This is a genomic window from Kitasatospora sp. NPDC101155 (assembly GCF_044768305.1).
GTDB lineage: Bacteria > Actinomycetota > Actinomycetes > Streptomycetales > Streptomycetaceae > Kitasatospora.
Window position 1 is genome coordinate 1 of record NZ_JBIWPN010000058.1, and the last position, 40,670, is coordinate 40,670.

The 40,670-nt window shown below is 72.8% G+C and carries 45 protein-coding genes and 3 pseudogenes; 22 read left to right on the forward strand and 26 right to left on the reverse strand.

Translation table 11 applies throughout. From position 1 onward, the window contains the following. The 3 genes from ACIRYZ_RS40590 to ACIRYZ_RS40600 form a co-directional block, all read left to right on the forward strand. Nucleotides 1–336: universal stress protein (locus tag ACIRYZ_RS40590; RefSeq protein WP_402953671.1), on the forward strand; the 336-nt coding region annotated here is incomplete at its 5' end. A 100-nt stretch (nucleotides 337–436) separates the two neighbouring features. After that, nucleotides 437–910 carry a universal stress protein gene (locus tag ACIRYZ_RS40595; protein WP_402953714.1) on the forward strand — a complete coding sequence of 158 codons (474 nt, stop codon included), beginning with the start codon at nucleotides 437–439 and terminating at the stop codon, nucleotides 908–910. 92 nt (nucleotides 911–1,002) lie between these two features. Further along, nucleotides 1,003–1,536: a flavodoxin family protein gene (locus ACIRYZ_RS40600; RefSeq protein ID WP_402953672.1), complete on the forward strand. Its 534-nt coding sequence runs from the start codon at nucleotides 1,003–1,005 to the stop codon at nucleotides 1,534–1,536. Between the two features lie 108 nt (nucleotides 1,537–1,644). Here the strand turns inward: ACIRYZ_RS40600 and ACIRYZ_RS40605 are convergent. From ACIRYZ_RS40605 to acsA, 6 genes and pseudogenes are all read right to left on the reverse strand, one after another. Next, a pseudogene (locus ACIRYZ_RS40605) lies at nucleotides 1,645–1,887 on the reverse strand (universal stress protein); the annotation flags it as partial. 284 nt (nucleotides 1,888–2,171) lie between these two features. Next, complete coding sequence (locus tag ACIRYZ_RS40610) at nucleotides 2,172–2,414, reverse strand: acyl carrier protein (RefSeq protein ID WP_402953673.1); 243 nt, start codon at nucleotides 2,412–2,414, stop codon at nucleotides 2,172–2,174. Continuing rightward, nucleotides 2,411–3,745, reverse strand: coding sequence for a 2-oxo acid dehydrogenase subunit E2 (locus tag ACIRYZ_RS40615; protein ID WP_402953674.1), 1,335 nt, complete (start codon nucleotides 3,743–3,745; stop codon nucleotides 2,411–2,413). Before ACIRYZ_RS40615 ends, ACIRYZ_RS40610 begins: the two co-directional genes overlap by 4 nt. Before the next feature lies 1 nt (nucleotide 3,746). After that, on the reverse strand, nucleotides 3,747–4,739 hold the full coding sequence (locus ACIRYZ_RS40620) for an alpha-ketoacid dehydrogenase subunit beta (protein ID WP_402953675.1): 993 nt from the start codon (nucleotides 4,737–4,739) through the stop codon (nucleotides 3,747–3,749). Then, nucleotides 4,736–5,758: a pyruvate dehydrogenase (acetyl-transferring) E1 component subunit alpha gene (pdhA, locus tag ACIRYZ_RS40625; RefSeq protein WP_402953676.1), complete on the reverse strand. Its 1,023-nt coding sequence runs from the start codon at nucleotides 5,756–5,758 to the stop codon at nucleotides 4,736–4,738. Before pdhA ends, ACIRYZ_RS40620 begins: the two co-directional genes overlap by 4 nt. Next, on the reverse strand, nucleotides 5,755–7,545 hold the full coding sequence (gene acsA / locus ACIRYZ_RS40630; RefSeq protein ID WP_402953677.1) for an acetate--CoA ligase: 1,791 nt from the start codon (nucleotides 7,543–7,545) through the stop codon (nucleotides 5,755–5,757). The genes pdhA and acsA overlap by 4 nt, the downstream gene beginning before the upstream one ends. 198 nt (nucleotides 7,546–7,743) lie before the next feature. Here acsA and ACIRYZ_RS40635 point away from each other — a divergent pair, with 198 nt between their 5' ends. After that, nucleotides 7,744–8,547 (forward strand): slipin family protein, encoded by an 804-nt coding sequence (locus ACIRYZ_RS40635; RefSeq protein WP_402953678.1) that lies wholly within the window; start codon nucleotides 7,744–7,746, stop codon nucleotides 8,545–8,547. A gap of 133 nt (nucleotides 8,548–8,680) precedes the next feature. On the opposite strand, the gene ACIRYZ_RS40640 is transcribed toward ACIRYZ_RS40635, so the two are convergent. From ACIRYZ_RS40640 to ACIRYZ_RS40680, 9 genes are read right to left on the reverse strand one after another with little or no spacing between them, the layout of a single operon-like run. Then, nucleotides 8,681–9,304 carry a V-type ATP synthase subunit D gene (locus ACIRYZ_RS40640; protein ID WP_402953679.1) on the reverse strand — a complete coding sequence of 208 codons (624 nt, stop codon included), beginning with the start codon at nucleotides 9,302–9,304 and terminating at the stop codon, nucleotides 8,681–8,683. Next, nucleotides 9,301–10,677, reverse strand: coding sequence for a V-type ATP synthase subunit B (locus tag ACIRYZ_RS40645; protein WP_402953680.1), 1,377 nt, complete (start codon nucleotides 10,675–10,677; stop codon nucleotides 9,301–9,303). The genes ACIRYZ_RS40640 and ACIRYZ_RS40645 overlap by 4 nt, the downstream gene beginning before the upstream one ends. Next, nucleotides 10,674–12,395 (reverse strand): V-type ATP synthase subunit A, encoded by a 1,722-nt coding sequence (locus ACIRYZ_RS40650; RefSeq protein ID WP_402953681.1) that lies wholly within the window; start codon nucleotides 12,393–12,395, stop codon nucleotides 10,674–10,676. The genes ACIRYZ_RS40645 and ACIRYZ_RS40650 overlap by 4 nt, the downstream gene beginning before the upstream one ends. Next, entirely contained in the window at nucleotides 12,388–12,918 is a 531-nt protein-coding gene (locus ACIRYZ_RS40655) for a hypothetical protein (RefSeq protein ID WP_402953682.1), read from the reverse strand. The genes ACIRYZ_RS40650 and ACIRYZ_RS40655 overlap by 8 nt, the downstream gene beginning before the upstream one ends. Continuing rightward, complete coding sequence (locus ACIRYZ_RS40660) at nucleotides 12,915–13,124, reverse strand: hypothetical protein (protein ID WP_402953683.1); 210 nt, start codon at nucleotides 13,122–13,124, stop codon at nucleotides 12,915–12,917. Before ACIRYZ_RS40660 ends, ACIRYZ_RS40655 begins: the two co-directional genes overlap by 4 nt. An 11-nt stretch (nucleotides 13,125–13,135) precedes the next feature. Next, nucleotides 13,136–13,552, reverse strand: coding sequence for an ATP synthase subunit C (locus tag ACIRYZ_RS40665; protein WP_402953684.1), 417 nt, complete (start codon nucleotides 13,550–13,552; stop codon nucleotides 13,136–13,138). Further along, on the reverse strand, nucleotides 13,549–14,949 hold the full coding sequence (locus ACIRYZ_RS40670) for a V-type ATPase 116kDa subunit family protein (RefSeq protein WP_402953685.1): 1,401 nt from the start codon (nucleotides 14,947–14,949) through the stop codon (nucleotides 13,549–13,551). Before ACIRYZ_RS40670 ends, ACIRYZ_RS40665 begins: the two co-directional genes overlap by 4 nt. Further along, on the reverse strand, nucleotides 14,936–15,856 hold the full coding sequence (locus tag ACIRYZ_RS40675) for a hypothetical protein (RefSeq protein WP_402953686.1): 921 nt from the start codon (nucleotides 15,854–15,856) through the stop codon (nucleotides 14,936–14,938). Before ACIRYZ_RS40675 ends, ACIRYZ_RS40670 begins: the two co-directional genes overlap by 14 nt. Continuing rightward, nucleotides 15,829–16,293 carry a hypothetical protein gene (locus tag ACIRYZ_RS40680; protein ID WP_402953687.1) on the reverse strand — a complete coding sequence of 155 codons (465 nt, stop codon included), beginning with the start codon at nucleotides 16,291–16,293 and terminating at the stop codon, nucleotides 15,829–15,831. Before ACIRYZ_RS40680 ends, ACIRYZ_RS40675 begins: the two co-directional genes overlap by 28 nt. A 170-nt stretch (nucleotides 16,294–16,463) precedes the next feature. Here ACIRYZ_RS40680 and ACIRYZ_RS40685 point away from each other — a divergent pair, with 170 nt between their 5' ends. The 4 genes from ACIRYZ_RS40685 (at nucleotide 16,464) to ACIRYZ_RS40700 (ending at nucleotide 20,856) form a co-directional block, all read left to right on the forward strand. After that, nucleotides 16,464–17,312 carry a CBS domain-containing protein gene (locus ACIRYZ_RS40685; protein ID WP_402953688.1) on the forward strand — a complete coding sequence of 283 codons (849 nt, stop codon included), beginning with the start codon at nucleotides 16,464–16,466 and terminating at the stop codon, nucleotides 17,310–17,312. Nucleotides 17,313–17,329: 17 nt separating this feature from the next. Further along, nucleotides 17,330–18,796, forward strand: a complete 1,467-nt coding sequence (locus ACIRYZ_RS40690; protein WP_402953689.1) for an ATP-binding protein — start codon at nucleotides 17,330–17,332, stop codon at nucleotides 18,794–18,796. Between the two features lie 71 nt (nucleotides 18,797–18,867). Next, the gene (locus tag ACIRYZ_RS40695; RefSeq protein WP_402953690.1) at nucleotides 18,868–19,323 is read left to right on the forward strand and encodes a hypothetical protein; all 456 of its coding nucleotides are present in this window, start codon (nucleotides 18,868–18,870) and stop codon (nucleotides 19,321–19,323) included. Nucleotides 19,324–19,587: 264 nt separating this feature from the next. After that, nucleotides 19,588–20,856, forward strand: coding sequence for an APC family permease (locus ACIRYZ_RS40700; protein ID WP_402953691.1), 1,269 nt, complete (start codon nucleotides 19,588–19,590; stop codon nucleotides 20,854–20,856). A 103-nt stretch (nucleotides 20,857–20,959) separates the two neighbouring features. Here ACIRYZ_RS40700 and ACIRYZ_RS40705 read toward each other — a convergent pair. Together ACIRYZ_RS40705 and hypF are read right to left on the reverse strand one after the other, a co-directional pair. Then, nucleotides 20,960–21,082, reverse strand: a pseudogene (locus tag ACIRYZ_RS40705) (HypC/HybG/HupF family hydrogenase formation chaperone); the annotation flags it as partial. 4 nt (nucleotides 21,083–21,086) lie between these two features. Next, a complete protein-coding gene (gene hypF, locus ACIRYZ_RS40710) occupies nucleotides 21,087–23,372 on the reverse strand; it encodes a carbamoyltransferase HypF (RefSeq protein WP_402953692.1) in 2,286 nt (761 codons plus the stop codon). 218 nt (nucleotides 23,373–23,590) lie between these two features. Here hypF and ACIRYZ_RS40715 point away from each other — a divergent pair. From ACIRYZ_RS40715 to ACIRYZ_RS40750, 8 genes and pseudogenes are all read left to right on the forward strand, one after another. Further along, a pseudogene (locus tag ACIRYZ_RS40715) lies at nucleotides 23,591–24,259 on the forward strand (SulP family inorganic anion transporter); the annotation flags it as partial. A 62-nt stretch (nucleotides 24,260–24,321) separates the two neighbouring features. Further along, complete coding sequence (locus ACIRYZ_RS40720; RefSeq protein ID WP_402953693.1) at nucleotides 24,322–24,477, forward strand: hypothetical protein; 156 nt, start codon at nucleotides 24,322–24,324, stop codon at nucleotides 24,475–24,477. 417 nt (nucleotides 24,478–24,894) lie between these two features. Beyond that, a complete protein-coding gene (locus tag ACIRYZ_RS40725) occupies nucleotides 24,895–25,056 on the forward strand; it encodes a hypothetical protein (RefSeq protein ID WP_402953694.1) in 162 nt (53 codons plus the stop codon). Between the two features lie 51 nt (nucleotides 25,057–25,107). Beyond that, nucleotides 25,108–25,275 (forward strand): hypothetical protein, encoded by a 168-nt coding sequence (locus tag ACIRYZ_RS40730; RefSeq protein ID WP_402953695.1) that lies wholly within the window; start codon nucleotides 25,108–25,110, stop codon nucleotides 25,273–25,275. Then, a complete protein-coding gene (locus tag ACIRYZ_RS40735) occupies nucleotides 25,272–25,403 on the forward strand; it encodes a sigma 54 modulation/S30EA ribosomal C-terminal domain-containing protein (RefSeq protein ID WP_402953696.1) in 132 nt (43 codons plus the stop codon). Before ACIRYZ_RS40730 ends, ACIRYZ_RS40735 begins: the two co-directional genes overlap by 4 nt. A gap of 33 nt (nucleotides 25,404–25,436) precedes the next feature. After that, entirely contained in the window at nucleotides 25,437–25,673 is a 237-nt protein-coding gene (locus tag ACIRYZ_RS40740; protein ID WP_402953697.1) for a hypothetical protein, read from the forward strand. Between the two features lie 686 nt (nucleotides 25,674–26,359). After that, a complete protein-coding gene (locus ACIRYZ_RS40745; RefSeq protein WP_402953698.1) occupies nucleotides 26,360–27,223 on the forward strand; it encodes a universal stress protein in 864 nt (287 codons plus the stop codon). A gap of 14 nt (nucleotides 27,224–27,237) precedes the next feature. Continuing rightward, nucleotides 27,238–27,939, forward strand: coding sequence for a helix-turn-helix domain-containing protein (locus ACIRYZ_RS40750; protein WP_402953699.1), 702 nt, complete (start codon nucleotides 27,238–27,240; stop codon nucleotides 27,937–27,939). Nucleotides 27,940–28,010: 71 nt separating this feature from the next. Here the strand turns inward: ACIRYZ_RS40750 and ACIRYZ_RS40755 are convergent, their stop codons facing one another. From ACIRYZ_RS40755 to ACIRYZ_RS40765, 3 genes are all read right to left on the reverse strand, one after another. After that, complete coding sequence (locus ACIRYZ_RS40755) at nucleotides 28,011–28,451, reverse strand: hypothetical protein (protein WP_402953700.1); 441 nt, start codon at nucleotides 28,449–28,451, stop codon at nucleotides 28,011–28,013. A 984-nt stretch (nucleotides 28,452–29,435) separates the two neighbouring features. Next, nucleotides 29,436–30,422, reverse strand: a complete 987-nt coding sequence (locus ACIRYZ_RS40760; protein ID WP_402953701.1) for an Acg family FMN-binding oxidoreductase — start codon at nucleotides 30,420–30,422, stop codon at nucleotides 29,436–29,438. A gap of 134 nt (nucleotides 30,423–30,556) precedes the next feature. Next, nucleotides 30,557–30,760 carry a hypothetical protein gene (locus ACIRYZ_RS40765; RefSeq protein WP_402953702.1) on the reverse strand — a complete coding sequence of 68 codons (204 nt, stop codon included), beginning with the start codon at nucleotides 30,758–30,760 and terminating at the stop codon, nucleotides 30,557–30,559. Between the two features lie 256 nt (nucleotides 30,761–31,016). Between ACIRYZ_RS40765 and ACIRYZ_RS40770 the strand changes: the two genes are divergently transcribed. The 6 genes from ACIRYZ_RS40770 to ACIRYZ_RS40795 all read left to right on the forward strand — a co-directional run bounded on the left by ACIRYZ_RS40770 (nucleotide 31,017) and on the right by ACIRYZ_RS40795 (nucleotide 33,988). Continuing rightward, nucleotides 31,017–31,679, forward strand: a complete 663-nt coding sequence (locus ACIRYZ_RS40770; protein WP_402953703.1) for an OsmC family protein — start codon at nucleotides 31,017–31,019, stop codon at nucleotides 31,677–31,679. Next, complete coding sequence (locus ACIRYZ_RS40775; RefSeq protein WP_402953704.1) at nucleotides 31,676–32,104, forward strand: cyclic nucleotide-binding/CBS domain-containing protein; 429 nt, start codon at nucleotides 31,676–31,678, stop codon at nucleotides 32,102–32,104. Before ACIRYZ_RS40770 ends, ACIRYZ_RS40775 begins: the two co-directional genes overlap by 4 nt. 38 nt (nucleotides 32,105–32,142) lie before the next feature. Continuing rightward, a complete protein-coding gene (locus ACIRYZ_RS40780; protein ID WP_402953705.1) occupies nucleotides 32,143–32,571 on the forward strand; it encodes an Hsp20/alpha crystallin family protein in 429 nt (142 codons plus the stop codon). 64 nt (nucleotides 32,572–32,635) lie between these two features. Beyond that, a complete protein-coding gene (locus tag ACIRYZ_RS40785) occupies nucleotides 32,636–32,914 on the forward strand; it encodes a dsRBD fold-containing protein (protein ID WP_402953706.1) in 279 nt (92 codons plus the stop codon). A gap of 208 nt (nucleotides 32,915–33,122) precedes the next feature. Continuing rightward, complete coding sequence (locus ACIRYZ_RS40790; RefSeq protein ID WP_402953707.1) at nucleotides 33,123–33,308, forward strand: hypothetical protein; 186 nt, start codon at nucleotides 33,123–33,125, stop codon at nucleotides 33,306–33,308. An 11-nt stretch (nucleotides 33,309–33,319) separates the two neighbouring features. Then, nucleotides 33,320–33,988 (forward strand): O-methyltransferase, encoded by a 669-nt coding sequence (locus ACIRYZ_RS40795; protein WP_402953708.1) that lies wholly within the window; start codon nucleotides 33,320–33,322, stop codon nucleotides 33,986–33,988. 118 nt (nucleotides 33,989–34,106) lie between these two features. Here ACIRYZ_RS40795 and ACIRYZ_RS40800 read toward each other — a convergent pair whose 3' ends face one another. From ACIRYZ_RS40800 to ACIRYZ_RS40825, 6 genes are all read right to left on the reverse strand, one after another. Further along, complete coding sequence (locus ACIRYZ_RS40800; RefSeq protein WP_402953709.1) at nucleotides 34,107–35,189, reverse strand: HAD-IIIC family phosphatase; 1,083 nt, start codon at nucleotides 35,187–35,189, stop codon at nucleotides 34,107–34,109. A gap of 42 nt (nucleotides 35,190–35,231) precedes the next feature. Further along, nucleotides 35,232–36,347 carry an acyl-CoA dehydrogenase family protein gene (locus ACIRYZ_RS40805; RefSeq protein WP_402953710.1) on the reverse strand — a complete coding sequence of 372 codons (1,116 nt, stop codon included), beginning with the start codon at nucleotides 36,345–36,347 and terminating at the stop codon, nucleotides 35,232–35,234. Beyond that, on the reverse strand, nucleotides 36,340–36,642 hold the full coding sequence (locus ACIRYZ_RS40810; RefSeq protein WP_402953711.1) for an acyl carrier protein: 303 nt from the start codon (nucleotides 36,640–36,642) through the stop codon (nucleotides 36,340–36,342). The genes ACIRYZ_RS40805 and ACIRYZ_RS40810 overlap by 8 nt, the downstream gene beginning before the upstream one ends. Then, nucleotides 36,639–37,526 (reverse strand): 3-hydroxyacyl-CoA dehydrogenase family protein, encoded by an 888-nt coding sequence (locus tag ACIRYZ_RS40815; RefSeq protein WP_402953715.1) that lies wholly within the window; start codon nucleotides 37,524–37,526, stop codon nucleotides 36,639–36,641. Before ACIRYZ_RS40815 ends, ACIRYZ_RS40810 begins: the two co-directional genes overlap by 4 nt. Nucleotides 37,527–37,668: 142 nt before the next feature. Continuing rightward, nucleotides 37,669–38,847, reverse strand: coding sequence for a cytochrome P450 (locus tag ACIRYZ_RS40820; protein ID WP_402953712.1), 1,179 nt, complete (start codon nucleotides 38,845–38,847; stop codon nucleotides 37,669–37,671). Nucleotides 38,848–38,991: 144 nt separating this feature from the next. Further along, on the reverse strand, nucleotides 38,992–40,670 hold a 1,679-nt coding region (locus ACIRYZ_RS40825; protein ID WP_402953713.1), incomplete at its 5' end, for an alpha/beta fold hydrolase.

Sequence of the window (40,670 nt, forward strand, 5' to 3'; positions counted from 1 at the left end):
GCCGAACGACACGCCGCCCTGCGCGCCGTCTGGGCGTGGCAGCGCCCACCGGTCGGCAACCTCGACGAGACCACCACCGAACACACCCTGCGCCAACTGCTCCTCGAGTCCACCGCCGACCTGCACGAGCGCCACCCCGACGTGACCGTCACCCACGAACTGGTGCACGGCCACCCGGTCGAGGAGCTGGGCGCCGCGTCCGAGCACGCCCTCGCCGTGGTCGTCGGCCGCCGCGGGCAGGGCGGCTTCACCGGCATGCGGCTCGGCTCCGTCCCCCACGGCCTGCTGCACCGCGCACAATGCCCGATCGCGATCGTGCCCATTCCCAAGCACTGAAGCGCTCGCACCGAAGCGAACCAACGCCGAGAGGCAGCCGCTGTCACTCCCGCCGATACGGGGTCGAGGATCGCGCCATAAACCCTCCCGTCGTCGTCGGATTACTGTCCCCCGGCCGAAGACTGGGGGAGGTTCGCCCGAAAGCCTTGCCGCCACCGAGTGGGCCGTCCGCGAGGCGCAGCGTCGCAGGTGTTCTCTCGTACTCCTCCAGGCGTGGCCCTGGCCGGCGCGGGACGTGGCCGGGAGCGACGAGACCTACCGTCGCAACATGGAGCAACTGGCTGCCTGTGAGGTGGAGTTGAGCGCGTTGAGCGCCATTGGAACCGGCTTTCCGGTCACCTCCTCGCACGTGCGCACCGAACCGGCCGAGGCGCTGGAGGCCGCCGGGCTGCGGCCGCCCTCCTGGTGCTCGGCTCACGCGGGCTGGACGCCGTCCACGGTTTCCTGGTCGGCTCGGCTGCTCGTCGTCGGCCGCCGCACCCGCTGGCTACCGCTCGGCGCCCACCTCGGCCCGGTGGCCCACGCCGTCATCCACCACGTCCGCTGCCCCGTCGCGGTCGTCCCGTACGCCTGACCCGGACCCTCCGGCGGCCCGATCCGGGCCGAACGGCCCGCGCCAGGACGGTGCTCCCGGCGCGATCCTGAGAATGACGAAAGGTGGAGACCATGCACACCGTGATCGTGTACGAAAGCATGTACGGCAACACCCGGGAGATCGCCGAGGCGATCGCCGAGGGCGTCCACCAGGCCGACCCGGAGGCGGCCGTCGACTGCATGCCGGTGGCCGAGGTCGACGCCGCCCTCACCCGGTCCGCGGACCTGCTGGTGGTCGGCGGACCGACGCACCTGCGCGGCATGTCCTCCGGACTCAGCCGCCGGATGGCCGCCGTGTCCGAGAACCGCAAGGAGGGACACGAGGACGCCGCTGCCGAAGCCCGGGAGACCGCCGAGGGACCGGGTCTGCGCTCCTGGTTCCACGACCTGCCGAAGACCGAACCGGGCACCTATGCCGCCGCCTTTGACACCCGTGTCGCCACGCCCGGGGCCGGCGGTGCCGCCGAGGGCATCGCCCACCGGCTCTCCAGCCACCACTACGACGTGGTCGCCGAGCCCGAGGGCTTCATCGTGGAAAGCACCGACGGCCCGCTGCGCACCGGCGAACTCGACCGCGCCCGCGCCTGGGGCGCCGGCCTGGTCTGACCGGCTTGACCCCCTCCCCGAACGGGAGCCTCCTCGGAGACACCCGAGCGCCCCGCCACCAGCCGTCGTAGCCGCGTTCGGCGCCCCACCACTGAACCTCACCGCGAGGGCCGGGGCCGCCGCGTGACCGGCGACCTGGAGGCTCACCGCTCCCAGCAGGATGTTGCCCAGCCCGCCCTCGCCCCGGGCGCCGAGCACGACCGCGCTCGCCTGCTTGGACTGTTCGACGAAGACGGCCGCCGGATGCCCGATGATCAGCTCGGGCGACACGTCGAGGCCAGGCGCGTTCTCCTTCGCGATGGTCACGGCCTCGGCCACGGTGTCGGCACCGCGGTCGCGGATGTTAGCCACGCCCCCGACGGGTGGAACGGAATGTCGTGCTCCCAGGTGCGCAGCACATGGACGACGCGCAGTCCGGAGCCGTCCACGCCGACGATGACTGGTTCGGTCACGACTGGGCGTCCGCAATCAAGCCGTAGCGATTGTTCGCGGCACGCTGTCGCACCGGTCAGGCCTGCCGGGTCTCACCACGTGCTCCGCGCGCCACCCCTCACGGCCAGGCTCGCTCCTCCGCACCGCCGTCCATAGGACCGGACGACCCCGGTGACGGGGCCGAGCGGCGTCCGGCTGCGCACTCAGGTGCGCTCGGCCAGGAGGGCCGCGCCGTCCGCGAGGGTGGTCAGGCGCGGATAGTCGTCCTCGTCGATCCGGCACCCCGCCCGTTCGGACAGCCGCTCGACGAGGGTGAGGAAGTCGATGGAATCGAGTTCGAGCGCCTCCCGGAGGTCGGTGTCCGGCCCGATCCGCCCGAAGTCCGCGTCCGGGACGATCTCGGTCAGCACCTCCTGGAGGAGGGCCAGGGCCTGGTCGTGGTTCACAGCTCCTCCGGTTTCTGCAGCAGCCGGTCGAGCACCGCCAGGTAGCGGGCGCCGGTCGCCCCGTCGCTGGCACGGTGGTCCGCGGAGAGGGTGGCGGTGACCACCGGGCGAACGCCGAGCATGCCGTCGACGGCCCAGGGTCGTTCGACGATCTTGCCGAGACCCACGAGCGCGACCTGCGGCGGGTAGATGACACCGAAGACGGCCTCCACTCCCTGGTCGCCCAGGCTCGTGACGGTCATCGTCGGGTCGGAGGTCTCGGAGCCGCGCAGCCGCCCGGCGCGCGCCCGGGTCACAAGGTCCCGCAGCCGCGCCATCAGCTCGGCTGGCGACAGCTCGGCGGCGTCGTGGATGGCCGGTGCGACCAGCCCACCGCCACGCAGTGCGACGGCCACGCCGAGGTGAACGACAGGCGCGGGGACGAAGCCGATGTCGGTCCAGAAGCCGTTGAGCTGCGGCACCTCGCGAGCCGCCAGGGCCGCGGCTTTGAGTAGCAGAGCGGCGGGCACCAGCCGTTCGGACACCGGGAGTTGACGGTTGCGCGCGCGAAGCCAGTCGATTGCGGCGGAGAGGTCCACAGTAGTGGAGAGGTAGTAGTGCGGGATCTCCTGCTTGGAGCGGGCCATCAGGTCGCCGACGGCCCGGCGCATCGCCTGCTGACGGTCCGATGTGGTCCGTGTCCGCGCACTCTCCAGGGACGGTGCCGGGGGCGTGGGCGGGGACGCCGTGCCAAGGGCGGCCCGGACGTCGGACACGCGGACCGCCCCGTCCGCGCCCGTTCCCGTCACCGTCGCGAGGTCGAGCCCGGCCTCCGCCGCGACCCGCCGGGCCAGCGGCGTCGCCCGGACCCGGGCCCCGGACGGCGGTGCCTGCGCACCGGGGGTCGGTCGCCGTGGCGCCACCCGCCGCTTCCCGGTCCGGTTGCCCGGCACCGCGGCCACGATGTCGGCCCGGGTGATCCGCCCCCCGGGTCCGGTCCCGTGCACGGCGGCAAGGTCAACCCCGCTGTCCTCGGCCAGGTGTCGGACAAGCGGTGTGACCCCCGAGCCGCCAGCCCGCGCCGGCTCCGGCTCGGGCACAGGCTCTGGCTCGGGCTTCTCGGTGACGATGACGGCCATAGCGGCGCCCACCGGGACCGTCGTCCCGGGTTCGACCAACAGCCGCTCAACCGTGCCGGCCTCGAAGCACTCGACCTCGATCGCCGCCTTGGCCGTATCGACCACGGCCACGATGTCGCCGCGAGCCACCTGGTCCCCCGGCCCCACCAGCCACTCCAGGAGCGTCCCCTCGTTCATGTCGGCGCCGAGTGCGGGCATGGTGAACTCGGCCATCTCAACCGACCGCCCGCCGGGCCGCCGCCGCGATGCCCGCGACCTGCGGAAGGGCAGCCTCCTCCAGCTGCCGGGCGTAGGGCACCGGCACCTCGGCCCCGCACACCCGTTCCACCGGCGCGTCCAGATCGTAGAACCCCTGTTCCGCGATCCGCGCCGCGACCTCGGCCGACAGCCCTGCGGTGCGCCAGCCCTCGTCGACGACCACGGCCCGGTGGGTCCGTGCGACGGAGCCCAGGATCGTCGCGTCGTCCAGCGGACGGAGCGTCCGCAGGTCGACGACCTCGGCCTCGATGCCGTCCGTGGCCAGCCGCTCGGCGGCCTCCAGGGCCTTGCCGAGCGAGCCGCCGTGGGTGATGAGGGTGACGTCGTTCCCGGCGCGGCGGACAGCGGCGCTGTCCAGGTCCACCGGAGCGGCGCCCGGGTCCGGCGTGCCGGTGACGTTGTAGAGCGAGCCGTGTTCGAAGATCACCACCGGATCGGGATCCGCCAGCGCGGGCGCCAGCATGTACCGGGCGTCCTCCAGGGTGGCCGGGGCCAGCACCCGGATGCCCGGGATGTGGGCGTACCAGCCTTCGAGGCTGTGCGAGTGCTGGGCGGCGAGCTGTCGGCCAGCGCCGGTGGTCATCCGGATCACCAGCGGCACGGCGACCTGTCCGCCGGACATGTGCAGCAGCGTCGCGGCGTTGTTCAGGATCTGGTCCAGGGCGAGGAGGCTGAAGTTGACGGTCATCACCTCGACGATCGGCCGCAGGCCGGCGATGGCCGCGCCGACGCCGGCGCCCACGAAGGCCGACTCGGACAGTGGTGTGTCGCGGACGCGGCCGGGTCCGAACTCGCCGAGCAGTCCGAGGCTGACGCCGAAGGCACCGCCGTACCGCCCGACGTCCTCACCCATCAGGAACACCCGCTCGTCGGCCGCCAGGGCCTCGCGCAGCGCCTCCCGGAGCGCGTCCCGGTAGGTCGGCTCCCGAGCTGCCTTCGCCCCGGTCACGGCCGTTCCCCCGCCGGGCTGTACACGAAGCGCAGCAGGTCCTCCGGAGGTTCCAGCCCGCCCTTCCCGGCTTCTTCCAGAGCCCGCTCCAGCTCCTCGGCGACCTCCTTCTCGACGAGCTCGAGCCCGGCGTCGTCGAAACCGTCCTCGGCGCGCATCCGGTCGGTGAGGACGGTGATCGGGTCTCGCTCTTTCCACCGCTCAATCTCGGCCTTGTCGCGGTAGAGGTCCGGGTCGTACATGGAGTGCGCACGGAAGCGGTAGGTGCGCAGTTCGAGGAAGTACGGGCCGACTCCCTCCCGAACGGCCTGCGCCGCGCGCCGGACGGCCCGTTCGACGGCGAGGACGTCCATGCCGTCCACGGCCCAGGCGACCATCCCGTAGGAGGCGGCCCGGGCGGCCAAGTCGATCTGGGCATGCTCACGGGCCAGCGGGGTGCCCATGGCGTACAGGTTGTTCTCGCAGACCATCAGCAGCGGCAGATCCCAGAGCGCGGCAAGGTTGGCGGTTTCGTGGAACTCGCCCTCGGCGACCGCGCCGTCGCCGAAGAAGCAGCACGTCAGGTTCGGCAGACCGCGCATCCGGTCGGCCAGGGCAAGACCGGCCGCCACCGGGATGCCCCCGGCGACGATTCCGTGACCGCCGTAGAACCGGCGGCCGACGTCGAACAGGTGCATCGACCCGCCCCGGCCCCGGCTGCAGCCGGTGACCCGGCCGAGCATCTCGGCCAGCACCGCCGCCATGGGAATGCCTCTGGCCAGCGCGTGGCCGTGTTCGCGGTACGTGGTGACCACCGAGTCCTCGGGCGTGAGCGCCTGGTGGACGCCGACGGACACGGCCTCCTCGCCGATGCACAGGTGGACGAAGCCGCGGATCTCTCCGGCGCTGTAGAGCTCGACGCACCGCTCCTCGAAGCGGCGGATGCGCAGCATCTCCCGCAGCAGGTCGTGCCGGTGTTCGAGGCCGACCGGTGGCCTGGGGCTGCTGCGGTGGGGGTTCGCGACGGTTCGGCGGGTCATGTCGTCTCCTCCAGGGTCGACAGGTCGCCCTCGGGCTGGCCCAGTTCACGGGCCCGCAGCAGCCTCCGCATGACCTTGCCACTGCGGGTCTTCGGCAGGTGCTGGTCGAAGGCGATCTCGCGCGGGGCGATGGCCGGGCCGAGCCGCCGCCGGGCGAACGCGGTGAGGTCCCGGGCGAGTCGGTCGCCCGCCTCGAACCCGGGCTTGAGCGAGACGAAGGCCTTGACAACCTCCCCCACCACCGGGTCGGGACGGCCGATCACCCCTGCCTCGGCCACCGCGGGATGTTCCATCAGCGTGCTCTCGACCTCGAACGGGCCGATCAGGTGCCCGGCTGACTTGATCACGTCGTCCGCCCGCCCGACGAACCAGTAGTAGCCGTCGGCGTCACGCCGGACCACGTCCCCCGTGAGGTACCAGCCGTCGGCGAAACAGGTACGGTAGCGCTCCTCGGCGCCGAGGTAGCCGCGAAACATGGACGGCCAACCGGGCCGCAGGGCCAGCTCGCCCTCCGCTCCCGGTTCGTCCAGCACCCGGACCCGGCCGTCGGGGACCTCCGCGCGCCCGTTCGGCCCGCGGGCAAGGACGCCGGCCGTCACGCCGGGCAGCGGCCGTCCCATCGAGCCGGGCCTGATCTCGGTGCCGGCGACGTTGGCGATCATGATGCAGCCGGTCTCGGTCTGCCACCAGTTGTCGTGGATCGGCAGGCCCAGGATCTCCGGCCCCCAGCGCACCGCCTCGGGATTGAGCGGCTCGCCGACACTGGCGACGAACCGCAGCGCCGAAAGGTCGAAGGAACGGGGCAGGTCCGGCGGGCTGCCCCGAGGGCTCATCCGCATCAACATCCGGATCGCGGTCGGCGCGGTGTACCAGACACTCACCCGCTGCTCAGCCAGGATGCCGTACCAGCGTCGGGCCTCGTACTCGCCCGCGTCGACGACCATGGTCACCCCGTGGGTGAGCGGCGCGATGATCCCATAGGACGTCCCGGTCACCCAGCCCGGGTCGGCGGTGCACCAGAACACGTCATCCGGCCGGAGGTCCAAGGCGAGCGCGGCGGTCGCGTGGTGGGCGACCACGGCCTCGTGGACGTGGACCGCGCCCTTCGGGGTGCCGGTCGTCCCGCTGGTGAAGTGCAGCAGCGCCATGTCCTCGGGGTCGGTCTCCGGGATCGTGAAGTCCTCGGACGCGCCGGCCGTCAGGGATTCGAACGCGATGGCCCCGGGCAGGTCTCCGGCACCCGGGCCGACGATCAGGACGTGGTCCAGGCCGGGCAGCCCGTCGCGTCCATCCGCCACCTTGCGGCGGTACAGCTCCGCAGTGGTGACCAGGACCCGCACCTCCCCGAGCCGCAGCCGCTCCGCCACCGGCGCCGGGCCGAAGGCGGGGAACAGCGGGCAGAACACCGAGGTGTTCTTCAGCGTCCCCAGGACGGACACGTACAGCTCTGGGCAGCGGCCGAGCAGCGAGGCGACCCGGTCCCCTCTCCGCATCCCAAGGGCCCGCAGCCCGTTGGCGAAGCGGTTGCTGCGCCGGGCGAGTTCGGCGTACGAGACCGGGGTGACCGTACGGTCCGCGGCGATGCAGCGAAGTGCGACCTTGTCCCCGCGTCCGGCCGCCACGTGCCGGTCGACGGCCTCGTACGCGATGTTCAGCCCGCGCCGTCCGGGGAGCCCGTCGAGCTGCGCCCGGGCCCGCTCCCAGACGGGGTCGCGCCCGGGCGTCCGGTCGCCGCCCGTGCCTGCTACCGCCCCCGGTGCACGTTCCTGGACCACGTCGCCGTCCACGGCGGCTCCTTCCGGACCGCGGGCCGGTGTCCGGGCCCGCTCCCCCCATCGTCCGGCGGCTTCCGGACCTCCGCGAGACGGCGTCCGGCCGCTCATCGGTGCCCGTTCGCCCCGGTCCGTCAGGGCCGATCGACCCAACCTCCGTCGACCGTCGGCGGGCCAGGCTGGAGGTGCCGATGCTTCGAGGAGGTGGCCGCCGTGCCGAATCTGGGAGTCGCCGTCGTACGGCAGTACGAGCGCGGGGTGGTGTTCCGGCTGGGCCGGCTGCGCGGGATCCGCAACCCCGGGATCCGGTTCATGATCCCGCTGGTGGACCGGATGTGGAAGGTCACCCTGCGAACGGTGACCATGCCGATCCCGTCCCAGCAGATCATCACCCGGGACAACGTGTCCATCGGCGTCGCGGCGGTCGCGTACTTCCGCCGGGTGGATCCGGTGAAGTCGATCGTAGAGATCGAGGACGTTGGCAGCGCGATAGGACAGATCGCCCAGACGACCGTCCGCAACGTGGTCGGGCGTTCCCTGCTCGACCAGGTGCTCACCGACACCGAGACCCTCAACGAGCGGATCAAGGAGATCCTCGACGGCCTCACGCAGCAGTGGGGCGTCCTCGTCCTGGTCGTGGAGCTGAAGGACATCGAGCTCCCACCAAGCATGCAGCGGGCGATGGCCCGGCAGGCGGAGGCCGAACGCGAGAAGCGCGCCAAGATCATCGCCGCCGAGGGCGAGGCCCTGAGCGTTGGCCGCCTCGCCGAGGCCGCCGACGTCATCTCGGACCACCCGATCGCCCTCCAGCTACGCAACCTGCAGATCCTGGCCGAGATCGCCGCCGAAAAGAACTCCACCATCGTCTTCCCGGCCCAGTTCCTCGACAGCGCACGGGCGTTGGCCCGCTTCGTCGCGGAGGAACGCGCCCCGGCCAGGGCTGACCACGACGGCGCGGCGCCCCTGCGGACTTCGCTCAAGCCCACGGCCCGGATGGACGAGGGAACGACGTCATGACCGACCACACGATCCTTGTCGGCGATGGGGCCCCGGCCGCAGGCTGGGGGAGGATCCGAGCAGTCCCGCCGCGCCCTGCCCTGGGCGGTGCCCCGTGGTGATCGTTCGTGACCGCCGCACCTGACCGCGACCGTTACGCCTGACCACGCGTCCGGTCCGCCGCCCAGCGGCGGCGGACCGCGTCCTCGTGCTCGGCCTGCTCCACCGCCTGCTCCACGGCGGCGAGTTCGGCGGCCAGCCGGGGGATCCAGTGCCGGCGCAGGGCCCGGACCCGACGGCGAGTGCGGGCTGCTTCCTCCCCCACCAGCCGGGCTGCCGTCCGGTGCGCGGCGTAGACGGCGGCCGCTCGGACCGCCTCGCGGTAGGCCGCTTCAGCGTGCACCAGCGCGGTGTTGCCTGGGGCGGGCTCGTGCGCGGCCCGGACCGCGTCGGTGCAGGAGACGCCGGACGGATGGCGTACCCCCATGGAGACGGTCCATTCGACGACCACGTCCGCCCGATCGGCCACCGCCGCCGCGGCCAGCGCGCCCTCTCCGCTCACCAGCAGGCCGCGCAGGAGCCACGTCTCCGCCTCCGCCATCCGCTCCCGCCACTGCGCTTCGGCCGCCTCCTCGTCCTGCCTCAGCTGCCCGTGCCTCTCCAGCAGCACCCGCAGCTTGCGGTCGAGCAAGTCGGCCCCGCGCCGGGCGACGTCCAGGCTGTGCCGCAGCCGCAACCGGGCCGCCCGGCCCGGCGGGGTCTGCCGACGCACCGTCATGACGCACCGTGCGCGTCGAGCTGCTCGGGCGGCAGCATGGCGAGCTGGCTGCGCGGCAGGGTGAGCAGGACGTCCCAAGCGCGGTCCAGGGCTTCCGCCAGCGGCCGGTTCTCGTCCGGACCCTGGGCGAGGAACCTCGCTGGGAAGACCTCGTCCAGGTCGAGGTAACGCAGATCGGTCGGGCTCAGCGCCGAACGGCCGACCAGGTCCGCGAGTTCGCGCACCTGCCGGGCCCTCGCGAGCGCGGCCAGGAGCTGTGCGGCCACGTCGAGGTGGTCGGACCGAGTCCGGCCCGGCCCTGCGCCCTTGCGCATGAGCCGGGAGAGCGAGGAGAGCGCGTCCACCGGCGGGTACACCCCGCGCGCGTGCGCCTCGCGGGAGAGCACGATCTGGCCCTCCGTGATGTAGCCGGTCAGGTCGGGCACCGGATGCGTGATGTCCCCGGCCGGCATCGTGAGCACCGGAAGGAGGGTGACCGAGCCGGGCCGACCCCGGACCCGGCCGCAGCGCTCGTACAAGGACGCCAGGTCGCTGTAGAGGTACCCCGGGTAGGCCCGCCGGGCGGGCACCTCTCCACGCGCGGCCGACACCTCACGGAGGGCCTCGGCGTACGCGGTCATGTCGGTCATCACCACCAGGACGTGCCGTCCGCCCTCGAACGCGAGGTGCTCGGCCACGGTGAGGGCGATGCGTGGGGTGAGCAGTCGCTCGATCACCGGGTCGTCGGCGGTGTTCAGCAGCAGCGTGAGCTCCCCGGTGCCGGAGCGCCCGGCGAGCCCGTCCCGGACGAAGGCCGCGTCCGCGTGGGTGAGGCCCATGCCGGCGAACACCACGCTGAAGGCCTCGCCGCCGCTGACGGCCTGGGCGGCCACCTGCACGGCGAGTTCGAGGTGGGGCAGCCCGGCCGCCGAGAACACCGGCAGCTTCTGCCCGCGCACCAGCGTGGTGAGCACGTCGATCGCCCCGACCCCGGTCAGCACCGGTTCGGCGGGCGGCTCTCGCCGGACGGGGTTGAGGGGGACGCCGCTGACCGCCGCAGACGCGGGACCGAGAACCGGCGGACCGCCGTCGATCGGCTCCCCTCTGCCGTTGCACACCCGGCCGAGCCACGCGGGACCGACCGGGACGCGCAGCGGGCCGCCGGTGAACGAGGCCCGGGTGGCGGCCGGGTCCATGCCCGCGGTGTCCTCCAGGACCTGCACCACCGCGAGGTCACGGTCCACGTCCAGCACCAGACCGTGGCGCCGCTCGCCCGATCCGAGGGTGATCTCCACGAACTCGTCCCATCCGACGCCGGTCACACCGCCCACCACCAGGAGCGGCCCGCGCAGCTCCCGCACGTCTGTGAACTCGACCTCGCCGGAGTCCGTCACCGCGGCTCCCCGAGCGCGGTGAGCACCGCCGCACAGCCGACGGCCACGGCGTCGGTGTCCCGGGGCCCGGCCTCCTCGCGGGCGCGCAGCAGCGGGGTGAAGTCGGTCTCCTCGACCGTCTCGGCCGGTGTGCCGGCATCGACCAGCTCCCGGCACCGCGCGACCACCGCGAGCACGGCGTCCGCCAGTGCCGCCGTCTTCTCCGGGGGGCAGTACGCGTCGTGCGCCGACAGCGCGCTCTGCTGGAGCAGGCCTTCCCGGACCAGCCGTCCGGCGAGCACGCTGACCCGCTCGGGCCCCGGGAGCGCGGTGATGCCGACCAGGTCCACCAGGTCGGCCAGCCGATCCGCCTCAGCGAGCAGCGCGGTGACGCGTGCGCGGCGCTCGGCCCAGGCGGGGTCCCCCGCCCGCGCGTGCGCTGCGCCGAGCGCGGCGGCGTCGCGGGCGAACGAGCCGGACCACGACACGGCCGGATAGTGCCGGGCGTAGGCGAGTTCGCGGTCGAGCGTCCAGAGCCCGCGGACGAAGCGCTCGGTGTGGGCGGTGATGGGCTCGGTCAGGTCCCCGCCGGGCGGGGAGACGGCGCCGAGGACGGTGACCGACCCGCGGGCGCCGCCGAGGGTGCGCGCCGCGCCGGCCCGTTCGTAGAACGCCGCGAGTTCCGAGGCGAGGTCGGCGGGGTAGCCCTCCTCGGCCGGCAACTCGCCCATTCTGGAGGAGAATTCGCGCAGCGCCTCGGCCCAGCGGGAGGTCGAGTCGGCGATCAGCACGACGTCCAGGCCCATGTCGCGGAAGTACTCGGCAACCGTCGCCCCCGCGTGCACACTCGCCTCCCGGGCCATCATCGGCATGTTGGAGGTGTTGGCGACCACCACCGTCCGGTCGGCCAGTCGGCCACCGGTCCTCGGGTCGTCGAGTTCCGCGAACTCCGCCATCACGTCGGCCAGTTCGTTGCCCCGCTCGCCGCAGCCCACGTACACGATGACGTCGGCGTCGCACCACTTGGCGATCTGCTGCAGCAGGACGGTCTTCCCTGTGCCGAAGCCGCCGGGCACCGCGACCGTCCCGCCCCGGGCGACCGGGAAGAGCAGGTCGATCACCCGCTGGCCGGTGTGCAACGGCTCGGCGGCGTCCAGCCGGTCCCGGACGGGCCGGGGCCGGCGGATCGGCCACTCGGCACCGGCGCGGACCGGCACGCCGCCCACCACGGCGAGCACCTCGTCCGCCCCGTACGGTCCTTCCGGCGCCATGCGCTCCACTGGTCCGGACGCGTCCGGCGGCACCAGGACCCGCAGCGGCACCGATCTCCCGGCCCACTCCCCCAAGGCGGCGCCCGGCACGGCCTCGTCGCCCGGCGCCGCCGCGGGGACGAAGCGCCAGGTACGCCGGTCATCCCCGGAGCCGCTGCCCGGGACCAGCCAGTCGCCGGCTCCGGTGAGCGGGCGCAGAAGGCCGTCGAAGACGCCGCCGAGCAGCCACGGGCCGAGCCGTACCCGCAGCGGCCGGCCCGTCGGGCGGGCCGGGTGCCCCACAGCCAGCCCTCCCGTGTACTCGTACGCCTGCACGCTCGCCACATCCCCGGCGATGGCCACCACCTCGCCCGGCAGGCCCTCCGGGCCGAGCAGCACCACGTCGTGCATGGCGACGCCGCCGTCGCAGGCCATCTCGACCAGCGGACCGGCGACCCGCAGGATCCTCGACGCGCCCGGGTCAACCATCCGGTCTCCCGTCGCCGTCGTCCGGCTGCCAGAGCGTCCCTGCTTCCGGGCCGAGCCGGTCGAGCGCGCGGCGTACGAGCGCGGGCAGTCCGAGGTCAACCAGGCGGCCGGGGGCAGTGGCTAGCAGTCCACCGTCGGGGTGGGCGGTGATCCGGGTATCCGGTCCGAGCAGGTCCCGGGCCCGCCGGGCCAGCCGCTCCGCCGCACCGGGCTCGCTCTCGTACCGCTCCCGGACGCGCTCGGCCACCCGGCGGCACAGCTCGGCGTAGGCCTCGCCCTGGGCCGCCAGCTCTCGCGCCCGGGCCGCGCGGGCGGCCCGGGCGGTCTCCGCCACAGCGGCGGCCTCACCCTCCTCCGTCCCCGCCCGGGCGGCCCGGTCCAGTACGGCCCCCGCCTCGGCGCGGGCGGCGGCGAGAGCGCGCTCGGCCTCGCGACGGGCCTCGGCGAGCGCCTGCTCGGCATCGGCCCGCGCGGCACGGAGCAGTTCGGCCCGGACAGGTGCCAGCGCCTCGCGTCCGGTCACGGCAGCACCGCCGTCAAGGGCTCTGTGGCGTCCAGCCTGGCCGGGCCGAGCGCCCGCGCCGCCGCCCGCCCGACCAGGACCAGCGCCGTACCCTCGGGCAGCGCGGCCCAGGCGGCCACGGCCTCCTCCGGCCGCTCGGCGGCGAGCACGGTGACGCCGACCAGGGCCAGCCCGGCCACCTCGGTCCGCGCCCCGATGGCGACCACGCCGCCCACCGTCAGGCCTTCCCGATCAGCAGGATGGCCACCACCAGCCCGTACACCGCGATGCCCTCGGCCAAGCCGACGATCACCATCGCCCGGCCGAAGAGTTCGGGCCGTTCGCTCAGCGCGGCGATGGCCGCGGCGCCGGTGTACGCGACGGCGATCGCCGCGCCGATCGAGGCCCCGGCCACCGCGATGCTCGCCCCGATCAGCGCCGCCGAGCCCGAGCCGGAGCCCGTCGCGGCGGCCGACCCGACCGCACCGGCGGGGTCGGCGAGCACGGTCACCAGCAGGGCGAGCGCGCCGGCCAGGACGGCGGCGTTGATGCCGAGCAGCCAGCGCAGGGCCGCCCTCCCGCGCCGACGGGCCAGCAGCCGGGCCGCTCCGAGCACGGCGGCGAGGACCGGCAGCGCGATCAGCCAGGAGATCACCGGGGCACCTCCGTACGCAGGACAGGCACGTGCCAGGGGCGGAACGGCCGCCCCAGGCTCTGGAAGACGCGGGAGAACAGCTCGTAGTACTCCAGCCGCAGCGCCTGGATCCCGGCCACCAGCGCCTCCAGCGTGAAGGTGAGAGCGGTGCCGACGGCGAAGAGCAGCGCGGCCGCCGGCAGGCCCCAGGAGCCGTGTCCCGCCAGCGCGGCGGTGCCGCGCCACACCACCTGTCCGAGCGCCGCGTGGGTGAGTCCGAAGGCGGCCAGGCGGGAGAAGGAAACCGTGTTCGCGAAGAGCCGCAGGACGGCGTCGAAGAGCTCGACGGCCGTCTGCAGCACACCGCTGGCTCCGCCCGCACTCGCGCCGTACAGGCCCGCGCCGGCCAGCCCGAGCCCGGCCAGGAGGAGCGCCGCCCCACCCGCCGCGAGCCCGGGCGACCGCAGGTACGCGCCGCCACCGACGGCCCCCAGGCCAAGGAAGAGCGCCAGGCCCGCCACCCCGGACGTCGCGTACAGCGCTCTCGCCGGACCGCCCTCGCGCCACCGGTTCACCCCACCGGCCACATGGGCGAGGGCGAGCAGCACCCCGCCCAGGCCGACAGCCGCCGCCAGGAGCCGTCCCGGCTGGTCCAGCGGCGACAGCCACAGCACCGGCAGCACCCCGGTCGGCCCGAAGAACTCCCCGAACGCCACGCCCGCCAGCGCACCGCAGAGCCCGGCCCCCGCCAGGAACGGCCACACGGGGCGCAGCCGCGCCAGCCGCCGGGGCCGTCCGCTCCGCAGCACCAGCGCGGCCAGCAGCAGCAACGCCCCGTGGCCAACGTCGCCGAACATGAGGCCGAACATCACGACGTACGCGATCCCGGCCGGCCAGGTCGGGTCGAGGTCCCGGTACGGCGCCGTGCCGTAGGTGCGCACGAGCGGCGAGAACGCGCGGCGGAGCGGTCCTCCGTCGCGCAACAGGGTGGGCGGGTCGACGCCGCGCGGTGTGCGCAGGGGCACCAGGCCGCCGCCGGTGGCGGCCAGCGTCTCCGCGAGCCCGGCGACCCGGTCCGCCGGGCACCATCCGGCGAGCGCGGCCACCTCGCCCCGGTGGACGGCACTCGCCGTCCTCTCCTCGACCTGGGCCTCGCCCACGAGGAGGTCCAGCCTCGCCTCCCGTTCCAGCCGGTCGAGATCCGGTGAGGTGCCGGAAAGGGCCGCAGGTTGCCGCGGCCCGGCGGGCAGCCGGTGGAGCCGTCGGCCCGCCGGGCCCGGGGCGGCGTCCTCGATCCGGTCGACCTCGACGCAGCCCGCGTCGGCGACCAGCAGGAGGGTCTCGCGCAGCGTGGTGCTCGGGGCGACGATCGCCACCCGCTGCATGCGCACCGGCGTCATCGCCTCAGCCCAACGCATCGGCCATCTCCGGGGTCGCGCCGCCGTGCGCGGCCAGTTCCAGTGCGGCGCGCACCCGCCAGGCGTCCGCGGAGAGCACCGCGACAGCCCCCACCACGGGCGGAAGACCGTATTGCGCAGCGCGCAGGAGGTCACGGCCCTCCCGCTCGACGACCGTCCACCACCGGGTCTCGGCCCGCCACAGGTTGCCGGGGGTCTCGATTCCGTCCAGCGCCCATCGCGCGTCCGCCGGCAGCGCGCGGCGGAACTCCTCGAACGACGCGGCGGCCACGGCCCCGGGCCCGAGCAGGCGCGCCGCCTGCCGGCCGGCGTTCCCGGGGAGCGGGCGGCCGACGACGAACACCGTTCGCGCCGTCAGCAGGGCGGCCCGGCCCTGGGCCCACCGGCGGGCGGGCGGCACGGCGTCCGCGACCCGGTGGGCGGCCGACAGGCGCAGGGCCACCGCCATCGTCGCCGGATCCGCGCCCCCGGGGTCGCCCCATGCCGATGCCGCCAGGGCCGCGCGCAGTTCCTCCGGTGTGCGCGCGTGGGCGGCCCGGCGCCAGACGGTCGCCAGCGCGCCGAGCGCGTACGGCCGGCGCGGGGCCGGGCCGGTGAAGGAGCGCAGCAGGTCCTCGATGTTGGCGGTCTCGAAGCCGGCGGCGAGGGTCCGTACGGCCTGCGCCCCGCTGCGGGGCAGCCAGCCCGCGAGGACCCTCAGATGCCACAACAGGGTCGCGGAGACCGCCCACTGCACCTCGGCCAGGTCAGGGTCCGGCGGGAGGAAGCGCCGGTACGGCGTCGCGGCCAGCCACCGTACGGCCTCGGTGAGCGTGCCCGCCGCCAGCTCCCCGGCTTCGCGGTGGCCGAGGCAGCGGGACAGCAGTCCCCGGGCCCTGGTCACTCCGCCGACCCAGCCTGCTGCCACCGGTGCCTCCCGGGGTCATCGGCCGGTTCCAGCGCCAGTGCCGCCGCCCGGTCGGCCAGCGCGGGCATCCGCTCGTGGGCCCGGCTGCGGATCCGGTCCGCGGCCTGTTCCGCGTCGGCGGCCAGTTCGGCTGCCCTGGCCGATGCCGCGTGCCCGGCCGCGGCGGCGGCCTCCGCGCGGACCCGCGGCGCCCGGGCGTGGGCGAGTTCGAGGATCCGGGCCGCGTTCCGGGCGGCCTCCTGCCGGATGCGTTCGGCCTCCGCCGCCGCCTCGGCCCGGATGGCCGCCGCCTCGGCCTGGGCCTGCTCCAGCCCGTCGAGCGGCTGCTCCAGCTCTGCGGCGAGTTCGGCGGCCCGGTCGGCGGGCACGCCGGCCGTGGGTGCACCGGGCGTGCCGACCGGGCGGAACCGCGCGAGGAAGTCCCGGAACCGCACCATGCGAGCCCTCCAGCCGATCCGACTTCCCTTCCTCCAGCATCCGGCCAGTGCGCCGGGCTGTCGCCCCGGATTGGGCCGTCCGCCGGGAGCTTGGGGCCGACCGGCACAAGCGGCGACGGCGCACCGGACCAAGACTCGAAGGTGGGGAGCACCTTAGGGAGGCCCACACCATGAGCGAGCACGAGTACTTCTCCGCCGGGACGGAATCCCGCCGATCCGTTCCCGGCAAGGCCTGGAGCCCCGAGGAGCCGCAGCGGCAGGACATGCTGCTGCGCTACCTGGGCGCCGTCGCGGGCATCTCCGCCGCCCGGGCCAGGGAATCAGAACCAGAACCGGCCACGTCGGAGGCCGCCGCTGTGCCGGACGAGCCCGGCCCCGCGCCGGTCCTGCGGGTGCGCGATGTCATGGACGTGCCGGCGGTCGCGGTGTCGGGCGACCTGCCGTTCACGGAGTTGGCCCGGACGCTGGTCCGCGAGCACGTGGGCGCGGTGCCGGTGGTCGACGCGAAGGAGCGCGTCATCGGCGTGGTCTCGGAGTCCGATCTGCTGGCGAAGGCCGCCGTCGAGGCGATGGAGCATCCGTCCGGCCCGATCGACCGGCTGCGTGATCGCGGCCTGCAACACAAGGCCCAGGGCGAGACGGCCGCCACCCTGATGACGGCACCCGCCATCACCGTCCGGCCCGGCACGACCGTCGCCGAGGCCGCCCTGACCGCCGCGCGCGGGCGGCTCAAGCGGATGCCGGTCGCCGACTGGCAGGGGCGGCTCGTGGGTGTCGTCCGGCGAGCCGCGCTACTGAGCGCCCTCGTCCGGGACGACGAGCACATCCGCGAGGAGATCGCGTCCCGGATCCTCACCCGCGAGTTCCACCTGCCGCAGGGGACGGTCGAGGTGACGGTCCGCAACGGTGTCGTCGACCTGACCGGCCGGCTGGACCGGGAGAGCATTCCCCGGCTCCTGGCGGAGGTCCGGGACATGGACGACGTCGCCGACGTTCTCGACCACCTCAGCGCGGCCTGAATCGCGGGACGGCCCACGTGCGATCCGCTGCCGTCACCACGGTGCCCCGGCCCGCGACGCTGTTCGACCGCGTGGCCGAGTGGGAGACCCTCGCTGCCTTCGTCACCGACCCACGGTCCGGTCCGGCCGTCGGCATCGTGACCGGGCCCCGCCGCCAGGGCAAGACGTTCCTCCTGCACGAACTGGCCCGGGCCACGGGCGGCTTCTACTTCGGGGCCCAGGAGGCCACGGCGGCCGAATCCCTGCGCCACCTCGGCGACCAGCTGGCCCGCCACCTCGGTGCCCCCTACCCGGAGTGTTGGGACACGTGGGCGCAGGCGCTCGAATCGCTCACCGCGCTCGGGACCGTGCGGCCGACCACGGTCGTCCTCGACGGGTTCCCCGAACTCGTTCGGCAGAGTCCCACCCTGCCGGCCGAGCTCAACGTGGAGCTACGGAGGCTGGGCCGCGCGGACCGGCCCAATCGGGTGCGGCTGCTGCTCTGCGGCAGCGCGATGCCCGTGATGCACCGGCTCTTCGACGCCGCGACGACGCCCGCCGATCTCCAACTGGAGCTCCGGCCACCGGACTTCCGCCAGGGAGCCCTGATGTGGGGCGTCACCGACCCGCTGCTCGCACTGCGAGTGCATGCGGTCGTGGGCTCCAGTCCGGCGTTCCGCTACGACCCCGGAGGCCCGGACACCCCCGCTGGCCCGGACGACTTCGACGCCTGGGTGTGCCGGACCGTCCTCGACCCCCGACTGCCGCTGTTCTGGCGGGCCGGGCACCTCATCGAGCAGGAGCCGGACGGCTGGGACCGCGCCCTCTGCCACTCCGTGCTCGCCGCACTCGCGGCCGGCTGCTCCACCCCGGGCGCGATCGGCCGCTGGCTGCGCGGTCCGGAGACCCACGTACCGCGCGTGCTCGTCATGCTCAAGGAGCGCGGTCTCGTCGCGGCCGTTTCGGACGCGTTCCGACCAGGGGTCACGCACTACCGGATCACAGAACCGCTGCTCGCCTTCGACCACGCCGTCATCCGGCCGCACCGGGCCGCGTTCGAGCGCCAGGACCCCGCCGAGGTCTGGCGCTCGGCCCGCGCGCCCTTCGAATCCTCGCTGCTGGAGCGACACTTCGCCGAAGTGTGCCGGGAGTGGGCGGCTGGCTTCGCCGCGGCGGGCACCTTCGGCGCGAGGGAATTGGTCACCGCCGCTCCCGGGTCCCTACCGGGGGTGCGGGACGCGGAGGTCGTGGTCCGCGACGAGGGCCGCGGCCGGTCCGGTGCCCTGCTGTCGGTCGGGCTGGTCCGCTGGAACGAGGTCATGGACCTGGGCCACCTCCATCAACTCCAGCAGATCGTGGCGGAACTGGAGGCACACGGCGAGGACGTGAGCCGCGCCCGGCCCGCCTGCTACGGCGCGGCCGGCTTCGGCCCCGGGCTCCGCGCGGCGGCGAACCGAGGTGAGCTGATCCTCGTCGATCCCGGTCGGCTCCACCACGAGGCCTGACCCGGCGGACGCTCGGGCGCCCCGGCCTGACGGGTCTTGATTGCGGACTGACGACGCGCTGCGATGTCGTGGTGAACGAGAAGATCGAGCACCGCGGGCAGGATGTCGAGACGCCGCTCCAGGCAGCCGGCGTGTTACCGGACGGGAACTCCCGCCTCCTGGACGCGTCGTGGCCGTTCGCGCGGCGGGTGGAGGCGCTCGCCCGCACCTGGGAGGAGAGCGGCCGGGACGGTCGCTGGCTGGCGAACGGGAAGGCGTTCTTCGCCCTTCAGTGCTGGTTCCTGGCCGCCGAACGGCACCATGAGGCCTTGGACGGGACGACGGCGGACTACGTGCGGCATGCCTTCGACGCCATCGGTGGAACGCGGGGCTGGGACGCCATGCTGGCGGAGAGGGCGCGCTGCTCCTGCCACTTCGACAGCTGGCGGCTGGAGAACATCAGTGTCTGCCTCGGCTGCCTGCGGTACCTCTGCTACCAGCACCCGCGCCGGTGCGGACCGGACTGCGACGGCGAGATCGTCGGCTGAGACCGCCCGAACCACCTGGGCCGCCCGTCAGCTCCGCCCCGAGCCCTGCGCCGGCGAGCGAACAGGGGCCGTCGGCCACCGTCCGCCGGTCCGTCTGGGGCTCTCTTGCGGGGTGCGGATCGGCCCTGGCCGGAGGACCTGTCGACCCTGCTGCCCGATCGGATCCGCTTCCCGGAGCCTGGTGGCCGCCCTTGTTCGGACTCCCGCAACCTCCGTCCAGTAACGTGCACCGTCGTCGAACCCCACTGGTGAGAGGTACAGGTCATGAGCACGTCGCCACCGTCCGCCGGCACCGAGGAACTGCGACGACACCTGGGCGTGTTCGATGCCGTGGTGATCGGGCTGGGGTCGATGATCGGCGCCGGCATCTTCGCCGCGCTCGCGCCGGCGGCCGCGGCGGCCGGGTCCGGGCTGCTGATCGGGCTGGCGCTGGCCGGCGTGGTGGCGTACTGCAACGCGACCTCCTCGGCGCGGCTGGCCGCCCGCTACCCGCAGTCCGGCGGCACCTACGTCTACGGCCGGGAACGGCTCGGCGAGTTCTGGGGATACCTGGCCGGATGGGGCTTCGTCGTCGGCAAGACCGCCTCCTGCGCGGCGATGGCGCTCACCGTCGGCTCGTACGTGTGGCCCGGGCAAGCGCACGCGGTGGCGGTCGCGGCGGTCGTGGCACTGACCGCCGTCAACTACGTCGGGGTGCAGAAGGCGGCCTGGCTGACCCGGGCGATCGTCGCCGTCGTCCTGGCGGTGCTCGCCACGGTCGTCACCGCCTGCCTGACCAGCGGTGACGCCGACAGCGGTCACTGGACGGTCGGCGCGGACGCCGGGTTCCACGGAGTGCTGCAGGCCGCGGGCCTGCTGTTCTTCGCGTTCGCCGGGTACGCGCGCATCGCCACTCTCGGCGAAGAGGTCCGCGAGCCGCAGCGCACGATCCCCCGCGCGATCCCACTCGCACTCGGCATCACCCTGATCGTGTACGCCGTCGTCGCGCTCGCCGTCCTGGCCGTCCTCGGCCCCGAGCGGCTGGCTCACACCGCGGCGCCGCTGGCCGACGCCGTCCGGGCCGCCGGGGTGCCCGGCCTCGCCCCGGTGGTGCGCGCCGGCGCGGCGGTGGCCGCCCTGGGTTCGCTGCTCGCACTGATCCTCGGGGTCTCACGCACCACGCTCGCGATGGCCCGCGACCGGAACCTGCCCCACCCACTCGCCGCCGTCCACCCACGCTTCCAGGTGCCGCACCGCGCCGAACTCGCCGTCGGCGCGGTGGTTGCCGTCCTCGCGGCCACCGCCGACGTACGCGGCGCGATCGGCTTCTCCTCCTTCGGCGTGCTCGCCTACTACGCCGTCGCCAACGCCTCCGCCTGGACCCTCACCCCCGGCGAGGGCCGCCCGCCGCGCGTGGTTCTGGTACTCGGCCTGACGGGGTGCGCGGTGCTGGCCTTCGCCCTCCCCGGCGCCTCGGTGCTGTGGGGCGCCGTGGTGATCGCACTCGGCGCCGCCGCCTACGGCGCGCGCAAGGTACTACTCGCCCGCACCTGACCGTTCGACGAGCGGTGCAGCCGGGCCGGTTCCGTATCGCCCCTGCTCGGCCGACCCGGTCGGCTGGGTCGAACGGCCCTGGTAGGGAAGCCCACCGGGCGACTCCGGCCTCGGGGGTGCAGGCGAGGCAGACCTCGCGGCGGATGCCGCCGAAGTCGGCGGTGCCCATCAGCAGGCCCGCGCTCTCGTGAGTCTCGGTGATGCGGCCGGGGATGCCCAGGCACATGTTCTCAGCCCTCCTCGGCGACGGCGAGACGGGCGGCGGCGACGGCGGCCTGGCCGTAGCTGATGCCGCCGTCGTTGGCGGGGACGGCGCTGTTAGTGAGCACCCGCAGGCCCTGGCCGGTGAGTTCGGCGTGGACCTCGGTGAGCAGGCGGCAGTTCTGGAAGCAGCCGCCCGAAAGGCAGACGGTGTCCGCGCCGGAGTTCCGGACAACCTCGGCGACCAGCGCGCCCGTGACCTCGGCGAAGGTCCGGTGGAAGGCGGCGGCGATCGGGCCCGGGGGTTCCCCGGCGTCGGTGCGGCGCAACACGGCGGTGAGGGTGGGCGCCGGGTCGTACACCGCCAGGCCGTCGACCCGGTCGAGCCGCCAGGGCAGGGCGGCGGCGGCCAGCGCTCCGGCGGCCTGTTCGAGGGCGACGGCGGCCTCCCCCTCGTAGGTGGCGTCGTCGCACAGGCCGAGCAGGGCGGAGACGGCGTCGAAGAGCCGTCCGGCGCTGGAGGCGGGCGGCGAGTTGAAGCCGCGTTCGATCATGCGGCGCACGGTGCGGACCTCGCGGGGGTCCAGCCGGTGGCTGAAGGTGTCCTCGGGTGGTTCGCTGAGCCGTTCCAGCCCGCACAGGTAGCCGAGCGCCATTCGGACCGGCCGGCGGATGGCGGCCTCACCGCCGGGCAGCGGAGCGCGGGCGAAGCGGCCGACGCGGCGGTAGCCGGTGAGGTCGGCGAGCAGGATCTCGCCGCCCCACAGGGTGCCGTCGTCGCCGAGGCCGAGGCCGTCGTAGGCGACGCCGACGAACGGGCCGGTGAGGCCGTGTTCTGCGGCGCAGGAGGCGACGTGGGCGTGGTGGTGTTGGACAGCGATGCGGCGTTCGGGCGGCCAGTGGGCGGCGGCGTACGCGGTGGAGCGGTAGTCCGGGTGCAGGTCGTGGGCCACCCAGGCGGGTTCGACGGCCTGGAGGCGGGTGAGCCGGTGCAGGGCGCTCACGGAGGCGCCCAGGGTGTCGGCGTCCTGAAGGTCCCCGACGTGCGGGCCGGGCACGGCTCGGTCGCCGATGGCCAGCGTGAAGGTGCTCTTGAGCTGCGCGCCGACGGCGAGCACCGGTTCGGGGGTGGTGTGCGGAAGCGGCAGCGGCGCGGGGGCGTAACCGCGGGCGCGGCGCAGGACGGCGGGGGTGCCGAGCGGGGCGTGGGTGACGGAGTCGTCGTAGCGGGCGCGGATCGGGCGGTTGTGGGTGAGGAAGCCGTCGGCGATCGGCCCGAGGGTGCGCAGGGCCTCGGCGTCGTCGATGGCGATGGGCTCGTCGGAGCGGTTGCCGCTGGTGACGACGAGCGGGCTTCCGAGGTCGTGCAGCAGCAGGTGGTGGAGCGGGGTGTACGGGAGGAACAGCCCGACCCGGTCGGTGCCGGGGTGGACGGCGGGGGCGAGCCCATTGCCCGTGCGGGCGGCGAGCAGGACGATCGGGCGGGCGGTGGTGGTGAGCAGGTCCTCCTCGGCCGGAGTCGGACGGGCCAGGCGGTCGACGGCGGCCAGGTCAGGGGCCATCACGGCGAACGGTTTCGCCGGGCGCTGCTTGCCCGCCCTGAGCCGTTGGACGGCCTGCTCGTCGGCGGCGTCGCAAACCAGCTGGTAGCCGCCGAGCCCCTTCAGCGCGATGATCGCGCCGCCGCACAGGGCGGCCTCGGCAGCGGCCAGGGCCTGCTCGCCCCGCCGTGCGCCGTAGGCGAGGGTCGGCCCGCAGGCCGGGCAGGCGACCGGCTCGGCGTGGAAGCGCCGGTCGGTGGGGTCGGCGTACTCGGCGGCACAGGGCCGGCAGAGCGGGAAGGTCCGCATCGCGGTGCGCTGCCGGTCGTAAGGCAGGTCGTCGATGATGGTGGCGCGCGGGCCGCAGGCGGTGCAGTTGGTGAACGGGTAGCGGTAGCGCCGGTCGGCCGGGTCGAAGAGTTCGCGCAGGCAGTCGGGGCAGGTGGCGGCGTCCGGCGGGATGTCGCGGGGCAGGCCAGATGCGGCGCAGGTGCTGGCCAGGACGGTGAAGTCCGCTCCGGGCTCCTCCCCCGGCGGGGCCGGGTGGCTGCGGACGGCGGTCACCACGGCGAGCGGCGGCGCTTCCCGGTCGAGCCGGACGGCGTACTCGCTCAGCACCGACGACGGGCCGGAGACCAGCGACACCACGTGGCCGTCCTCGTTGCGCACCCAGCCGGTGAGCCCGAGGGAGGTGGCGAGCCGGTGCACGAAGGGGCGGAAGCCGACACCCTGGACGGTGCCGTAGACCTCGATCATCCGCAGTTCTGTCGTCATCACCGAGCCTCCACCGTCCGGCGGCGGGCGGTTCCGCACTCCCACTGTCCGCCGGTCCCGGCGGTCGCGCATGGGGCCGGACGGCCCGAAACCGGTGGCCGACCAGCCCTCGTCGACGGCCTGCTCGCTGCGGCGGTCCTGCTCGGCCTGGTCCTGAACGCCACGCTCGGCTGGTGGTGGGCCGACCCGCCCTGGTGGCAGCCCCGCGCGGCACTCGGATCGGACAGGCCCCCGGCCCGGACCGGCACCGCTTCGTGCCCGCGCTGCCCGGACTGGCGGTGCTCAGGCGCTACCGGCGGGAGTGGCTGCGCGGGGACCTGCCAGCCGGTCTGACCGTCGCTGCCTACCTGGTGCCGCAGGTCATGGCATACGCCACCGTCGCCGGCCTGCCGCCGGTCGCGGGTCTGTGGGCGATCCTGCCGACGATCGCGGTGTACGCCCTTCTCGGTTGGTCCCGGCTGCTGTCGGTCGGGCCCGGGTCGACGACCGCGCTGATGACCGCCACCGTGGTCGGTCCGCTCGCCGGCGAGGACGCCGGGCGCTACGCCGTCCTCGCCGGGACGCTGGCGGTCACGGTCGGGGCGCTGTGCCTGGTGGCGTGGGCGGTCCGGCTCGGCTTCGTCGCCGACACGCTCTCCCGCCCCGTCCTGGTCGGCTACCTGGCCGGCGTCGCTCTGCTCATGATGGCGGACCAGCTGACCGGGCTCACCGGTGTCCCGGCCAAGGGCACACGCTTCTTCCCGCGATTACGGTCCTTCGCCGAGCAGCTGTCCGAGGCGAACACCGCCACCGTCCTCCTCAGCTCCGCCGTCCTGCTCTTCCTGTTCACCGTCGCGCACCTCTCCCCCCGGCTGCCGGGCCCCCTGCTGGCCGTCGTCGTCGGCACACCGCCCTGGACGCGGTGGAGGCCCTGCGCCGCGCGCTGACCGGGCGCGGTGTGGTGTTCGGCATGGCACGCGTCAAACAGGACCTGCTCGACGACCTGGACGCCTACGGCCTGACCGAGTCCATCGGCCCGGAGCGGATCTTCCCCACCCTGCCCACTGCCGTGGAGGCGTGCCAGGCCTGGCACGCGGCCCACGGGGGCGGCGCGGACACCGCGTGACATGGTCGATACCCTGCGGCCGTCGCGCCTCATCGCACCGCCCGCGTCCCGCCTCCTGGTCGCTTTCCGGTCTCCCCATCGCACCCGTCAGGGCCGGGTGGCCCCGTCCGGAGGAGACGACCGGACCATGGACAGGACCGGGTGGGCCGCGCACGGTGGGGTTGTGGGAACGAAAGCAGAATCCGCCATGGGTCGTGAAGGCCGCACGGGCCGCCGAAGGTCGAGCCCGACGATCACCGACCGGGCCATGACGAAGGCCGATCCGCTGCCGGCTCCGGCCCTCCGTGGGCCCGTCCTGCAAAACGGAAACAGCCCTATGCACCGCTCCGACTCGTCGGGCAACGCAAAGGGCGAGCCTCTCCCGCTTTGGCCCCTCCCATCCTCCCCTGTACCGCTTCCGTCCCGAGGAGGGCTCGGATGACTACCGGAACAGAGACCGACACCCGTGCCCTGCGAGCGCTGGTCGCCGTACCCGGCCCCGTCCTGTCGGTCTACTTCGATCTCGATCCTCGCCCGGGGATGGGCCTGGACGCGGAGGGACGCTGGCAGGGCCTGTGCCACGACCTCGCGGCGGACTGACGCGCTACACCTGACGCCCGTTCGGCCACGACCGCGGACGGAGGAACTCCGATGACAATCCACCCGGTGGCCGCCCAGATGCCCGAAGTCGGGCTCGAAGCCCAGGGCGATCTTCCGCCCGGCATGGCGGACCTCGCCCGCGCCAAGGTGCTCACCCTGCTCGACGAGGACCGCGAGCCCGTCCTGTTCGTCCGTATCCGGCTCACCCACCCCGGATGAACTCCGGCGCCGCGAAACGGCGCTTGGACGCCCTCGGGCAGCCGTTCGTGTTCTACACCGACGAATTCACCGGCCGGGGCAACGTCCTCTACCACCGCTACGACGGCCTGATCGCACCCGCCGAATAGCCAAGCCGCCACCCCCACCAAGAGGAGCCCACGATGACACCCGACACAACCGCCAACCCGCCGGAGGTGGCACTCCACCCGACCGGCCGGGACGTCGAAAGCGCCGTCGAACGCGTCGAGCTGCTGGAAGCGCAGGTCCAGGCCCTCGGCCAGGCCATCCGCGCCCTCATCCAGGGTCTGGAGGAGATCCCCAACCAGGAGCCCGATCCCGAACGTCCCACCCGCGCCGCCCGCCTCGCCCACGAACTCCTGCTCTCCCAAGGGTTGTAGGAGTCCCTCTGCGCCGAGGAGAAGGGCCCGTCACGAGGCGTCTCTCGGCACCAGCGGGCTTGGAGCATTCCTCCGTCCGCATCAGCAAAGCCGACGCCCAGGAACCGCGCAACGGACCCCGCCACGGCCCGCGCATCGGCTGCGAGCTGCGAGCCGCGGCACGGTCTCGTCCCTCTCCAAGTGGAACCTGCAAGGTGGGCACCCTCCGTGGCATGGCCCGAACCAGGTAACGGAGGGTGCCGCCGGCCCGCCCAATCCTTCGGACTCCCAAGCGGTCGTCGACGTCAGCCGCGGGACGGTGGTGGTCAACTACCCGCGCCGCTCCGGCCGGAGTCCACGCTGCTCCTGCCCCAAGGCCACGCTGATCCGCGCCTCGGCCCACATCCTCCGCCCCACCTGTTCGCCGGCTTCGTCATCCCACTCATCGCCCTCGGCAACCGCCGCTGAAGCCACCCGCCGTCCTGTCCATCCCGCCGTCCTGTCGCGACGCCGCTCGGGTGGACCTTCCGCAACGTCGACCGGCGAACCGGCGGCGGCGTCCGAGAGCCGGTCCGAGGGCCCACCGGCCTGTAGCCCGGGCCCGACCGGCCCTCCCCCACCTGCACGGAAACGGCTGACGATGAGGGTGGTCAAGGCTCCACACAGAGCCGGTGACGGCGCCGGCCGGGGCCCTGAAGGAGTCTGCGATGAACGGCTTCGAAACCCGCCGCCCCGTGATCGTGGGCGTCGACCGCTCCGAGGCGAGCCGCTGGGCCGTGCGCTGGGCGGCGGACGAGGCCGCCTGGCGCGGCCTGCCGCTGCAGCCGCTGCACGCGCAGGACTGGCCGACCGGCCAGCCGGAGGGAGAGGCGGGCCACCGCTGGTCGATCGGCCTCCGGGCCGCCGGCGACGCGCTGCTGGACACTGCCCGGCTGCTGGCCGCCGAACGGCACCCCGACCTGAAGATCACATCCCGGCTAGTCGAGGGCCGGCCGGTCCGGGTGCTGCGTGAGGCGGCCGACGAGGCCTCGCAGCTCGTGCTCGGCATCCGCCGGCTGACCGAGGCACACTCCGCGCTGCCGATCGGTTCCAAGGGCGCGTCCCTGGTCGGCCACCTGAGCTGCCCGATCACCCTCGTCCCCGAGCCCCCTGACGGCGTACCCGGCCCCGGAGCGGTCGTGGTCGGGGTGGACAGCTCGGAGTCCTCCCGCGCCGCGATCGGCTTCGCCTTCGAGGAAGCCTCGATCGGCGGCACCGAGGTGCTGGCCATAGAGGTCCGACGCCCGACCGAGGCCGGCCAACCCGACCTGATCGAGGAGTCCCTGATGGACCTCTCCGAGGCGCTGGCCGGCTGGCAGGAGAAGTACCCGGACATCCGGACACGGCGCGAGGTACTCACCGGCTCCCCCGCCCCGATGCTCGCCGCCGTCGCGACACGTGCCCGTTGCCTGGTGATCGGTAGCCGGGGTCTCGGTGGTTTCCGCGGCCTGCTCTTCGGCTCCACCGGCCGCGCCCTGGTGCACCGTTGCACGGTGCCCCTGGTGATCGTCCCGAGCGGTGCCTCGACCTGAACCCGGAGGCTGCGATGAAGACCACGAACGAAGGCCAGGCACACCCCCTCCCGGCCGACCCCGGCGACCTCGGGCGCCGAGTCGCCCACCGCCGCGCCCAACTGGGCCTCACCCGCGAGCTGGTGGCGGAGCGGGGCAGCCTGGACCCGGGTTTCCTGGAGTACCTGGAGACACACCCCGTCCCGGTCGGCGTCACCACCCTCACCCGGCTCGCCGACGCCCTCGACACCACGGTCGCCAGCCTGCTCGGCGGCGGTCGTGAGGTGCCGCCAGGCCGGGCCCGCGCCAACGCCCGGGTGCTGCTGGAGTCGTTGGACCCGGCGGCCTGCTGGCGCAAGCTCGACCGCCGCGGCGTCGGGCGGGTGGTGCTGATGGCACCGCGCGGCCTGGTGGCGCTGCCCGTCAACTACCGTGTGCTGGACGCCACCATCCTCTTCCGCACCGAAGCGGACGGCACCCTCGCCAAGGCGGCGGGCAGCGAGATCGCCTTCGAGGTCGACCAGTTGGACGAGGTGTTCGCCACCGGCTGGAGCGTGCTCGTGAACGGCACCGTCTCACTCGTCTCCGACGAAGAGGCCGTTCGCTGGTCCCGGCAACACGCCGACCCCCGCCCCTGGGCAGGCGGCCCCCGGGACACCTGGATGCGCATCCGCCCCACCGGAATCAGCGGCCGGATCATCCGGCCCGAAGGCCCCCCGATCATCGAACCCGACTAGGAGGCCCGCGATGGCCTCGAAAGCGCACGTCCTCGTGGTCGGCGGAGGCTTCGCCGGCCTGGAGACGGCGTTCACACCGAGGGCACCCGCGCGAAGCCGAAGCGCCTGGTGGTCCGCGGCATCCTCACCGAGCCCGAGCCCGGCCTGTTCACCCTGACCACGCCGACACCGAGCACACCGGGGGCCAACTCAAGCTGAAATCCGGCAAAGATCCACAGACCTGTCACACCCCCGCGGCTGCGGCGAAGCCGTCCGACGCGTCCGCCGGTCGGCCGTGCTCCCATCCCGGCCCGGTCGGGGATGGTGCTGCGGCGCGCCGCCTCCTCGGGGGCCGAACCGGCCGGGTCGATTAGCGCCACCTTGACCACGGCGCCGGCGACGGCCCTGCGTTGGAGTTCGTCGACCAGGTCGCGCAGCGTGCGTGACAGCGTCACCCCGACGATCCGGATGTCCTGTGCGGCACGCACATGCTCCAGGAGGTCTGCTTTGCCCTTGCCGAGGAAGTCCTCCACGGAGAGCTCGCCCCTGCTGCGGGCGCGCACCTCGGCGGCCAGTTGCGCCACCTGCCTGCGGCATGCCGAGCATGCCGCCTGCCAGCAGGGCGAGCGTCGCCAGCGTAGCGGCGGCCAGCACCTCGCCCCCGACCGTGCCGATGACCCCAAGGACAGCCAGAACCAGGGACAGCAGTGCCGTCGTGTAGATCTCCAGGTTCTCCCCCGCCAACAGATCCGCACGCAGTCGCCGAAGAAAACGCATGAGGACCATCGTTGGCTCCCCTTGATGGCGTGTCAACGATGGTCCTCACTGGCTCGGCACCGCCCCGTCCCGGCGAACGCGGGCCTGCCCCGGTCGCGGCCTAGGGTCGGCTCAGTCGGGCGCTTCGGCGGCGCCTCCGGCGCGGACGCGCTGGAGCACCCGGGCGTGGAGGGCATCCAGGCCGTCGTCGGGGAGGGGCTGACCATGAGGGTGTCGGTCTCCTCGGCACCGGTGCGCTGCCGCGCCAGTGGTCGACAGGTCGCTCGGGCAGGGCCTGCGCTCGCCCATACCTACCGCAGACCGCATCCTCGCCGAACGTCGACCCTCATGGCAAGAACCTGACTTCGACACAAACGGGCGAACCACTCACACCCTCTCAAATCTCCCTCATGCACGCCTTCACCGCCCCCATCAGCTACCTGTTCCGTCCCTGTCTCGTCTACCGTTCCCGCGCCGCGCATACCGTGCCCCGGTCATCGAACGGCGACTGGCGACTGGCGACGAGCTGACCGCTGACCACTTCTCGGAGTCTCCGGTGACTCCTACCGGTGGCGGAGCCGCGGTTTTGCGGCCGCGTGGTAGGGATCACCGTTCAACAACTCGGAGCCCCGCGGGATCAGGTCATACCGGTGCTCCGGCCGACGAGGGCCCGCATGTCCGGCGACGCCGGTTCCACTGCCCGTACCGGCAACGTCGTTGCGGTGGGGAACAGCTTGATGAGCCCACGAAGAATGCCTCTACTACTCCGCCGGCGGATCGAGGGTCTCCGCCACCGCGCGGCGCGGGCTGGCCGTTCCGGGAGGGCCGTAGCCGAGGCGCAGGACCAGCTGGACGTGGCCGGGCCCTTCGGCAGGGTCGCGCAGGCGCCAGCGGGTGTCGGGGATCTCGACGGCCTGGTGGAGGACGGAGGCGCGCAGACCGTGGGCGGTGGCGAGCAGCCAGACCCGTTCCATGGCCTGTCCGGTGCGCAGCCAGTCGGCCTGGCTGTCGAAGCGGGTGGTGAGGGTGGCAAGTTGGGGCATGGCCTCGAAGCGTGCAGCCGGGGTGGTGTGGCGCGGCGGGTGGCCGGTGAAGCTGCGCATGGGAACGCGGGCGTCGTGGTCGTGCGAGCCGAGGGCGGCGAGGGATATTCCGTCGCAGGAGGGTTCCAGCCGTAGCCAGTTGCGGGTCTCGGTCTCGCGGGTGACGTCGGCGGCGGTGCGGATCTCGGCTTCGGAGGTGAGGGCGAGCACGCGACGTAGGTCGTGTTCCTCCAGCATGGTGAGGGTGACGCCCTCGTCCCGGGAAGCGTTCATGAGCTCGGCCACGAGGGTCTCGGGGACGTCCCGGTTGGTGAACGGCTGCCGGCTGGAGTGGCGTTGGGCGATGGCCGGGTAGAGGTCCGCCCCGAAGAGCCGCGCCGTGCGGGCGGACGCGGAGAGGTCGAGCACGGCCCGCGGCTGCGCGTCCTCACCGGAGGGCAGCAGTCGGACGGCGGCCTCTCGGCCGAGGTGGGCGGCGGCGACGCGCAGGTTGAACAGCGCGGCGCCGATGGAGATGTGCAGCGCCCTGCCGTCGGGGTCGGCGGCCGGGACCGCCCGGTTCAGGTCGGCGTGGACCTCCAGGCCGCGCAGGTCGGGCGTCGGGCGGAAGCGCCAGGGCTGGCTGTTGTGCAGCGAGGGTGCCAGGCCTCCGGCTTCGGCCAGCAGGTGCAGGTCGGCAGTGGTGAGAGCGGTTCCAGTGCTCATGATCGTTCACTCCCTGCTCCCGGCGGGGAGCGCCGGTGATTCGAGCATCGGTCGAACCAGCGCTCCGGGCGAGGGCCCAACGGCCCTGTCCCGGAGGCCGACCGGGCACCGGCCCCGAGCGATGAGCTCCGTCATCAGACGGCCGGGGCCAGCAGCTCGATGTGGCCGTTGCGGAGGTGGTTGCAGTGGCCGTCGCTGAATTCCAGCCGGAGGCTGTGGTCCACCGGAACATCCACGACCACGGCGGTCTCGATCGTGCCGTAGAACGACTCGCGGTAGACGCAGACGCGGTCACCGACGTGGAACTCCGCGGTCTCCGAGACGATCACCGAACTCACCTTCCCTCCCCCTCGTCGGGATGCCTTCACAGTGACGTATCCGGCGTGGCGTCGCCGAGAGGCACAGGGCCCCTGTGCGCGGGGCTCCCCCGCCCTTGTCCGTTGGTGCATCCGGCCCGCCAGGCGGCCTCGATCTGCGGGGCCGGTGGGGTCCATCGGCGGGCCGAACGGCCCTGCCGCCCCGCGTCCAACGGCGGTCTGCTGGGGGTGGAGGCCCCGACCACGGGGCCGAGCCCTGAACACCGGAGGCACGGCCGTGCTGACCGACGACTCCCGCACCACCACCCAACAGCTGATGCGCACCGCCTCCGGGCGAACCCTCGCGGTGTCCCGCTACGCCCCGGCAGTCCTGCCGGACACCGGCCGCATCGTGCTCGACGCGGCCCGCGAGCCGTACGAAGCCGACCAGGTCTGGCTCTCGCTCACCGCGGCCGAGGCCCGGCAGCTGGCCGGGATGCTGCTGCGCCAGGCCGCGAGCCTTGAGCGCCCGCAGGCTCTACGACCCGGGCGGATCGAGGTCGACCCGGTGGCGGGAGACCTGTACGCGATCGGCGTCCGCTCGCACGCCCTGGCCGTCGACCAGCCCCTCGACGCGGGTGGCGCGGACACCGCGCCGACCCCGGTCGAGCTGTGCGCCTCCGCCCTGGCCGCCTGCACCGCCCATGACGCCGGCGGCTATCTCGACCGGCACGGCCTCAGCCGCGACGGCCTCCACGTCACCGCCGACTACACCATGGCCCAGGACCGACCGGCCCGGATCGCCTCGGTCTCCATCGAGGTCACCGCCCCCGGCCTGCCGCCCGAACGGGAGGCCGGCCTGCTCACGGTCGTCCGCCACTGCACGGTGAAGAACACGCTCGATGACCCGCCCGACATCACGGTCTCGCTAAACGGCACCCGAAGGACGGACCCGTCATGAAGGCCGAGGACCTGATGACCTCACCGCCGGTCACCGTCGACCCCACCACGACGGCCTTCCAGGCCGCCCTGCGGATGGAGCAGGAGATGGTCGGCTGCGTCCTCGTCACGGACCTGGACGGCCGGTTGCACGGCATCCTCACCGACCGTGACCTGACCCTCCGCGGGCTCGCCCACGGGCTCGACGCCGGGCAGCCGGTCGCGGACCTCATGACCGCACCGGTCACCACCATCGCCGCCGACGACGACCTCGACACCGCGTACCGCACCTTCCGCAGCGCCGGCGTCCGCCGCCTGCCGGTGCTCGACGACGGCCGCCCGGTTGGCATGCTCACCGTCGACGACCTGCTGCGCGACGTCGTCCAGCGGCTGTTCGACCTGCTCATTCCCGTCTCGCGCAGCGCGCTGCGCGAGAACGCGCCCTGACCAGCACCCCATCACAACCTGTCCCACGGGAGGCCATCATGGCCAGTGACCTGCTCAGAAGATTCCCCTTCGCCTACCGGTGGCCGTCGTTGCCGGACCTCTTCGAGGAATTCCCCGTAGACCTCCGCATGCCGACCGGCGAGCACATGATCCGTATCGAGGAGTCCGAGTCCGGCGGCGTCTACCAGCTCAAGGCCGAACTTCCCGGCGTCGACCCCGACAAGGACATCACGATCAGCGTCGACGACGGCGTCCTGACGGTCCAGGCGGAGCGCACCGAGGAGAAGCAGGAGAAGCAGCGCTCCGAGTTCCGCTACGGCTCGTTCACCCGCAACGTCCGGCTGCCCGCCGGCGTTCGCGAGGAGGACGTCACCGCCGCGTACGACCAGGGTGTCCTGACCGTCCGCGCGCCGATCGGCGAGACCAAGAAGCCCGCCCGCAAGGTCGAGATCACCCGCGGCGGTTGATCCCCGCCCCAAACCGGGCCCGGGGCATAGTACCCCGGGCCCAGCGCGCCCAGGAGGCCCGAAGATGAACACGAAAATCACGACACCGATGCGCACCAAGCAGTGGACCCTGCGTCTCGACCTCTTCGAGGAGGGCGACACCACCAAGGTCCACGCTGTCCTCAACACCGGCGACAACACCCTGGAGACGCGCACCACCGCCCACCGCAACCCCGAGGACCCACCCGTCCCCGAGATCGGCGACGAGTTCGCCGCCGCCCGCGCCCTGATCGCCCTCGGCCATCAACTCCTCCGCGCCGGCCGCTCGGACTCCGCAGCGAACGACCAGTCCGCCGGAAGCTGAGCACGCCGCACTCGCTGACCCCGCCCACTCGAACCTCAGAGATGACACACCGTCAGCGACGTCAGCATTGGTCCGGCTAAAGCCGACCGCACAAGGCCAGACATGAGACTGATCACTGCTGCGGATCAGACCTGCCGCCGCCGCGCCCTCCCGGCCGCGCGCCACGGCGGAGCCTGCCGTACCGCCGCCAGCGGCCATCGTCGAGATCGTGCACGACCCGGCCAACCACGCCGGCACCGCCGTCCCCGCCCGGCTCTGCTTCACCGAGTACCGGCGCCGCCCCGCCGAGGCCGTCGCCCCGGCCGAGACCGGCGAGGAGCAGATCTGGGCGGCTCAACCGCGCCTGATGGTGCGACAGAAATCGGCCGGTGCGCTCACCGGCCATTCGATCTAGACTTTCCCTCCATGGCCACTCATATCAATGCCACGTCAGATCTGCTCAGTTATGTCCGGAAAATTTCGGTTCGCGATGACGAGGTTCTCGCGGAACTCCGCCGGGAAACCGCGGCACTGCCCGCCGGCGAGGCCATGCAGGTGATGGCCGAAGAGGGCCAGCTGCTGGGCCTGCTGGTCGGTTTGACGAACTCCAGGGCGGTGCTGGAGATCGGCACCTTCACCGGTTACAGCACGCTGTGCATGGCACGCGCCCTGCCGGCCGACGGCTCCCTCGTCACCCTCGACATCAGCGACAAATGGCCCGCCATCGGCGCCGATTACTGGAAGCGCGCCGGCGTGGCGGACCGCATCGAGGTGCGGATCGGCGCGGCCGTCGAGACTCTGCGCAACCTCCTCACGGAAAGGGGCCCGGAGAGCTTCGATCTGGTCTTCATCGACGCCGATAAGGCGAATTACCCGGAATACTACGAGACTTCGCTCGCACTGCTCCGGCCGGGCGGTCTGATCATCGTGGACAACACCCTCTTCTTCGGCCGCGTCGCCGACCCCGACGCGCAGGACCCGGACACCCAGGGGGTGCGTGCCCTCAACACGCTGCTGCGCGATGACGACCGGGTGGAGATCAGCCTCCTGGTGATGGCGGACGGCATCACGCTGGCCCACAAGAAGCGCGTCTGAGCAGGAACCCGCCCCGCACACGGCTCTCCTGACACCGAAGGGGGGTACCGCCGGGAGCCGCGTCGAGCGGCTTCCGGCGGTACCCCCCCTCGCTACGAACAGGCGGGCACTCGGCGGGTCACGCCAGTTCGGGTGCCTCGACCCGGATCACCGGGGACACCGGCTGCCTGGCCGGCTCCAGGTGCAGCAGCTGGATCTCCTCCCCCGAGGGGGAGATCTCCCCGCGGCAGTCGCACGCCTGGTCGTCGAACCCGGCGAAGCGGTAGGCGATCTCCATCATCCGGTTGCGATCCGTGCGGCGGAAGTCCGCCGCGAGGTGGACACCGGCCCGGGCGGCCTGGTCGGCCAGCCAGTTGAGGATGGTCGCACCGGCCCCGAAGGACACCACTCGGCAGGAGGTGGCGAGCAGCTTGAGGTGCCACACCGAGGGGTGCTTCTCCAGCAGCATCACCCCCACCGCGCCGTGCGGGCCGAAGCGGTCGGTCATCGTGGTCACCAGCACCTCGTGCCGCGGGTCGGCCAGCAGGCCGCGCAGCGTCTCGTCCGAGTAGTGGACGCCGGTGGCGTTCATCTGACTGGTGCGCAGGGTCAGTTCTTCGACCCGCGCCAGGTCGTCCGCGCTCGCCCGCCCGATGCCCAGCACCAGCTCCAGCGTGCGCAGGAACTCCTCGTCCGGGCCGTTGAACTCGCTGCGCTCGGCCTCGCGCCGGAAGCCCGCCTGGTACATCTCGCGACGCCGGGCCGAGTCGACCGTCCGGGTGCCGGGGTCGAACTCCGGCAGCTTCAGCAGCTCGTCCACCTGCTCGGCGGCGTAGCAGCGCACCTCCGAATGGTGGAAGGCGACCTCCGCGCGCTCGGCCGGCTGGTCGTCGATGAACGCGATGGTCCGATGGGCGAACTTGAGCTGCTCCGCGATCTGCGCCACCGAGTCCGACTTCCGGCCCCAGCCGATCTGCGGCAGGACGAAGTACTCGGCGATGCCCAGCTTCTCCAGCCTGCTCCAGGCCGGCTCGTGGTCGTTCTTGCTCGCCACCGACTGGAGGATGCCGCGGGCGTCGAGCTCGACGATCACCTCGCGCACCGAGTCCGGCAGCGAGACCTCGCCGTCCTCCAGGAGGGTGCCCTGCCACAGTGTGTTGTCCAGGTCCCACACCAGGCACTTCACCGTCACCGGCGTACCGACGCCGTTGTTGTCACTCACAGGAACCGTGTACTCCCCCGTATCAGTATCGCTGCCGCCGCCTCACGGCGTGACGGTCAGCGCGTAATCCGCCAGCAGCAGCTGGCACATCTCGTTGCTGCCCTCGATGATCTCCATCAACTTGGCGTCCCGGTACGCCCGCGCCACCACGTGCCCGTCCTGCGCGCCGGCCGAGGCCATCAGCTGGACCGCCGAGGCGGCCCCGCGCGCCGCGTGCCCGCTGCTGACGTGCTTGGCCAGCACTGTCGCGATCACCATGTCCGGCAGGCCCTCGTCCCAGCAGTGGCTGGCGTGCGCACACATCCGGGTCGCGATCTGCTCGGAGGCCAGCAGCTCCGCCAACTGGCGTGCGACGAGCTGGTGCCGGCCCAGCGGCTGGCCGAACTGCTCCCTGGTCCTGGCATGGCCGGCGGTGGCCGACAGGCAGGCCCGCAGGATGCCGACGCACCCCCAGGCCACCGACATCCGGCCGTACGCCAGCGCCGAGGTCACCAGCAGCGGCAGCGGCAGGCCGACGCCCGCACCGCCGAGCACGCTCTCCGCGGGCAGCCGGACATCCGTGAGGGTCACCTGCGAGTGGCCCGCGGCGCGGCAGCCGAGCGGGTCCGCGACCCGCTCCACCGTGACACCGGGGGCCGTGGAGGGCACCACCACGGCGGCGGCGCCGTCCTCGTGCAGCCCGAAGACCACGATGAGGTCGGCGTAGTGAGCGGCGGTGATCCAGACCTTCTGCCCGTTCAGGACGACCTCGTCGCCCTCCAGCCGGATCGTGGTGGTCATCGCCGACAGGTCGCTGCCGGCGCCGGGCTCACTGAAGGCGACCGCGGCCAGCCGGCCACTCGTCAACCTGCCCAGGTAGTCCGCCTGCTGCTGCGCGGTGCCGAAGCGCTGGATCGTCCACGCCGCCATACCCTGGGAGGTCATCACGCTGCGCAGCGAGCTGCACAGGCTTCCGACGTGGGCGGTGAACTCGCCACTCATGGCGCTGGTCAGCCCCAGGCCGCCGTGCTTGGTCGGCACCTCGGCGCAGAGGTGGCCCATGGCGCCGAGCTGGCGGAGCAGGTCCAGCGGCAGCAGCCCGGACCGGTCCCAGGCGTCCGCACGGTCACCGACCAGTTCGGTGACCGTGGCGGACATCTCGGCGAGCGAGTCACTCACCGGCGACTCCCGCGGCCGACCCCTGGAGGCGGCGCACCAGCTCGCCCATCAGCTTGACCGTACGGAAGTTGTCCAGCCGCAGGTCCGCGCCTCCGATGGTGATGCCGAAGGTCTTCTCCAGGTGGACGACGAGCTCCATCGCGAAGAGCGAGGACAGGCCGCCGGCGGCGAAGAGGTCGAGCTCCGGGTCCCAGGACTTCTTGGTCCGGGTCTCCAGGTAGCCCAGCAGGTTCGCCTCGATGGAACCGGTGCCCTCGGCCACGGTGTCGGTCGACTGGTCGTTCGATACGGTCACGGCCGTACCCCCTCATATTCGTAGAAGCCACGGCCCGACTTGCGACCGTGGTCGCCCGCTCGAACCAATTCCAGCAGCAGGTCACAGGGGCGGCAGCCCTCGTCCCCGGTGCGCTCGTGCAGTACCCACAGGGAGTCCACGAGGTTGTCCAGCCCGATCAGGTCCGCGGTGCGCAGCGGACCGGTGGCGTGGCCCAGGCAGTCCTGCATCAGGGCGTCCACGGCCTCGGCCGTCGCGGTGCCATCCTGCACGACCTTGGCCGCGTCGTTGATCATCGGGTGCAGCACCCGGCTGGTCACGAAACCCGGGGCGTCGCGCACCACCACGCCCGTGCGGCCGAGCACGCCCAGCAGCGACTGGACCCCCGCCAGGGTGTCCTCCCCGGTGCGCGCACCGCGGATGACCTCCACGGTGCGGATCAGGTACGGCGGGTTCATGAAGTGCGTGCCGATCAGCTCGGCCGGCCGCGGCACGGCATCGGCCAGCTCGTCGATCGGAATCGACGAGGTGTTGGAGATCAGCGGGGTCCCCGGCCGCACCACCGCCGAGACCTCGGCCAGCACCTTCGCCTTGAGGTCCTTCGCCTCGGTGATCGCCTCGATCACGGCGGTCGCCCCGGCGACCGCGCCGACGGACGTCGCGGTGACCAGTTCCCCGCTCGCTCCCCCGGCCGGCAGGACGCCCATGAGCTGGGCCATCCGCAACTCCTGGGAAATCCTCACCCGGGCGTCATCGAGTTTCGCCTCGTCCACATCCACGAGGACGACCGAAACCCCACGAGCCAGGGCCAGCGTGGTGATTCCCACGCCCATGACGCCGGCCCCCAGAACCGCGAGTCGGTGCACCGCCCCACTTTCGCCCGCCGTATCCACCACGGTGGTCATGTTTAACTCCTCCACTTGACGCTCCTCCCGTCTGCCGGGCCCCGGGGGAAGGGCCCGGCAGACGTTGCGCACCCTTTGAGTGGTGCGCTATTCAAGACGCACGCCTTCTCAGGCGTACGCCACGTTCAACCCTGATGTCCGGTCAGTTCGCGACGAGCGGGATGCGCTTGGCGGCGAACATCTCGGACTCGTAGTACTCGATCTCCGCGCCCGGGGGGATACGGACGTCGGCGAACTTGTCGAACAGCAGCTCCAGGGCGACCCGGATCTCGATGCGGGCCAGCGCAGAACCGAAGCAGAAGTGGATGCCGTGGCCGAACGCCATGTGCTTGTTCGGGTTGCGGTGGATGTCGAAGCGCTCCGGCTCGGTGAAGACCCGCTCGTCGTGGTTGGCGGACATCACCCACACCATGACGACGCTCTTGGCCGGGATGGCGGTGCCGGCGACCTCGGTGTCGACCGTGGTGAAACGGGCGAACTTCGGGGCCGGGGGCTGGTGGCGCAGCAGTTCCTCGATCGCGGCCGGGATCAGCTCGCGGTCGGCCCGCAGCTCGGCCGCGACCTCCGGGTGCTTGTCCAGCATCAGGATCAGGTGGCCGAGCACCGCGGTGGTGCTGACGTGCCCGGCGAGCAGGAGCTGGATGCAGAGGTTGGCCACCTCGTTGTCGGCCAGCCGCTCGCCGTCGACCTCGGCGTGCACCAGCGCGCTGATGAAGTCGTCCTCGGCCTGGGCACGGCGCTTCGCGCACAGCTCCAGCACGTAGGCCTTGAGCTCGGCGAAGGCGCCACCGCCCATGGCGACCTCGGCCGCCGCGGCCATCTCGGCCTCGTTGTTGCGGTCCGGAACCTGGGTGGCGAGCAGCTTCTCGTCCCAGTCACGGAACTTCGCCACGTCCTCGCGCGGGATGCCGAGCAGCTCGGCGATGACCAGGGCCGGCTGCGGGTGGGCGAAGTGGTCGACGAAGTCGAACTCACCGGCCGGCACGTCCGCCAGGAGCTGCTCGGAGATCTCGACGACCCGCGGCTCCAGGTCCTTGATCCGCTTCGGCGTGAAGGCCTGGCCGGCGATCTTGCGCAGGCTGGCGTGCGCCGGCGGGTCGGTCACCGAGAGCATGCCACTGGTCAGCTCGGCCGGAACGCCCGGCATGACCGTGGCCGAGTTGGAGGAGAAGGTCTCCGGGTTCAGCGTGACCTGCTGGATGTCCTCGTGGCGGAAGACGTGGTAGATCCCGATCGGGTCGCGGAAGACCGGCTGGTCCTCCCGCATCCGCTTCAGCCAGTCAAGCAGCTCGGCCGAGCCGTTCTGGACAGACGGCGGCATCGGAGAGATCTCATCCCGATTCAGTTCCTGATCTGCCATTGCAACCTTCCCATGGGTATTTCATTTGCTTTACCGCCTGATGCGGTGACCCCACCGGGGGGAATCACAGAGGACTCCCCCCGTATGCATTTCGGAGAGGACTGGTCAGGCCAGTCCGGAAAGCCAATCGCGAACAGCTTCCGCGGCCGACGAGGCGTGTTCCTCCATCATCGACCAGTGATTTCCCGCGACATCGACGGCAATATGGTCGAGCTCCCACGAGGGCTGCCAGTCCGCTGCCGGACCTGCGAATTCCTCGTGCACTGCTTCTTCACGCGCCGCGGAAAGTGACTCCGAGGCCCTGAGGAACAGGGTGGGGATCGCGGTTTCACGCGGTGTCCACTCGGAGAAGACCCGAAAATACGCCCCCATCGCAGTCAACCGAACTTCGTCGATCCGTCCGACCGCCTGCTCCCTTTGCAGCATACCGTCCATGAACGTCGAATGGAACCTGTCGACGATCTTGCTTCCGGGCGCATAGGTGTCCAGCAGGACGATGCCCTCCGGGCGAATGCCCGTGCTCTCCAGGTGCGTCGCCGCGGCATGCGCCAGCCAGCCCCCGGACGAATGCCCGAGCAGGACGAAAGGTTCCCCTTCGGCACATTCCTTCACAATTTCCGCCTGAACCCTGATCGTCGCTTCCGCAAAAGCGGGAACCCGCTCCCCGCGGCCGAAGCCGGGAGTCGGCACGACATACACATCCTGGATATCCCGGTAATTAGCCGCAAACCGCGCATATTGCTGCGCGCCGGAAACCGCGACGGGGGCCGTGAAGCAGATCAGCCTGGGGCCCTTGGGGCCGCGGGCGAGCCGGACGGGGTTGGGGACCTTCTCCATGTCCGCCAACTGCTCGAAGGCGGGACGCAGCCGCGAGGCGCTCATCAGGAACTCCACGCCCTCCAGGTACTTCCCGTCGAGACACGCGTTCCGGAAGAGGGACTCGATGGTCTGGGACTCCGAGGGATCCCCGGCCTGGGCGTGCGCGCCGCCCCCCTGCCCGTCACGGTCCCGTTCGCCGACCCCGCTCGCGGCGGCCTCGGCCAACTCGGCCCGCAAGTGCGCGGCGAGAGCCGCGGGCGCGGGGTAGTCGAAGATCACCGTGGCCTGGAGCCGCAGCCCGGTCGCGGCGTTCAGTCGGTTGCGCAACTCGACCGCGGTCAGCGAGTCGAGTCCCAGCTCGGGGAAGCCCGCCTCCTCCGGCAAGGTTTCGGCGGAGCCGTGGCCGAGCACCGCGGCGGCGTGCTCCCGGACCAGTTCGACGAGCACGGCGTCCTGCTGGGCATCGGTCAGCCCGTGCAGCCGGCGGCGCAGCGCAGCGCCGTCGGCGGGCGCTGCGCCGCCCTGCGCGAGCTTGCGCCCGGTGGCCCGTACCAGTCCGCGCAGCAGGGCCGGGACGGCACTTGCGTCCACCTTCGCACTGGCGGGCAGGTTGAGCCGCACCGGGTACAGCACGGCGTCGTCCATCGTCTGAGCGGTGTCGAGGAGTTCGAGCGCCTCGACCGACGTCAGCCCTTCGACGCCGTTGCGGTTGACCCGCTCGATCTTCCCGTCCGCGAGCGCGCCGGTCATGCCGGAGGCGTCCGCCCACAGGCCCCAGGCGAGGGAGACCGCCGGCAGGCCGAGGGCCTTGCGGTGCTGGGCCAGCGCGTCCAGGAAGGTGTTCGCCGTCGCGTAGTTGCCCTGGCCCGCCGCGCCGAAGGTGCCGGCGGCGGAGGAGAACAGCACGAAGGCGGACAGGTCCAGGTCCCGGGTCAGCTCGTGCAGGTGCCACGCCGCATCGAGCT

Excerpts from the sequence above, each read along its gene's own strand:
- ACIRYZ_RS40600 (WP_402953672.1), top strand. The coding sequence starts at position 1,003 with ATGCACACCGTGATCGTGTACGAAAGCATGTACGGCAACACCCGGGAG.
- ACIRYZ_RS40700 (WP_402953691.1), top strand. The coding sequence starts at position 19,588 with ATGAGCACGTCGCCACCGTCCGCCGGCACCGAGGAACTGCGACGACAC.
- ACIRYZ_RS40720 (WP_402953693.1), top strand. The coding sequence starts at position 24,322 with ATGGCACGCGTCAAACAGGACCTGCTCGACGACCTGGACGCCTACGGC.
- ACIRYZ_RS40615 (WP_402953674.1), bottom strand. The coding sequence starts at position 3,745 with ATGGCCGAGTTCACCATGCCCGCACTCGGCGCCGACATGAACGAGGGG.
- ACIRYZ_RS40760 (WP_402953701.1), bottom strand. The coding sequence starts at position 30,422 with ATGAGCACTGGAACCGCTCTCACCACTGCCGACCTGCACCTGCTGGCC.
- ACIRYZ_RS40735 (WP_402953696.1), top strand. The coding sequence starts at position 25,272 with ATGAACTCCGGCGCCGCGAAACGGCGCTTGGACGCCCTCGGGCAGCCG.
- ACIRYZ_RS40775 (WP_402953704.1), top strand. The coding sequence starts at position 31,676 with ATGAAGGCCGAGGACCTGATGACCTCACCGCCGGTCACCGTCGACCCC.
- ACIRYZ_RS40780 (WP_402953705.1), top strand. The coding sequence starts at position 32,143 with ATGGCCAGTGACCTGCTCAGAAGATTCCCCTTCGCCTACCGGTGGCCG.
- ACIRYZ_RS40685 (WP_402953688.1), top strand. The coding sequence starts at position 16,464 with ATGAGCGAGCACGAGTACTTCTCCGCCGGGACGGAATCCCGCCGATCC.
- ACIRYZ_RS40670 (WP_402953685.1), bottom strand. The coding sequence starts at position 14,949 with ATGCGTTGGGCTGAGGCGATGACGCCGGTGCGCATGCAGCGGGTGGCG.
- ACIRYZ_RS40740 (WP_402953697.1), top strand. The coding sequence starts at position 25,437 with ATGACACCCGACACAACCGCCAACCCGCCGGAGGTGGCACTCCACCCG.
- ACIRYZ_RS40745 (WP_402953698.1), top strand. The coding sequence starts at position 26,360 with ATGAACGGCTTCGAAACCCGCCGCCCCGTGATCGTGGGCGTCGACCGC.
- pdhA (WP_402953676.1), bottom strand. The coding sequence starts at position 5,758 with ATGACCCGCCGAACCGTCGCGAACCCCCACCGCAGCAGCCCCAGGCCA.
- ACIRYZ_RS40820 (WP_402953712.1), bottom strand. The coding sequence starts at position 38,847 with ATGCCGCCGTCTGTCCAGAACGGCTCGGCCGAGCTGCTTGACTGGCTG.
- ACIRYZ_RS40725 (WP_402953694.1), top strand. The coding sequence starts at position 24,895 with ATGACTACCGGAACAGAGACCGACACCCGTGCCCTGCGAGCGCTGGTC.
- ACIRYZ_RS40650 (WP_402953681.1), bottom strand. The coding sequence starts at position 12,395 with ATGGTTGACCCGGGCGCGTCGAGGATCCTGCGGGTCGCCGGTCCGCTG.
- ACIRYZ_RS40750 (WP_402953699.1), top strand. The coding sequence starts at position 27,238 with ATGAAGACCACGAACGAAGGCCAGGCACACCCCCTCCCGGCCGACCCC.
- ACIRYZ_RS40730 (WP_402953695.1), top strand. The coding sequence starts at position 25,108 with ATGACAATCCACCCGGTGGCCGCCCAGATGCCCGAAGTCGGGCTCGAA.
- ACIRYZ_RS40815 (WP_402953715.1), bottom strand. The coding sequence starts at position 37,526 with ATGACCACCGTGGTGGATACGGCGGGCGAAAGTGGGGCGGTGCACCGA.
- ACIRYZ_RS40785 (WP_402953706.1), top strand. The coding sequence starts at position 32,636 with ATGAACACGAAAATCACGACACCGATGCGCACCAAGCAGTGGACCCTG.
- ACIRYZ_RS40795 (WP_402953708.1), top strand. The coding sequence starts at position 33,320 with ATGGCCACTCATATCAATGCCACGTCAGATCTGCTCAGTTATGTCCGG.
- ACIRYZ_RS40680 (WP_402953687.1), bottom strand. The coding sequence starts at position 16,293 with ATGGTGCGGTTCCGGGACTTCCTCGCGCGGTTCCGCCCGGTCGGCACG.
- ACIRYZ_RS40640 (WP_402953679.1), bottom strand. The coding sequence starts at position 9,304 with ATGACGGTGCGTCGGCAGACCCCGCCGGGCCGGGCGGCCCGGTTGCGG.
- hypF (WP_402953692.1), bottom strand. The coding sequence starts at position 23,372 with ATGACGACAGAACTGCGGATGATCGAGGTCTACGGCACCGTCCAGGGT.